The following is a 55,470-nucleotide window of genomic DNA, read 5'->3' on the forward strand; positions in this document are numbered from 1 at the left end:
CATAGCTTTTTACATCCTCCATTCTTGCGTACCTGACATTTACTTAGGCAAACTGGAATTCACCTTGGCAATTGACCATTTTCTCAAATTTATTATTCCTTTTTATACCAAATTTCACAGTAATTTCTTGATAATAACTTGAATATACCACAGTGACTGATTAAACTATAAATGGAACTTGTGCGTCTTGTGAGGAAACCATGAGACGAAAACTATTATCAATGACGACAGCTGTTATCTGCGGTATTGTTTGCATGCAGTTTTTCGAAAAGATTCAGCTGCCTGCGGCAATTGTCTGTACGGCGGTGTGTGCATTCATCTGTGTAAAGAGCGATAGGGCGCGAAAAAAATTTTATTTACTTCTGCTGGTATCTTTTCTGGCAGGGGGACTTTTGCTGTCTTTAGAAAAGATGGAAGCGGGCAGCAGTCTTTTTTCAAAAAGCTTGGAAAGCGCAGAGAACTTTTCAGCAGTGGTCACCGAGATTGATAAAATTAAAGATGACCAGTATCGCATTTACTGCCAAATCGGTAGGGAAAAGCTTTTGTGCCGCTATTATCAGAGGATAGAACATTACGAACAGCTTCTGGGCTGCACTGTTTCTTTTGCGGCCCAGACAGAAATTCCCCGCAGTGCTTCTAATCCGAGAACCTTTGATTATCAGCTTTACTTAAAATCCAAGGGCATTCATTACATCACCACGCTGGATTCCTTTCGCATTGTACAAAAGCCGGATAGTCTGTTGAGTAAGGGGAAAAGCATAATATTTATAAAGAGGGAACAGCTGATTAAAAATCTTTCTATGTCAAAGTCCGGGGCAGCCGTTCTCAGAGGTATTCTTTTTGGTGACACGAAGGAGCTGGATGAGGAAACCTATGAAGAATTCAGAAAAAATGCAACCGCTCATGTTCTTGCGGTCAGCGGTCTACATATCGGCATGCTATACAGTTTATATTGCGCCATAAATAAAAAGAGAAACAGCAGATTTCTGACAGCAGCTTTTATCGTATTACTTCTTATCTACGGCACAGCTGCCATGTGGTCGATTTCGGTGAACAGAGCGATTTTTCTCATTTTGCTTTCCATGGGAGCAAAATTTCTGCATAGACGGTATGACCTTCTGACTGCTCTTTCAGCAGCAGCTTTTTTTTCTATTCTGAAAAATCCGTATGTGATCTTTGGAGCGGGTTTTCAAATGTCGTTTCTTGCAGTTCTTTCTATGGCATTTTTTGCACCGATACTTCAGCGGTATATGAAAGAAAGTGCAGCGGCAGTCCTCAGCGTGCAGCTGGGGCTTTTGCCATATATGGCATATACTTTCAATGTTTGTTCTCTCGCAGGATTTTTCTGTAATATTCCGGTGGTCTTTCTGGCATCCGTCATTGTACCTCTTGGAACCGGAGCGTTCTTTGTCTATCTATTTTCTGGTATGGTGTTTCCTGGCTGTGGGCAGGTGCTGGAAGGACTGGTACAGATGATGATAAAAGTGAATCATTTTTTTGGTGCAGGTGGAAAATTGGCTTTCGATACAGTTTCGCCGCCGCTCTGGCTGCTGGTGCTGTTTTACGGGTGCAGCTTTTTACTTGCCTCAGAATTTTTTGCAGTCTATTTGCGGAGAAAAAATTGGAAACTTCTGGGTAAAACGGCAAGTCTAATAGGTATAGCGGTGGCAATGACTGCAGTGATAAGTGTAAGCCCTTTTGACAAGGCGCAAGTAGTCTTTGTTGATGTGGGACAGGGCGACTGCATTCACTTAAAAGACGCAGGCGGCAGGCAGGTGCTGTTGGATGGGGGAGGAAGCATTCGATACAATGTTGGCGAAAAGACGTTGAAACCTTATCTTCTAAAAAATGGGATTTCCTCTCTGGATATTGCGGCGGCAACCCATCTTCATACAGATCACTATCTGGGGCTTTGCCAGCTGAAAGAGGTATATTCGGTTGCGCATATGCTGACCAAGGGAAGGGCTGGTCAGAAGATTCGTCTTGGTGACAAGGAATGGATTGAAATCCTTTGGCCTGATAAAAGCTCGTCTTTGGATGAAAGTGATGAAAATCTGAACAGCCTGATTTTTAAAGTACATCTGGAAAATTTTACCGTACTGGTTACGGGAGATATTACCGAGGAAGGAGAGAGGATGCTCCTTGAAAAATATCAGGGGACAGATAAGCTTTCGGCGGACGTTTTGAAGGTAGCGCACCACGGCAGCGCCTATAGCAGCTGTGATGATTTTTTGACAGCAGTACGTCCCCGCATTGCCGTCATCGGTGTTGGGAAAAATAATTACGGACATCCAAGCCAGAAGGTCATTGAAAAATTAAGGAAATCTGATACAATGGTATATAGAACGGATTTAGATGGAGCCGTTGGAATTATAGATAAACGAGGTAAACTTTCAGTATGTACAAAAAACCCGTAAAACACAGTTTTAAGGTCTTCTCAGAGCACTTAAAGAATGAAACTTTTGAGAAGGTTCTTTTGATGTATGGCGTAGAACAGTATCTGGTAAAATGGGCAGTGGAGACACTGGTTAAGAAATATGTCAATCCGGCGACGACGTCTATGGACTATGTACTTCTCGAGGGCGAGGAGGCCTCCTGCAGCAGGATTATAGAAGCTGCTGAGACTTTTTCCATGTTTTCAGCACGCCGCATTGTCTGGGTCAGGAATTTTAAACCTTTGCTGAGCGACAGTGCCAGAGGTTTTTCCAAAGAGGAGATCAAAGAACTTGCAAATTATATTAAGGAAAGCAATGAACAGACTATTTTGATTTTTTCGGCAGAAGAGGTAAAGATGACTACGGTGCTCTCCGCGGCGCTGAAAAAGTCTGCGCAGTGCTATGACTTTGACAAAATAGATAAGGCGGAGTTTTCTTCCTTTGCAAAGAAGCGTTTTAAGCAGGCGGGGGTTGAGATTGGTCCTGCCGTGCTTTCTTTGCTTATCGAGGAAACGGGATATTTTAACAAGGAAAGTGATTACAGACTGTTTCACTTTGCCAATGATATCCAGAAAGTCATCGCGCACAGCGATGGAGTTCGAATCACAGAAGAGGACATCTTGCGCACGGTCAGTGGTGATTTGGAAACTTTCGTCTTCGATATGCTGGATGCGATTACTGCCAACAAAAAGGACAAAGCTTTTCAGATTTTATATAACATTTTATACAGCGGCAAGGATGCGTTTTCTATCATTGGGGTCATTGTATCCCAGTTTGAACTGCTGCTTGCTGTTAAGGAACTGCGGGATGACGGGCTTGATGTTTCCGCTATGCACAAGAAACTGGGCGGCAGCGAATTTCGAATTAAGAAACTGATGCCTTATGCGGGCAAGTATACGCAGAAAAAACTGAAGGAAACGCTGTCAGCGATTTATGAAGTGGACAGGCAGATTAAAATGGGGCTTTTAGACAGTCAGATGGCGTTAGAACTATTTATTGCAGGTATTTAATTTCGAGGAGATTTTGCGGAAATGAACAAACAATTGCGGGCGGATATGATGCTGGTGCTGGTAACCCTTTGCTGGGGCGTATCTTATTATTTGATGGATGTTTCGCTGACAGATATGGGACCGTTTACGCTCAACGCATACCGGTTCTTGGGCGCCTTTGTTATCGGCGGGCTTTTGAGCTTGCGAAAACTGAAAGGTATCAATAAACAGACGCTGAAATACAGTCTTTTAATTGGGTCGGTACTGGTCTTTGTTTATATTGGTGCAACTTTTGGCGTCAAATATACGACTCTTTCAAATTCGGGATTTCTCTGCGCTCTGACGGTGATTTTCGTGCCGATTATAGAAATTCTGGTGCTCAGGAAAAAGCCGCAGAAAAAAATCATCTTTGCAGTGACCATGAGTCTTATCGGTATTATGATGCTGACTTTAAAGGACGATTTTTCTATCAATATGGCAAATCTGCGAGGTGATCTTCTTTGTATTTTAGGTGCGACGGCTTATGCCATCGATCTGATACTGACGGAGAAAGCGGTTTCACATGAAGAGGTTGACGCATTTCAGCTGGGGGTTTTCCAGCTTGGCGTAACCGGCGTTTATATGCTTGTTATGTCGTTTATCTTTGAACAGCCCCATTTGCCGACGACGCCGATGATCTGGGGCAGTGTAATCTTTCTCTCCATATTTTGCACCGGTGTTGCCTTTATCGTGCAGGCAATTGCACAGCAGTATACTACGGCTGCTCACGTGGGCATTATCTTCACCCTGGAACCGGTCTTTGCAGCGGTGGTGGCGTATTTCTTTGCAGGAGAGGTGCTGACTGTAAAATCCTATCTGGGCGCAGTGATTATGATGGCAGCACTTTTTGTAACGGAAATTGATTTTAGCGGAAAGAAGAGGGAGCACGATGAACCAAAGGCTTGAAGCATTGATTTTGCACAGCCACATGATTCTTGATGTGATGCAGAATGCAGTTTGTATTAAAGATACTAAGGGCAGAACTCTTTATACGAATCAGGCGTATGAAAAGATGATTCGGCGCAGCAGCACGGAGCTTGTAGCAGACGGTCAGGATATTTTTGAAAATAATGTCCCCATTGGAAAGGTCATTGTATATCATGATATATCCGATGTTAATCGGTTGAAGCGTGAACTTGATCGTGTGAATCAAAAGTTGCGCAAGGCGCAGACCAGATACACCTTTAAAGATATTATCGGTCAAAGTGCTTGCCTGCTTCATATCGTTGAAACAGCAAAGGTTGCCTCCATGACGCCAGCAACAATTATGCTTAGAGGGGAAAGCGGTACAGGTAAGGAAATTTTCGCCAATGCGATTCACAATAACAGTCCGAGAAGAAATGAAAAGTTTGTTAAAATTAATTGTTCTTCTTTACCGGAGGAGCTGCTTGAAAGTGAATTGTTCGGATACAAGGAAGGTGCATTTACAGGAGCCCTTAGAGGCGGACGCAAGGGGCTTTTTCAGGAGGCTGACAAGGGAACTCTCTTTCTGGATGAGGTTGGTGATGTTTCTCCCAGAATGCAGGTGAAACTGCTGCGGGCGCTGCAGGAAAAAGAAATCATGCCGGTAGGGGCAGTAGAACCAGTTAAAGTCGATGTGAGAATTATTTGCGCTACTAATAAGCCTCTGGAAAAGATGATAGAAGACGGAAGTTTTAGAGAGGATCTCTATTATCGGCTCAATGTATTTCCTTTGCATATTCCGCCCCTTCGGGAAAGGAAGGAGGATATTCCGTTTATCGTTGAATACCTTCTACATCAGTATAATGAATTTTATGGAAGAGATGTTAAGTCGATATCGAGAGAAGCTGTGTCACTTTTGCAGCAGGAGGACTGGAACGGCAATGTCAGAGAACTAGAAAATGTTCTTTCAAGAGCGTTTATTAATCTTGATCCAAGTGCTTCATGTCTTGAGGCGCAAGGGATTGAACAAGCGCTTTTTGGGGAATACAGAGTCATGAAGAAAGTGGAAACGCCTGCTTGTGAAAAAGGCGCAGAGCTTCCCGTAAATTTGCATGAGGCTGTTGAAGAGACAGAGAAAAGGTGCATTTTGCAAGCGATACATGCTTACCATGGTGACAAAAATAAAGCAGCTGTAGCCTTAGGCCTTCCGATCAGAACGTTATATTATAAATGTAAAAAGTATGGAATTTGATTTTGCAATTTGTTGCAAAAACGCAATAATTTGCGGCAATTATTTGCAAAACGGAGCTTGGGTCAGGAAAAATATAGGCTTAAATATTGGAAAACCTGGTAAAAACAAGTTGGCACAGTCCTTGCTATAATATATTGCAAAGAAACTTAACAACTTGCATGATATGCACAAGGAGGAAATGAGATGGATCATAACAAAGCTTTAAACGAATTTGCGGCGCAGTACTATGGACAGTTGTCAAGCGCAGTGTATAACACACCTGTAGAAATCAACCCTCAGGATACAGCGCTGGTTATTATTGATGCGCAAAAGTGTGTAACAAAGGAATATTTTGTAGAAGGCTATCGTGCCATGGGAATTGACACAGAACCTCTGATGCCGATTTTGGATCAGCTGGAAGAGAATACAAATAAGGCGCTTTCAAATATTGAGCGTATTCTTACAGCCTGCAGAGAAAAAGGGATTCGCCCGATTCATGTACGTATTCAATCGCTGCTTCCTGATGGTAAGGACACCGGTAGACTGCACGCATCTGCTGGCATGTATTATCCGCCGGGCGGCATGGCATCGGAGTTTTGCGAGGAAGCAAAACCTCTTGATGGAGAAATTGTTTTGAATAAAACCTGTTCCGGCATCTGTGTGGGAACCCCGATCGACAGGGTAATGCGCAATTTGGGCATTAAAAAAGTAATCGTGGTGGGATTTTATACAGATCAGTGTGTCAGCACTTCTATTCGTGACCTGGCAGACCTTGGGTATGAAGTGGATATGATCGAAGATGCGATGACTGCCATGAGTCAGGAACGTCATGACAGAGCGCTGCAGGGGATCAAATTTATTTATGCAAATTGTGAAACTGCGCAGCAGCTTTTGGAAAGAATTCACAGTTTATAAGATACGGGGCGAAACGGATGAGGCATTTAAAAGAAATAGAAAAACTTGCAAAAGAAAATCATGAAAAGGTGGTTGCTTGGAGACGGAATTTTCACCGCCATCCTGAGCTTTCCTTTGAAGAGTTTGATACATCTGATTATATTGCGGCAGCACTTTCCGATATGGGATACCAAGTGCGCAGGAATATTGGTGGAACAGGGATTATTGCAGATTTGCAAGGCGCAGGGCAAGGCGCAGCAATTGCATTTCGTGCGGATATGGATGCACTTCCAATATTGGAGGAAACAGGACTTCCTTTTGAATCAGAGAAGGCAGGGCTGATGCATGGCTGCGGTCATGACGGACATATGGCTGTTCTTCTGGGTACAGCGCTATTGCTCTCTCAGATGAAGTCGGAGCTAAATGGAACCATCAGATTTATATTCCAACCAGGCGAAGAAGCAAATGGCGGCGCCAAGTGTGTAATTAATGATGGAGGGCTTAAGCATCCGGATATAGAGGGGATCTTTGGACTTCATATGATGCCTGATCTGCCTTGTGGAACCATCGGCATCAAACCGGGACATTTATCTGCGACAGATGATGAGTTTTTAATCAGGGTTCATGGCAAGAGTGCCCATTCATCAGAGCCCGAAATGGGAGTAAATGCAGTAGTTGTGGCTTCTCATGTAGTGACTGCACTGGATTCGATTCTTAGCAGCAATGTGGGGCCTTTTCAGGTTGCAACCTTTTCTATTTGTCAAATACAGGGCGGAGAAGCGATCAATGTAATTCCTGATACTGTAGAAATGAAGGGCATGATTCGCTGTGTGGAAAAAGGCGATAAGATGAAAATTCGTGCTCGTATGCAAGAACTTGTGGAACACACGGCGAGGGCTTTTGGCGGACAAGGTGAAGTTGAATTTATACCGGGATTTCCTTCGGTGAATAATGATGGAATGCTTACGAAACTGGTGATTGATGCAGCAGAACAGGTTTTAGAAAAGAAAGAAGATGTCTATCAAATTGAAAGACCGCATTTGGGTTCAGAGGATTTTGCCTATTATCAGGAAGAGATACCCGGCGTAATGTTTATGCTTGGCTGTGCGCAGGAGGGACAGGAAACGGGGACACTGCACAGCCCGATTCTAAATATCAATGAAGATGCGCTTCTTTATGGAGTGGAAATCTTTGCTGCTGTTGCGATGTCCATGTGCGGAAAATAATCATAGCTTTGCAGGAAAAGAGAAAAAACCTACATTTCATATTTTACAGAAACTGTTTAATATGAAGCGTAGGTTTTTTTATCTGAAATAGGCAGCCGCCTCGGCCTCTTATAAAGCAGGGCTCACTCTTGCATTGACGATCAATATGACAGAGAGGAGCAAAGACAGCATTTCTAGTGGTATTAGCGTCATCGGCAGGATGCAGTGCGTTACATAAAAGTTCATCAGCAAAGCAGGTATAATGAGTGCCAAAATTGAAATTAGAAAGAGCAGCACCTTAATGCATAACCCGATTTTGCAGGCTTTGATATGAAAAGCATTGAATATCCACATGGTCAGGGTCAAATACGGTCTAAAAGCGCATATTTGAAGCAGTGTAGAATCGTAGATATTTGTACTTGGCTGTGCAACATACCAGTTCCACTCTGCGTATGAAATTCTGCGAAGCTGCGGTTCTGGCAGGACATACTCATTCCCATAAAAATACAGCACGCTGAAAAACAGAATTTGTACTAAAAGTATGCTGATTGTTGCAACAATGAACGAAGCAGAAAGTGTCTTGTGTTTTACTTTTTTCATAGAAAAATTATAACATATTTTTGAATAATATGAAAATTAATAGAAGTTATGATGCCATTACTAAAAATGATAATGTTTCATAAGATAGAGAAGATGGCTGAATGTACCCATGAATCAATCTATTAGCAGGACCTGCTGCTTGTTTGTGAAAATACAAACAATTTTCTGTTAATTAATAAATAAATTCTGAACCCATTGCATTCCACTCAAAAAAAAAGTATAATTAAAGCTATAGTTTCAAAATGGGGAAACCACCTTTGTGGACACATCATTTACCACGGAGGTATGCTTGTTTTAACAATTCATGGAAACAGGAGGAAACACAAAATGAGTGAAAAATGTTGTTGCTGCGGCGGAAGTCGAAACGAGCAGTTTAAAGAACTGCAGCCGGTTTTAGACAAGTACGCCAAAGTTCCTGGCAGTCTGATTACGATTTTACAGAAGACCCAGGATATTTATGGATATCTTTCCATCGATGCAATTAATCACATTTCAGAGGCGACCGGCATTAAACCGGCAAAGATTTACGGCGTAGCTACATTCTACGCACAGTTCAGATTACAGCCGATTGGCAAGAATCTGATTATGCTGTGCCAAGGTACAGCTTGCCACGTAAACGGTTCTGAAATGATTGAAGAAGCAGTTTGCGAATATTTAGGCATTCAGGATGGAGAAACTACCGAAGACGGTATCTTCACTCTGAACAATGTAGCCTGTCTTGGCTGCTGCTCTTTAGCACCGGTCATGATGATTCAGAGCGCTGACGGAGATGAAACCTACGGAAATCTTACCAAGGATAAAGTAGTGCAGATTCTGGCTGAAATCAAAGAAAGAGCTTAGGAGGTGCGAGTGTGAAAGTAATTATTGGACAGGGCAGCTGCGGTATTGCCACAGGTGCAAAGAAAACCCAAGCTGAATTTGAAGCCCAGATTGCAAAGCAGGGCGTAAACGTAGATATCGATTTTACTGGCTGCGTTGGTACTTGTTATCTGGAACCGATTGTAGATGTTTATGATGATGCTGGTAAAATGACCAGATATGTCAAGGTACAGCCTGAGAAAGTCGAAAAGATTGTAGAAGAGCATTTAAAAGGTGGAAAGCCTGTTGAAGAATACGCTATTTCTGCTGAGGATGAACAGTTCCTCGAAAAACAGAAGAGAGTCGTTCTCAGACACTGTGGTCTCATCAATCCTGAAAAGATTGACGAATATCTGGCAGTGGGCGGCTACGAAGCAACAAAAAAGGTTGTTACTTCCATGACCCAGGATGAAGTTATTGAAGAAATCAAGGTTTCCGGTCTCAGAGGCAGAGGCGGCGCAGGATTCCCAACTTGGTTCAAGTGGAATGCGGCAAAAGGAAACCCTGGAAAGAACAAATACATCGTATGTAATGCTGACGAAGGTGATCCAGGTGCATTCATGGACAGATCTGTCCTGGAAGGCGACCCGCACGCACTGATTGAAGGTATGATTATCGGCGGTTTTGCTATGGGCGCTACCGAGGGTATTATCTACTGTCGTGCTGAGTATCCGCTGGCGATTAAGAGACTGGAAAACGCCATGGAACAGGCAAGAGAAAAGGGATTCCTGGGTAAGGATATCTTTGGATCTGGCTATGACTTTGACCTCAGAATCAAAGCTGGCGCCGGCGCATTTGTCTGTGGTGAAGAAACTGCGCTAATCGCCTCCCTGGAAGGTGAGAGAGGTATGCCTAGACTGAAACCTCCTTTCCCTGCAGCAAAGGGGTACTGGCAGCAGCCGACCAACATCAACAATGTAGAAACCTTCGCTAACGTGCCATGGATTATCGCAAACGGCGGAGCAGCCTTTGGAGCAATGGGTACAGAGCAGTCCAAGGGAACTAAGGTATTCGCTCTTGCTGGTAAGATTAAGAAGGGCGGACTTGTGGAAGTTCCAATGGGTCTTCCTCTGAAAGACGTTATCTTTGGTATCGGCGGCGGTATCAAACAGGATAAGCAGTTTAAGGCTGTTCAGATGGGCGGACCTTCCGGCGGCTGTATTCCGGCTGATTTGATTGACACTCCGGTTACATACGAAGACATCAACAAGACCGGCGCCATCGTAGGTTCCGGCGGTATGATCGTTATGGACGAAGACACCTGCATGGTAGACATGGCAAGATACTTCCTCGACTTTACAAAGAAAGAATCCTGCGGAAAATGTAATTACTGCAGAATCGGTACCAAGAGAATGCTGGAAATCTTAGAAAGAATCACTGTCGGCGAAGGTAAAGACGGCGATATCGAGCTGCTTGAAGAGCTGGCGGCTAAGATTAAGGACGGCGCAATGTGCGGTCTGGGTCAGACAGCGCCGAACCCAGTTCTGACTACCATCAAATATTTCAGAAACGAATATGAAGACCATATTTACAATAAAAAGTGTACCGCTAAAGCATGTAAGGAACTGATTTCTTTCGAAATCACTGACGCATGTAAGGGATGTACCCTCTGCTCAAAGAAGTGTCCTGTCGGCGCGATTAGCGGAGAAGTAAAGGGTCAGCATGTTATTGACCAGACTAAGTGTATCAAGTGCGGCAAGTGTGCAGAATCCTGTAAGTTTGGCGCTATTGAGAAAAAGTAGGGAGGAGGAATACACATGAATAAATTCAGAATGAATATTGATGGCAAAGAAGTATTTGGACTTCCTGGACAGACCATTTTAGAAGTGGCCAGAGATAATGATATTTTTATCCCTACTCTTTGCTATGATGAAAGAACTACCATTTACGGAGCTTGCGGACTTTGTGTTGTAGAAGTAGAAGGAAACCCTAAACTCTGCAAGGCTTGCGCAACTACAGTTGCTCCTGGCATGGTAGTAATGACAAATACAGACAGAGTCGTAGAGTCCAGAAAGACTAACCTGGAGCTTTTGATTTCCAACCATAACGGTGACTGCAAAGCGCCTTGTGCACAGGCATGTCCTGCAGGAACTGATTGTCAGGGGTATGTGGGTCTGATTGCAAACGGCGAATTTGAAGCTGCAAACGAGCTGATTAAGGATAGAATTCCGCTTCCTGCTTCCATCGGCCGTGTATGTCCGCACCCTTGTGAAGACGCTTGCAGAAGGGGTCTTGTAGATGAACCGATCAGCATTGCTGCCCTGAAGCGCTTTGCTGCTGATTACGACATGATGGAGGATGTTGTATTTGTTCCTGAAATCGAAGATGAAACTGGCAAATCCGTAGCCATTATCGGCGGCGGCCCGATGGGTCTTTCCGCAGCATATTTCCTGAGACAGAAGGGGCACGAAGTAACTATCTTCGACGCAATGCCGAAGCTGGGTGGTATGCTTCGCTACGGTATTCCTGAATACAGACTGCCGAAGGAAGTACTAGATGCAGAAATTGAAATCATCGAATCCATGGGCGTTGAAATCGTACCGAACTGCAAAGTCGGTGAAGATTTATCCTTTGATACAATCAGAGAAGACTACGATGCAGTGCTTCTTGGTATCGGCGCATGGGTATCCACCGGCGTTGGCTGTCCGGGAGAAGACGCTGACGGCGTCATCGGCGGTATCGACTTCCTGAGAAAGGTTGTTAGAAATCAGCACATCGACTTCGGTGAAAAGGTTGCCATCGTCGGCGGCGGTAACACTGCAATGGACGCTTGCAGAACTGCTGTAAGACTGGGTGCTAAAGAAGTTTATAACATTTACAGAAGAACCAAGGACGAAATGCCTGCTGACAGAATTGAGATTGAAGAGGGTGAAGAGGAAGGCGTAATCTTTAAGAACCTGACCAACCCACTGGAAATCATCAAAGATGAAAAGGGTCATGTAAAACAGATGGTACTGCAGGTAATGGAACTGGGTGAGCCTGACGCTTCCGGCAGAAGAAAGCCGATTCCGGTAGAGGGCAAAACGGAAACCATCGATGTAGATACTGTAATTCTGGCAATTGGTCAGGCAGTAGATGCGAGCGCTTTCGATGTAGATAAGACTAGAAAGAATGCTATCGCATACGATCCTGACACCTTCATGACCAGCATTCCTGGCGTATTTGCAGGCGGTGACTGCGGTAATGACAAGATCTCCATCGCAGTAGAAGCTATTGCTGATGCTGGTAAAGCTGCAGTTGTTATCGACTCCTACTTGAACGGCGAAGCTGTAAGCTATGAAAAACCGTTCTTTGTAGAAAGAGATGATATAACTGAAGAGACTTTTGAAGATAGGGAAAGACTCTGTAGAGAGAAAGCTGATCAGCTTTCTGCCGCAGAAAGAAAGGATAACTTCTCAGAAGTAATCTTTGACGGATTAACTGAAGATCAAGCGCTGGCAGAGGCTTCCAGATGTCTGGAATGCGGCTGTCACGACTACTTCGAATGTAAGCTGATTGACTACGCAAACGAATACGATGTAGAACCTGAAAGATTTGCAGGAGACAAGAACATGATCGAGTTTACCGATGATCATCCGTTCATCGTGAGAGACCCGAACAAGTGTATCCTTTGCGGACTTTGCGTAAGAGTCTGCGACGAGGTAATGGGCGTAGGCGCACTGGGTCTTGTACAGCGTGGTTTTGATACTGTTGTAAAACCGAACTTGGAAAAACCGCTGGCAGAGTCCGGATGCGAATCCTGCGGTCAGTGTGTCAGCGTTTGCCCAGTAGGCGCACTACAGGAAAGACAGACTGTACAGAAGGAAGTTCCTCTTGATGCTGAAATTACAGAAACAACTTGTGCATTCTGCTCTGTTGGCTGTACTTTAGATTTAGAATCCTATGGCGATATGTTGATTAAGGCAAATCCTTCTAAAGAAGGTTATGTCAATGCCGGCATCTGCTGCGGAAAAGGCAAGTGGGGCTTTGATGTGGCTGTATTAGAAGATAAAGAAGTGGATCCGCTTGTAAAAGACGGTGGTGACTTCCGCATGACCGATTATCATGAGGCTATCGTGATGGCGGCCAAGAAACTGGAAGCAGTAAAAGTTAGAAATGGAGCTGATTCTATCGCAGTTGCGATTTCTGACAGATACACCAACGAAGAAGCATACGCAATGAAGAAGTTTGCTCGCATTGCAGGCGCTAAGACTTTCTGTTTCAACACCAGAAAGAATGCGCTGGATGATGTACTTGGGCTGGATGCTTCTCCAAATACCATCGATGAACTTCTGTCCACAGAAGTGATTCTGGTACCTGGTTTCATCAAGAAGAACAATCCTGTAATCTGGAACAAGATCAAGCAGGCTGCTGAAGCAGGCGCTAAGGTAGTTGCCATCAATACACCGGAAGCGCAGACTTCTTATGCTTTTGCAGAAAAGGTTATCGATACAGACAATAGCACTGCTTTCTTAAAGGGTCTGGCAAAAGCTCTGATTGACATGGGCAAGAAGAGCGATGCTGAAGGCTTTGACGCATTTGCAGCTTCCGTTGCAGACGCTGTAGTTTGCGATGAAATTAAGGCAGTTGCTGAAATGTACGCAAAAGCAAAGAAGGCTATGATTGTCTTCCAGCAGAACGTGCTGTCCTATGAAGCAGCAGCCCTGGTTGCTGAAATTGCGCAGCTGTCCGGTCACATCGGAAAACCTAGAGACGGTATCTTAGCAGTGAAGCCAAAGAATAACTCTCAGGGGCTTGTGGACATGGGCATTCGTGCAGGAGCCGAAGCTATGGAAGGCGTAAAAGGTCTTGTTATCTTCGGTGAAGATCCTGCAGCAGCTGGATTTGACCTGGCTGGACTGGAATTCCTGATGGTTTCCGATATTTACATGACTGAAACTGCAAAGAAAGCAGATGTATTTATTCCGGGAACTGGTGCAGCAAGCACTGACGGCACTTTCACCAATACTGAAAGAAGACTGCTGCCGGTTGAAGCCGCAATTGTGGAAGATGTTGACTTAAGCAACTGGGAAATTGCGGCAGAACTCGCAAATGTATTCGAAGAAGAATTTGGCTTCGAAGACGAATCAGATATTTCTCTGGAAATGGATGATACACTGCCGCTGTATAAGTATGCTGAAATCGGTGAAGTACTGGGCGGCGTACTGGCACCTGTAAATCCTGTGTTTATCCCTGCGGCTGATGCAAAGATGGTAGATGAATTGCCATCAACTGACGCCCTGATGAACATCATGAATGAAAGATTACCTGAAGTCGTATCCCCAACCGCGTAAGAGGTTGGCGGAACGTCTCATGCGAGGTGCGACCAAGAAAACAAGCGAAAGCGAAGTTTGATTGGAATCGCACTACTGCGGAAGCCGTGCCTGCAACGCGCTAACGAAAGTTAGATGCGGCGCCAGGCAGCGAAGGTTGTTTCGGCAACTTTTGAAAGAAAATAGTAAGATAAAAACACTGCTGTCTCAAAGAAGAACGCTGGGACAGCAGTGTTTTATTGTTCATTAGTTATTCAGTTCCTCAAATAGTTGCTCTTTATAGACAGGATCCTTTAGTGCCTTTCTAAGGTCTTCGATCCGATCTTGGTTCAGAAGGTATTCTATCAGTTTCTTCTCAGATTCGGCTTGCATTTTTTCAGCTTCAGCCTGTTTTTTCTCGACTTCAGCCTGCTGCCTTTTAGCTTCAACAACCTGCAGAGCCTTTTCAGATTCTTCCAGCATTTGCTTGCATTTTTCAAATGCGGTGGCGGTTCGTACCCATTCATCGTAAAGTGTCATTCTGCTCCGCACCTCCTTTTCGTTTTCCATGGTTTTCACTGCGCTTTGCAGGCGCAGCAGCCATGAATCTGACTTTGGCACAATATCTTCTTCCAGATACTGAAATAGATTTTTTAATTGGCAAGGAATATCGTCTTTGCTGCACTTACTGTTTAGAAATATTGTAACTTGACCGTCATCTAAATGCAAGTGATTTTTATCGTCAATCATTTGAAATGAGTAGATGGGCTCATCTTGCCCAAGCAAATCAAATAAACAGATAAAGATGACATATCCCGGTCTAAGCTCCCTATATTCCTGACCACGCGCAAGAGAATCGACCGCTGCAACAGCGTGATAGTAGCGACTGCGCTGAGGAAGTTCTTTGGTATCGGCAGCTTGACATTCCACATCAAACCAGGTGTCGTCATCTTCAAACAAGACGTCGAAACGAACTGATTTTGCGTATGGATTAATCATAATGGAATGCTCAGTGTGGAGAATCGTCTCCGCTGAAAAGATTTGAATTTCATCTTCGTAGTCGTGAAGATGAAGCCTGCGAACCCTTTTTTTCGGCAAGATGCGGGCGAGAAGACCTCGGAATAGCTCCTCATCTTTCATGACCGTGCTGAACATAACCGGATTACAAAGGGCGCTGGGTGTTTTTTTCTTTGTCATAATTGACCTCGTTACATAAAAAGAACGGCTGGTAAAGCCGTTCTCATCAAAAAATATAAAATGTAGAAATAGAAAAAGGCAAGAGGGCAGATGCGAAAATCGCAGAAGGTCCAACTCGCCTTGTACCATAATATTATATCACAGATTCCCGGCTTTGTTCCAAAAAATATCTGACAAGTTAGGAGCGGCGGGTAGAAGCAACCTGCAGCGGGATAAAGAACAAAATATGTGGATAACTTCCTTGTTGACAAATTTTAAAAAACGTGAAATGATTGAAATCACTAATGTACAAGCTGTAAAGTTTTCCACATGAATAAGTTGAAAAAATTGTATACGATTTGGAAATAATTGTGCATAAGGTGTTTGGTGGTGTATTTTCTGCCAGATTTTTGGTGTGGAAAATTCCTTTAGCAAATGAAAGAAGAAAGGGGATTTTGTCCGGTTTTCGAAAAAAGATATTTCTGAATTTATGTTAGATTATAAAACTAAACTTGTGTTAAAAAATAAACTTTTCGAATATTTTTTGTATACTTTGACAAAAAATGAGCTGGATGCTATAATATAACATGTAATATTTTGGAGCATTTAGGTTTCAGAAGGAAATGAATGGAGGTTAGTTTGAATGGATAGACTTTACGTGAAGTCGAAGGACCGTGCCCAAAGAGCGGTAGAAGGGCTTTACAAAGATTTGGAGCGCAGAATTGCAGCAAGTCCGGCAGGGCAGTGCCCTGTAGATATGGCGGCAGCGTTTTTAAAGCTATGCCATGCACAGAGCTGCGGCAAATGCGTTCCATGCAGGACAGGACTTGGACAGCTGCAGAATATGCTGGAAGATATTCTGTCCATGGACACGAATTTGGATTTGAGCATTTTAGACACGCTTGAGAGAACTGCAAAGGCCATCAAGGTGTCTGCGGATTGCGCCATTGGCTTTGAAGCAGCGTCTATGGTACTGCGCGGTTTGGAAGGCTTTAGAGAAGACTACGAGTCTCATATTCTCAACCACGCCTGTGCAGATAATGTAATCAATCATAGAGAATCCGTACCATGCAGAGGAGCCTGTCCGGCGGGTGTAGATGTTCCCGGCTATACAGCGCTTGTTCATGCGGGAAGATATGACGATGCGGTACGCCTTATCAGAAAAGATAATCCGTTCCCAACGGTATGCGCGCTGATTTGTGAACACCCTTGTGAGGACAAGTGCAGAAGAAATATCATTGATGCGCCGATTAATATCAGAGGCCTGAAGCGCTTTGCAGTGGACAACTGCTCCAAAAGCGTACCGGTTCCGGAGAAAATGGATCACACAGGAAAGAAGATTGCAGTAGTTGGCGGCGGTCCGTCAGGACTTTCCGCAGCATATTTTTTATCCATCATGGGTCACGATGTAACAGTATTTGAAAAAAGAGCCCAGCTTGGAGGTATGCTTCGTTACGGGATTCCAAGCTATCGCTTGCCGAGAGAAAGACTGCAGTGGGATATTGACGCCATCGCGTCCACTGGCGTAGAATTCCGCACAGACTCTGACGTGGAGTCCGAGGAAGCCATCAGGGAGATCAAAGAAAACTACGATGCTATGTATTTGTCCATCGGTTCCCACAACCATAAGAACCTGGGCATTCCGGGCGAATACGCAAAGGGCGTAGTGCCTGCTGTGGAGATGCTCCGAGGTATTGGCGATGATGCAATGCCGGACTTCAATGGAAAATCTGTTATCATTGTCGGCGGCGGAAATGTTGCCATGGATGTAGCCAGAACAGCCAAGAGGTTGGGTGCCAGTGAGGTATGCATCGTTTACAGAAGGAGACGGGACGACATGACGGCACTGCCTGATGAAATCGGCGGTGCAGTAGCTGAAGGCTGTCAGTTGATGGAATTAATGGCACCGTCTGAAATTATTGTAGATAAGAACGGCAATGTTAAGGGGCTTTATGTGCAGCCGCAGATTGCAGGTGAGGCAGATAAGTCCGGAAGACCAAGACCCGTGGCAGCGGATCTGCCAAGAGTAAAAATGCGGTGCGATATTGTTATTTCTGCCATCGGACAAGCTACAGACTTTACATTCTTTGAACAGTATGGGGTGCCGGTATTCAGAGGAAATATCAAAACAGAGAAATCCAGCGTTGTAGACAAAGTGCAGGGCATTTATGCTGGAGGAGATTGCGTAACTGGTCCGTCGACCGTAATCAATGCTGTAGCTGCTGGTAAGGTTGCAGCAGCCAATATTGACAATTACCTCGGATATAATCATGAGATTACAGTAGATATAGACATTCCTGTACCGCCAGTGCAGGATCAGAAGGCAAGAGGCAGAATTGAATTAAAAGAACGATATGCTTCAGAACGAGGTGGCGACTTTGGCGCAGTAGAACTTCCAATGACCAGAGAGGAATCTCTGGCAGAATCATCAAGATGTCTGCGCTGCGACGCCTGCGGATTTGGTTCATTTAGAGGAGGCAGAATAGAAAAATGGTAAAGTTAAAAATTGATGGGCAGCAAATTGCAGTACCTGCTGGTACTACAATTTTAGATGCTGCTGCAAGAGTAGGAATTAAAATTCCACATCTCTGTTATTTAAAAGATATCAATGAAATCGGCGCCTGCAGAGTCTGTCTGGTCGAGAAAGTCGGCATGGAAAAGCTGGTCACCGCTTGTAATACAGAAGTAGAAGAGGGTGTTGAGATTCTGACTAACAGCCCAAAGGTCAGAGAGGTTAGACGAATTAATGTAGAATTGATTCTTTCAGATCATGACTGTAAATGTGTCCAGTGCGTCAAGAGCGGAAACTGTACCTTGCAGAAGATTGCCAATGACCTTGGCATTATTGAACAGCCTTATAAAGATGTACATGAAAAGACAAGATGGGATTTTGAATTGCCGCTGATTCGTGAAGCATCCAAGTGTGTGAAATGTATGCGATGTGTACAGATTTGTGATAAAGTGCAGGGATTGAATGTCTGGGACATTAATGGTTCTGGCTATAGAGCTTCTGTGGGGGTATCCAATAATCGCAAGATAACAGAAGCGGATTGTGCTCTTTGCGGACAGTGCATTACCCATTGCCCGGTAGGTGCGCTTAGAGAAAGAGATGATTTGCGTCTTCTCAGAGACGCTCTTGCAGATCCTGAGAAAATCACCATGGTACAGATTGCGCCAGCGGTGAGAACTGCCTGGGGCGAGGGAATCGGTATTTCCAAGACAGAGGCGACCACCGGAAAAATGGTCAGCGCATTGCGCAGAATTGGATTTGATTATATCTTTGACACTACATACAGCGCGGACCTTACAATTATGGAAGAGGGCAGCGAATTTATCGAGAGATTTACCCACAAGGAGCAGTATAGCTGGCCGATGTTTACTTCTTGCTGTCCGGGGTGGGTTCGGTTTGTCAAAACCCAGTATCCGGAATATGTGAAGAATCTGTCTACGGCAAAATCACCGCAGCAGATGTTTGGGGCGATGGCAAAGACTTATATCGCCCAGAAGCTGGGCATTAATCCGGATAAAATTTTCTCCGTCTCCATCATGCCGTGTCTTTCCAAGAAATATGAAAAGGGCGTGTCGCAGGTAGATGATGCAGGTCATGGAAAAGATGTGGATTTAGTACTGACCACCAGAGAGATGGACAGACTGATTCGTGCTGATAATATCCAGGCTCATGACCTGAAAGAGGAAGAGTTTGACGAAATCTTTGGAGAAGGATCTGGAGCAGGGGTTATCTTCGGCGCTACAGGCGGCGTCATGGAAGCGGCTCTTCGAAGTGCATATTTCCTTATAACAGGTGAAAATCCGGAAGTCGACAGCTTTAAGAGCGTTCGCGGGATGGACGGCTGGAAGGAAGCCACCTTTGAAATCAAAGGCATGAAGGTAAAAGTGGCAGTTGCCAGCGGTCTAGGCAATACCGGTAAACTGATGGAGGCGATAAAGCGGGGAGAAGTTGATTATGACTTTGTTGAGATCATGGCATGTCCCGGTGGCTGTGTCGGTGGAGGCGGACAGCCGGTCAAAGATGGCTATGAGTTTGCAGAAGCCAGAGGAGAAATCCTCTATGGACTGGACAAATTCTCAAATCTCAGATTTTCTCATGAAAATTCAGCTGTGCAGCTTACCTATGAGGAGTTCCTGGGAGAGCCCAATTCCCATAGAGCACATCAGCTGCTGCATACCAATTTAGAAGATTGGGATTTAGAGATGAACAGATAATTAAAGTAGGCTGCCTTGATATTATTAGGGCAGCCTCGCTGTTTCTACACCATTTTGGGATAAAATTGCGATTATGGTGCACTTTGATTTTTGGCGATTATAAAATCTGCACCATTTTTTCTTAAATCGATAGAAATGGTGCGGGAAAAAGATGCGATATTGCCGTGCAATTACAGATTCGTAAGATATTGGAAATATATCACATTTGTATGCGCACTTGAAATTCCATAATATACCAGTAAATTTCAAAAATGGAATTAGTAAAGAATCCCAACCTAGAAAAACTGCACCATGACATGGCCTTTTAGTCAAAATGGTGCAGTTTTTTATTCGGACTGATTTCAACTCCCACCATTGGTTAGTTTTCAAAGAAAATGGTGCGGAAACAGATTTATAGATAATGATATTTTTTTCGATTGAGAACCAGGCAGGTGACAGTAACTGCCAGCGTTAATATTTCTGCGGTAATTCCGGAAAGCCAGATGCCTGTAAGTCCCAGAAGCAGTGGCAGAGTCAGGATGATGGATACCTGGAATACCAGCGTTCTAAGGAATGAAATCAGCGCAGAGAGCGGGCCATTGTTCAGCGCAGTAAAGAAGGAAGAACCGAAAATATTCATTCCGCAAATCAGGAATGACATGGCGCAGATACGGAATCCTTGGCAGGTCATTTCAAAGAGAGTCTTGTCGTAGCCGACAAAGATGGTAGCAAGCGGCACAGCTAGAAGCTCTGCCAGACATACCAGTACAATGCCGCAGCAGATGATGGCGCGGGTGCTTTTTTTAAACAGATTTTTTAGTTCTGCATGATTTTCTGCGCCGTAATTATAGCTGACAATCGGTGCGCAGCCCATACTATAGCCCAGATAGATAGCAGCAAAGATGAAGTTTACGTACATGATTGTGCCGTAGGCAGCAACACCGTTTTCTCCTGCAAAACGCAGCAGCTGCAGATTGTAAAGGGCACCGACAAGGGAGGAGGAAAAACTGCTTAAAAGCTCTGAAGAACCGTTGGTGCAGGCTTTTAACAGTGCCTTTGGATAGAATTTAGTTCGAGTCAGTGCAAGCAGGCTGTTGTTCTTCCTTGCAAAGTAAACGATTGGGAAAATGCCTCCAAAGATTTCTCCGATGGCAGTAGCGATTGCCGCGCCTGCAATACCCCAGTGAAATACCGCAATGAACAGAAAGTCAAACAACATGTTGAGGACGCCGGAAATAATGGAGACGTAAAGTCCCAGCTTCTGTTTTTCAGCAGCGACAAAAAAGGTCTGAAAGGCGCACTGCAGCATAAAGCAGGGCAGTGAAATCAGCATAATGCGGCAATAAAGCACGCAGTATTCCAGCAGTTCACCTTCTGCGCCCAGCAGAATGGATATGGGGCGGACAAAAATCTGTGCCACTAGGGAAATGGTGACGCCGCCGATGATTAAAGCGTAAATCAGCATGGAAAAATACTGATTGGCAAGATCCTGTTTCTTTTCTCCTAAGGTTTTCGCAACGATGGCGCTGCCGCCGGTACCCAGCATAAAACCAATGGCGCTGAGCGCTCCGAAAATTGGCATAATCAGGTTGACTGCAGCGAAAGCTGTTTTGCCCACAAAGTTGGACACGAAAAGACCATCGATAATTGAGTAAATGGATGTAAAAATCATCATGACGATAGATGGCAGGACAAAGAGAAAGAGTTTTTTATATGTGAAATGTTCTGATAGTTGTATTCGCATGTAGAATCCCTCCTTTTGCAATTTAGGTATATGTTATTTCAAGGATGCAACTTCCTGACGCAAGTTGCCAAGATACCTGCGCATGAGCTGCAGCAGTACCTCGCCGCTATCACCCAGCGCAGAAAACGCACGCATTTCCATACCCATGACAGGGAGAATTTTCTCTTCAACAATCTTATGCCCGCTGTCTGTCAGATAGATTTGCAAATTACGGCCTTTGCCTTTTTCCAAATAAATATAGCCGTTTGATTCCAGTTTGCGGATGGAGGAATTGACGGTCTGCTTACTGAGATAGGAATTGTCGCAGATGTCTTTCTGCGTGCAGCCTTCTCCCAGACAGCACAAATCGTAGAGAATGCTGATTGCGCTGTTGCAGGAGCCAAGACGCATGGCGACTTCCCTGTAAATATCGCTTTCTTCCTTATATAGACGGTTGAACTCCAAAAATTCTGGACTTAAAACTGTTTTCATCAAAAAAACCTCCTGTATGAACTGTCGCTTGCCGTAAGCAGCGAAAACTGAGACAAGTCCGAAATCGGACTTTTGACAACAATATATAGTATAGTCCGAAGTCGGACTCGTGTCAAGAGGAATTTTACCGTGTATAATCGCGCAAGAAGACTACAAGATAGAAATTTGTATTTTATAACAAAAGAAAAGGCATTTTACAACACGGCAAACGCATGAAAACTTTCGCGGCTTTGTTCGTGAACTTTGCACGCCATGTAGATGTACTTTTTTCTTTAATATGGCGCTGACCATGGATGAAACGCCACATTTAATCCTATTTTAAAACGTAGCGGCGCGGTGTGAAAGAAATGCGCCATGTTCCGCTTTTATTCCTTGAAACATGGCGGTAATTACCCCTTCGCCTGCTCAACAGCGCCATAACTATGGAAAAAGTTTTAAAATATGGCGTTCCAGAGGTGTCTTACGCCAGAGTTACGGGAAAAGCTTTAGAATATGGCGTTTTTGAAGTACCTCACGCCATAATTTTGAAAAAAGCTTTAGAATATGGCGTGCTATTCGGCAAGGAACCTGTTCAGCTTTCAGATTTCATGCGTTTGCCGTGCTTTTTACAAGAAATCCTATTGACAGCACTAAAAGCCATGATAGAATGATACTGTAAACACAAGAGAAAGAAGGTTAGGAAAATGGAACAGAGGATACTGGATACTATGCCGCAGGTAAAGGCTTATTTTGAAGCGCATCGTGCAGAGTTTCTGCAGGATTTAGCAGCGTTAATCGCTATAGATAGCCAAAGAACAGAGGCGAAAGAGGGTATGCCTTACGGGGAAGGTCCGGCGCAGGCGCTGGCAAAAACGCTGGAAATTGCCGCAGGCTATGGACTTTACACGGAAAACTGGGAGAATTATGTAGGCATAATTCAGCTGGACGACAGCAAAGAGCGGAAATTGGAAATCCTGGCGCACTTGGACGTCGTGCCGGAGGGTAAAGGCTGGACAGTAACAGAGCCTTTTGTGATGAAAGAAGTGGACGGAAAAGTATACGGCAGAGGAACCGCTGATGATAAGGGACCAGCGCTTGCTGCCATTTACGCACTTCGCGCGATTAAGGAACTGGGAATTTCTCTGCAGCAAGGGGTCCGGGTTGTAGTCGGCTGCGACGAAGAATGCGGCAGTTCTGATTTGGACTACTATTGGACAAAGACAAGCCCTGCGGAGATGACATTCTCACCAGATGCGGATTATCCTTTGATTAACTTGGAAAAAGGGCATTTCGGTGTGAAAATTAATGGAATTCTGCCAAAACAGACAGGCGTTGTAAAGATTCAATCGGTGCAGTGCGGTACCAAGAGCAATGTGATTCCGGCAGACGCGGAGGCTGTGATTTCTGGTGTTTGTGAAGAAGAGATGCGAAAGCTCCTTGCGCAGCTGGCGGAAGAAACCGGTGTAGAAACTGCGCTTGCATCTGAGGGCACACAGCTTCACGTTGCCTTAAAAGGCACTGCCGCCCATGCAGCAGATCCTGACGCAGGCAACAATGCGGCGACAGCAATGTTGCAGCTACTAGCGAAACTGCCGGAGGCAGATTTTGCAATGCTTAAGGCGCTGCACGAAATCTTTCCCCATGGCGATGGTCACGGCAGATCTGCAGGCATTTACGGACAGGATGAGGAATCCGGTGAAATCAGTGTGTCCTTTAATATTTTGAACATCGATGAAACGGGAAATCTCTTTGCAGAGGTGGACAGCCGGACGCCGATTTCCATGAGCGAACCTGATTTTGCGCCGTTGCCTGAGAAACTGAAGTCAGCCGGTTATGCAGCAGAGACCAGTATTAGCGCGCCGCATTATGTATCGCCGGATACACCGCTTGTCAAGACACTGCTTGCGCATTATGAAACATGGTTCGGTGAGAAGGGAGAATGTATCGCCATCGGCGGCGGTACTTATGTGCACGGACTTCCGGGCGGCGTTGCTTTTGGCTGCGCTAAGCTGGGTGTGGATAACAAAATGCATGGACCGGATGAGTTTGCGGAAATTGATCAGCTACTGGTAAGCGGAATGCTGTTTGCGACCGCGATTTATGATTTGTGTAAATAAGGATGTAATGACTTAGTGCAAAAAACGGGAAATCTTTTCTGAGATTTTCCCGTTTTTTTCTTTAATATGCTTTCTTGTTTTCATAGTAATCTATTACAAATCGATAGAATGGGTGAGCTTCAATCTTGGGACGATTTGCGCTGTAAACCAAATAAAAAGTCAGCTGATGGTTGTTTGCAGGAGCTTGAAAGGGCAGTGCACAGAGATGAGGATACTGGTTCAGAATAGGAGCACAACGACTCTGAGGCGCAAGAGAGAAGTCTCCCGGTTTTGTAATCATGGACGGAAGGAAATTGCTATTGCAGACACTGGAGGAAATCTTTAGAGACGCCGGAAAAATTTCAATCTGATCAGCAGAGTAGGTAATCAGATGACCGTCAGCAAGATCCTCCGCATGGATGATCTCTTTTTTTGAAAGAGGGTCCGTACGGAACAGCAGGATGGATAAGGAGTCAGAAAACAGCGGGGCGAAGCCTATTTGCTGTAAATTGTTTAACGCACCTGTAGTTGCATGAAGGAAATAAAAATCAATTTCTTCTGAAAGAAGTTTGCTGAACGCAACATTATTTACCATGGTGTCATTTATAAAATTGACTGTCCAGTGAGGATTTGAAGACATAAAAGCGGAGACTACCTGCGGCAACTCTGAATAGATTGCCAGCGAAAGCAGGGCAATATTAATACTACCGCCCTCTTGGTGGGTCGAAGAAAAGCTTTCCATTTTGTGGAGAAATCCTTTCCATTGTGCAATTAGCACGCTGGCATTTTCTACAAAGTGGTGTCCGGCATCGGTTAGTTCTACACTGCGGTTGTTTCTCAGGAAGAGTACCATGCCTAGTTCTTTTTCGACTCTGGTAATTCTTTGGGATACGGCAGACTGGGTTAGGAATAGTTTTGCTGCCGCTTTAGTGATGCTCTTTTCTTCCGCCACTGACAAGACGCAGAGAATATCCTGCATATCGATCATTTCAGACAATCCTTTCTTATCATTAATCTATTTTACGATGCCATTATAAATGATAAATTTACAAAAGGCAAGGAAAGACGTAAACTTTACTTAAAACAACATGTTATTGAACACATCAGTCGTCGCCAGCGAGATTGATAGAGTCAAAACTTTGAAACGAAAGGAAGCTTAGATGGAAAAGAAATTAGCAATTCAGTGCGGTAGACTGCTGCAGCCAGACGGTACTTATAAGGATAGGCAGACCGTGATTGTAGAAAAGAATAAAATAAGAGAAGTGCGGGATGGTTTTATCGCCTCTGCAGACTGTCAGATTATAGACGCAAAGGATAAGTGGGTGACACCAGGGCTTATTGAATCCCACGGTCACCTGGCAACAGGGAATGACACCAATGAGATGGCAACAAATCCAGTTAGACCATTTTTTTCGGTTAGAGAAGCAATCAGCCCAATAGATCCCGCCATCGCAAAGGTGCGCGGCGGCGGTTTTACTACATACTGCATTTTACCGGGTTCAGAAGCTTTAATCAATGGCACCGGTGTGACGATAAAACTAAAAGATGCGGCAGTCGTCGATGAGATAGAATTGGCAGAGTGTCAGCCACTGAAGCTGGCGCTGGGAGACAATCCTAAAATGTTTATGGGGAAAAAAGGTATTTCACCAGCTAGCCGCATGGGAAACGCTGCAGTACTGCGGCAGGCATTTTATAGTGTAAAGGCGCAGCTTGACGCGGGCAATTTTGATTTTGAAAGCGCAGCAAACTGGCAGAACATTCCTGTAGCAGAGGCGCTGCAGGGAAAGAGACTGGTGAAAATTCATTGTCATGATCCGCGGGATATCGTTACGGCCGTCAAAATTTCTGAGGAGTTTGGTCTCGATTATACGTTGGAGCATGTGACCGGCGGCAGATTAGTTGCAGAATTTTTGAGGCAACATAATGTTCGCTGCTGCCTGGGACCGCTTTTGATGAATCCGCTGAAATATGAACTTGAAACAATTGATCCGGTCAATCCTGGTATGCTGGAGCAGGAAGGCGTAAAGTTTTCCCTAATTCAGGATGCGGCCTGGGATACGGATACTTTGATGCTGCCATCGCTTGCAGGGGTCTGTACCGCTTATGGACTGTCACAGGAGGCAGCGATGCGGGGGCTTACGATAGAGGCGGCAAGAAACCTGCATTTGGAACATAGAATCGGTGCAGTGGAAGTAGGTAAGGACGCAGACCTTGCGGTATTTAATGGAAATCCGCTTTTAAATACGACGAACTGTGAAATGACGATGATAGACGGAATGATTTACAATTATAAAAAGGAGGCGTAGCTATGAGCATGACAGTAATGAAAGCAAAGACAATCATTGTATCTCCTGACAGGGTTCTAACGCCGGGTATTATGATCATTGAAGATGGAAAAATAAAATCAATTGGCAGGAGTACGCAATACCCTGAAACAGCAGAGGTAGTGGACGCAGGGGAATATGCGATTTATCCTGGATTTATCGATGCGTCCAGCCATCTTGGTATCAACAAAGAACCATTCAACTATATGGAAGACACTTGGGACGGCTGTGATTTAGGCGCAGCAATGCAGCCACAGTTAACTACGGCAGATGGATTTAATCCGTTTTCACAGGCGATTGAAAGAGCCAGGGAGGTCGGTATTACGACAGCTTATGCTGCAGCTGGCCACGGTGCGATTATAGATGGACAGGGAATTGCGTTTAAGCTAAAGAAAAGTGAAACGGCAGATGAAATGTTTCTGCCAGGTACGCAGCAGCTGCATTTGTGTGTTGGTGATTACCCGCTGACGGGTTTTAAACAGAAAGGGCAGCCGCCAATGACCCGCATGGCGCTGATGGATATGCTCTACAGTGAACTTTGCCGTGTAAAGGATGTGGTGGAAAGCGGTGAAAAACCAGCTGATCCGAAAACCGTAGTATTGGCAAAGGCGTTGAAGCGGGAAATAAAGGTGAGGGTTTACGTCTTGGCAGCCCAGGATATTCCTCCTGCCGTAAAGCTTTGTGAGGAATTTGGACTGGACTATATTCTGGATGGTCTTTACGAAGCGTGGAAGCTTCCTGAATTCTGGACAGCACATGCCCAAACAGTGCTGCTGAACGGTGTGCCGTTTGGACCGATGCAGAACTCAATGGCAGGCAAATATGATATGTCTATGGAATGCTTTTCCGTACTAGAAAAGGCTGGGTGCGATATTGTGCTGACTGCGGATGGTGTGACAACAACAAGGATGCTACCGTATATGGCGGGCTTTGCGATGGGTCATGGCTTATCCGAAAAACATGCGCTGGCATCCATCACTACTTTGCCTGCGGAACTGCTAGGCTTGTCAGAACATATCGGCACGTTAGAAGAAGGAAAGGATGCAGATTTCTCAATTTATACAGGAAACGCGCTGCTGTCTACCTCAAAGTGTGTTGCGACATATGTGGATGGAAAGCAGGTGTACGCGGATGTAGAATTTGGAGGGAGAAAACATGAATAAAATTCATCCATATACGACAGAAACTTTTCAGCCGCTTCACGCTGCGCAGAAATTAGAAGCACCATTGCGTGACGGCAAGATTGCATTTGAAGCGGTGACAGAGGATCACAGCTTTTATGATGAGGAAGGCAGAATAGAAGCTGTAATTTCAACAATTTCTTATCTCAGAACGGATGATGAAAACAGCCAGCGTCCGGTTATGTTTTTGTGGAATGGGGGACCTGGCAGTGCGGTCTCCGTGCTACAGCTGGAATGCTTTGGTCCTTACTGTATTGCTAGAGACGAAGAAGAAAATCCAATCTTTGGGATGGAAATAGAAGCGGACACGATTTTGGACCTTTGTGACCTTGTATATATGGATCCGGTGGGAGTAGGATATTCCAGACTCTTTCGGGAGGAAGCAGCAAAACATTACTTTTCGGTGGATGGGGATGCACGCAGTATTGCTTTTGCTATTGTCAGCTGGCTGAAAAAGCATCAAAGATGGAACAGCCCAGTATATTTATGCGGAGAGAGCTACGGCACAATCAGAGCCTGCAGGGTACTGGATGAATTGGGAAGAAATCCGTTCTATGGAAATCGGATGATGCTCGGAGTGCCGGTAGCCGGTGTCATTTTAATTGGTTCGGCGCTCTCTGTGGGAAAGTCGGGAAACGAATTGATTGACCCTGCCCTGGAACTCGTTACGGCGGCACTTCCATCTATGGCGGCAGTTAACTGGTATCATAATCATCAGGAAGACGAGGAAAGAATCGCTTTTGTGGAGGCAGCCTGGACATTTGGAAGAACACGGCTTTTGCCGGCGCTCTTTGCAGGAGATGACTGCAGTCTGGAGGAAATAAAGGAGCTTGCGGCGGAACTTGCCAAATATACAGGAATGGACGCTGCGTATTTTGAAAATAGCAGATTAAAACTGCGGACTCTGGATGATTTTATGACCCAGGTGGTTCGTCATAAAGAACGCCGTGTTGATTTATATGACGGGCGCATGACGTCACCTCTTGCGGGAGCCTATAATATGGTTGGCGATAGAAATATACCTCTTTCGGTTATGAATGGTATTCTGATGCCGAAGCTAGGTGTGGATACGCAGCGAATATATTATACTGGTAATCTGAATGTATATCCTGACTGGAACTACACTGCGGAAAATGGAAAATCCCACATGGACTGTCTGCGAGAGGCAGCAGAACGGATGCCAGATATGAAAATTTTCATGGCAAGCGGGCTATACGATCTCTGCACATTAGCTGGAAATACCAGATATCAGTTTAGCCACAGCGGAATTGCCTATGGGAGGGTTGTGACAAAGGAATATCCCGGCGGACATGGCGTTTACTCCAGCAAAGAAGGAAAAGCCGCGTTTTTACAGGATGTGAGATCGCTGATAAAGGAATGATGAATGGACGGGAAAATCCTACTCGTGATTTTCCCGTTTTTTCATCTAGCGTTCTTGTTGTTGTTTGTAATAGTCTACTGTATACTGCAGGAAGGGATGGGTTTCGACAAGGGGGTTATTAGGATTGTATACCAGGTAAAGGGTGAGGATAGGGATTATTCCTTTTGATTTAAACGGAATCGCACGTATATTTTCATATTGTCGCATAATTTTTTCGCATCGGCTTTTTGGTGTCAGGGTAAAGCTGCCCGGTTTTGTGATTAAAGATGGCAGAAAACTGTCTTCACATACAGTGAGGGTGATGCCCAGATTTTCTGGAAAAGATTCCATTAATTCAGTGTTCCAGGAAATGAGCTGATATCCGGCCAAGTCTTCTGCTTCGACAATCTCTTTGCTGGTAAGGGAATCTGCTTTATGGAGGAGAATGCATAAAGTATCTTCCTTTAGAGGAATCTGTGAGAGGGCATACTCCTCAGCCAGGTTTTCCATATTTGTAAAGATAAAGAAAAAATCAATTTTACCGCCCTGCACGCTTTTGAAACTATCATTATGGGTGGAGAGGTTTACTTTCCAGTTTGGATGCGCAGTCGTAAAGCCGGCAATTAATTCTGGTAAATCGGAGTAGATGGATAGCGCATGCATGCCAATCGTTAAAAACTGCGCTTTTTTTTCTGCGCGTTTTTTCATTTCGGCAAGAAAAGATTCCCATTCTTCTACCAAATGTGAACCCTGTTTTGCAAAGGCAATTCCGTCTTCTGTCAGTTCCACACTGCGATTGGTTCTGTCAAAGAGGGTCACGCCCAGTTCTTTTTCTGTTCTGGCAATTTTCTGTGAAACGGCAGACTGCGTGATAAACATATTCGCCGCGGCATTGGTAATGCTCTTTTCCTTTGCAACCTCCAGCACACAGAGGATATCCTGTATATCAATCATAGAAGGGTCTCCTTTCTGCCATTAATTTATTTAATGAAATCATTATAAACGATAAATTTACAAAAGGCAAGAAAAGTCGTACAATTTACTTAAAGTAACATGTTATTGAACATATCACAGAAATGTGCTATGGAAACCTGTGTGGCATAGCTGGTAAAATGCTGCACAGTATTGATTCGCTATTATTGTAATGGATGGAGGAAGAAAATGTTGAAGATGCAGCAAAAACCATTCGAACCGGTGTCTTTTGTAAGAGAAGGCACGGTGACGGTGGGAGAAACAGAAATTCCGTATCAAGTAGTTTCAGAAGACAATGTGCTGACTGATGAAGCAGGTGCTCCAAAAGGCTCTGTATTTACATACTCCTATTTTAGAACAGATGTGACAGAAGAGGACGCGAAGAGACGACCGGTTCTGCTCGCCTTTAACGGCGGACCGGGATCTTCCGCCCTGTGGCTTCACTGGGGGCTTCTGTCGCCGAAAAAAATAGATTTTGAAAACCCGACGGATCCGCAGCAAAATGGTCCGTATACGCTGGTAAACAATGACAGATGTCTGTTAGATGTTTGCGATATCGTGGTGATGGATCCGGTTACCTGCGGCTACGGCGTCTTAATCGATCCGTCCGCTGCGCCGGAGTTCTTTGGCATCGATCAGGATGCGGCAGCGATGGCACTAGTCATTGAAAGATGGCTTATAAGGTATAACCGCATGAACGCGCCGAAATATATTATGGGCGAAAGCTATGGCACGCTGCGCGCGTCCGTTCTTGTTAATGCCCTGATGGGCGGGCCGACCTTTCCAAATCGGACTTGCACCGGCATTGCCGTAGATGGGATTATCCTTATGGGTACTGTTTTGACCGCAGATTCTTCTTTGAATCCAATGGCGGAAGGCAGTATGGAAAACAGCGTTTTGAATCTGCCGACTTTGGCAGCAACACGGTATTATCACCAGCCTGTATCTGGTATCACGCTGGAAGCATTCATAGAAGAAAGCTATACTTTTGCGGCAGATACTTATCTGCGCGCTTTATATCTTGGAAATCGCCTGCCGGAAGCAGAGATGACAGCCTGTATCGAAAAATTATCCTACTTTACAGGCGTGCCAAAAAGCTGGTTCATTGCAAACGGAATCAGACTGACCGCCTCAGAATTTCCGAAGATCTATGGGGAAACCGCGCTGGGCAAGGTAGTCGGTGTTTATGACGGTCGTTATACGATGGACTTATATCACGGTCTTGCAATTCCAGATCCTGTGGCGGACGATGGCGCTATGGGCAAGTACACCGCTTATTACGCCGGTATTATGAACGGCGAAGGAAGAGAACTTCTGGGCATCGAACTTGACAGAGCATACAAGGCGATTAATTTTGATACCAATATGAAATGGGATTATAAAGCTGTGCGTTCGCCATTTATTTCTTTGCAGGAAGCGCTGCGGAGAAATCCGAACCTGAAGGTGCTGGTTGCCAACGGTTACTATGACCTCTGTACGCCGATGGGCAACGCCCGCTACAGTTTTTCACAGATGGCACAGCAGCCTGGACAGGTGATTATCAAAGATTATCCGTCAGGCCATATGGCATACGTAGGCGAAGAATCCTATGCGATGCTGACAAAGGATTTACATGAATTGATTGAAAAATAAGAGAGGACAAGAAAATGGAACAGAAAATTTTAACAAAGATTGAACCTGTAAAACTTCCATGGAAAGTGAAAATCCTGTATTGCATGGGTGAATTTTCCAAAACCACGACTATCATTATGCTCATGGCATTTGGGATGTATTTTTATACGGAAGTGTGCGGCATCCCAAGCGGTGTCGCATCCACCATCATACTCGTCGCAAAAATCTGGGATATCATCAACGACCCGATGATGGGCGCGCTGGTGGACAGAACCAAGTCAAAGGAAGGAAAATGCAGAATTTGGCTGAAATATATGACTTTGCCGGGGGCAATTATATTTGCTCTTGCGTTCATGATGCCGGAACTGACTGCAACCGGTAAAATTGTCTGGGTTGCGATTACCTATACTCTGCAGGGCATGACTGCTACTGCGCTGATGATTCCACTGAATACGCTGATGGGAAGACTGACCAGTGACCCTGTTGAAAGAGCTTCCTTGAACCAGATTAAGGGAATTATCAATCTGATTCCAAACCTGGTCGTGCCTGCAGCAACTATGCCGATGGTAATCTATTTCGGCAAAGGCGGGGCTGACATGCAGAGAGGCTTCCTGGTTGTAGGTATCATCTACGCAGTCGTATTCCTGCTGTCCAATCTCCTTGCCTATATCGGAACCAGAGGCTATGAGCCGCTGGAACATCTGGCAGAGGAAAACAGTGGACAGGAAACAGCGAAAGTCGAGCAGCCGTCCATGGGCAGCGTACTCAAAGCGCTGGTAAAGAACACACCATGGCTCTTCTGCATCGCTTTATATCTGGTAGATATGCTGGCATCCTCTATTTCTTCTACCGTTATGACGTGGTACTTCCAGTACAATATCGGAAGCATTCCGCTCATGTCCTTAGTATCTACTGTTTCCCTGGGGGCATCCCTGGTGGTATATATTTTTCTGGGCGTCTTTATTAAAAAATTCGGAAATGCGGGAACTGCTGCCATCGGCTGCGTGCTCAGCGTCATCGGATTCGCACTCAGATTTATCCTTCATGATAGTTCCACCGCGGTGCTGCTGGCAGGCAATATCATTTCGAACCTGGGAACTGGTCTGGTTGGATGTACCATTCTTCTGTGCATCTTTGACGCGAAGGTTTACGGTGAATGGAAGACCGGCGTGGACAACGAGGCGATTCTGATGAGCGGTTTCTCCGTATCCTATAAGACGGGGCAGGCGCTTGGCGGTCCTGTTGCAGGCTATCTTCTGATGACGGTTCCTTATGTAGCGCAGGCAGCGGCACAGGAGCAGAGCGTTTTAAACCTGTGGTTCTATGAGTCCACGTTAATGCCGGCTGTAGGCTTTGCTATCGCACTGGTATTCGCACTACTTTTGATGAAATATGAGAAGAAAGTGCCGCAGATGCAGGCAGAGATTGAAGCAAGAAAAGTAGGCAAAGAAGCTTAATCGTGCTAGAAACAATGGTTGAAAATTCTTAATTGGAGGGGCGCAAATGTGTGATTTTAAACCTTTTTCCTGGGAGCAGGAGAAAAAAACGGCGGCAGGAGATTCCTATCTGATGCGGCTGAAAGATTTTGTATTAAAAGGTGATGGGGCAGAGGCCGAGGCTGTCATGTTCAGCTATAGTTACATAGGCCTGCCTGAGAAGAAAGAGAAACCCGTTGTATTCGCATACAACGGGGGACCGGGTTCGGCAAGTGAGTGGCTGCACATGGGACTTCTGGGACCGAAAATCATGGAGATTCCGGGATATCCGAAGGTTGACAGACCGGCAAAGTATGTGTTCACTGAGAACAAGAACTTTTTGCTGGACTGCTGTGATTTGGTACTAATCGATCCGGTGGGAACCGGATACGCGCCTCTTTTGAAAGAAGAAGCGGCGGGAAAGTATTATGAAACCCAGGGAGACGCGGTTTCCTTTGCAAAATTTATCGTAAACTGGCTGACAGAAAATGAAAGAATGCATGCGCCGGTATATTTGCTGGGAGAAAGCTACGGCACAATCCGCAATGTTGTTTTGGCAGATGAACTGCCGGAGGATGTGAATCTGAGGGGCATTATCAGCGTGGGCACCTCGCTCAATGTGGGCGCGAAAGGAACGCTTTTGATAGAACCCAATGTGCGCAGACTGGGAGTCAACGCCGCGGTATGCCGTTATCATTATCATCCGGAGCTGGATGAAACCGATTTTATTCGGGACGCCATGGAGTTTGCTTATGGTGATTACGCCCATGCGCTAATGATGGGAAATCGCCTACCGGAAGAAAAGCGGGAGGCTGTACTGGATAAGCTGGTATATTACTCGGGGCTTGACAAGACGCTTCTGGATCGACAGAATCTGCGTTTCAGCGAGCAGGACTTTATGACAAAGCTTTGTCCGGGAGAATTTGTTAGCATGTACGATGCAAGAATGAAACTGGATTTGCAGGGTGATGGCACCATGACAAGCCTGGAAAATGCAGATATTGTCGAAGTGGATATGGATCAGGAACCGTTTATCAGTTGCATTGGATCATCTATCGGTGACTGCATCAGAGCCTACTATGACGCGGAACTGAACAGACCGGAAGGAAGGGTTTATCAGGATGATACTCTTGCTGTCGCTATGAATTGGGATTACCGGTCTTATGAGAAGGATACGCTGCAGCTGCCGGTAGACCTGATGAAAGAAAACGAAAATTTGCGCTTTCTTTTCGTCAACGGCAGATACGATTTGTCCTCCACCTTTGATTTTATGACTTATTATCTGTCGCAGTACGACCTTCCGAAGGATCGTATCTCCTGTGAAGTACTGGAATCCGGGCATGCCTCCTATATCGGAGATGGCAATGCCAAGGCGCTTAGCAGCGCTGTTCGGGCATTTATTGAAGGTGATCGGAATGAACTTTGAAAAAGAAGCACAGGCACTGCAGCAGCAGATTACAGCGGATAGAAGATATCTGCACGCCCATGCGGAATTCGGCATGGAGCTGCCGGAAACAGCAGCTTATGTAACAAAGAGACTAAAGGAGATGGGCTGTGCGCCTGTCTCCTTGGGTGGCGGCATCATCTGTGATATCGGAAGCGGTGACCATACGGTACTGCTTCGGGCGGATATGGATGCGTTGAAGGTCATAGAGGATAACGATTTGTCATTTCGCTCGCAGACAGAGATTTCTCACATGTGCGGTCATGATCTGCATACTGCTATGCTGCTTGGTGCTGCAAAGCTTTTGAAGGAATATGAGCCTAAGCTAAAGGGCAGAGTCAGACTTATGTTTCAGCCGGGTGAGGAAGTAATGGCAGGTGCAAAATCTATGCTGGATGCAGGTGTTCTGGAGAATCCAGGCGTGGAAGCTGCGTTCAGTCTGCATGTGTTCACTACACTTGAAAACGGCGTTCTTTCGTATAAAGTGGGAAATGCATTTTCTTCTATAGATATATTCAAGATTCGGATAGAAGGAAAGGGTGGTCATGGCTCTGCCCTTGAGTATACCGTCGATCCAATCAAGGCAGCAATGCTGATTTATCAGGGAATAGAAGGGGTTGTGGCGAGAGAAACCAGTATGTTTCACTCGGCAACCTGTTCCATCGGACATTTTGAAGCAGGAACGATGTACAATGTAATTCCTGAGAGCGCTCTGCTGGAAGGAACGCTGCGCTGCTTTGATGACGATGACAGGGAAAGGATTCTGGAACGGATACAGCATATTCTGGATGGTATTTCTCAGGCAACTGGGACGATTTGTACACTGAAAACTATGTCTACACCTTCTCTAAAGAATGACCCAGTACTTTGTGAGAGCATTGCGCCATATCTTTCTGAGATACAGGGCTTACAGGTAATGGAAACGACAGAACCGGCTAGCGGTTCCGAGGATTTTGCTTTTATCTCCGAAAAAGTACCGACGATGTATATGATTTTAGGTGTAGGAAATCAGAATGCTGCACCAAATCACAACGCGAGGGCAATCTTTGCTGAAGATAAGATGTATCTGGGAAGCGCAGCAATGGCGCTTGCAGCAGTAAAGTATCTGGAGAACTGTTAAAAAAAGGAGATGAGATTATGATTTTAAATAACTGCAGATTGATTCCGCAGCTGTCGGGAGGCGTTGCCTCAGACTGCGGCAGTGTTTGTATAGAAGATGGAAAAATTGTTCGTGTGAGCGCAGCTTCTGTTTCTGATGCGGGAGAGGATGTCTTTGACTGCGGCGGCAAAACGTTGCTGCCGGGACTCATCGACTTGCATACACATATTACGCTTCTGGGCGGGGCTGGCGTTGATTGCGTCAACGATCCGATGAAGCTTTTGATTGCGGCAGTAGAGCAGGCGCAGAAATGCCTGCCTTATGGATATACAACCATTCGGGACTGCGGCAGCTTTGCAGGCGTTGCGATTTACGCGAGAGATATGATTCAAAAAGGCATTGCGCCGGGACCTCGTATTTTGGCGAACGGGGAAACGCTGACTTCCAGCATTATGTGGAAGCCGGGCGGAAGTGAAGCCGGCGTCAGACTCAGTGACGGTGCAGAGGAGTATCGCAGGCATGTACGCATGGAAGCGGCAATGGGAGCGGACTTTATTAAAATTTATGCCTCCGGTTCGGCCTATGACCCTTCCGGCGTTCCAAAGCACCCGATTATGACCAGAGATGAAATTCGCACGGCAGTGGAAACCGCTCACATGCATGGGCTTTATGTGGCGTCGCACTGTCATGCGGACAGCGCCATCAGAGACTGTATTGAATGCGGTGTGAAGACCATCGAGCACGCGACGTACATCAGTGATGAAACGATTGCGCTGCTGCAGAAGACGCAAGACTGCTATCTGGTACCGACCTTTGCTGCTATGTATGTGAGTCAGACAGAGCCTGCGGCTCGTGAATTCTGGCTAGCGCGGCTGACGCCGATGCTGGAAGCTTGTGCCAGACAGATTGAAAAGGCGTACAAAGCAGGCGAGAAAATGGGATTTGGTACAGACAGCGCGCCGGGCTCTCCTCAGTACGAGAAAGGCGTAGAGTTCCAGATGAGAAAAGATTACTGCCATATGGAAAACGTGGACATCTTGCTGCAGGCGACCAAGTATAATGCGGAAATCGCAGGGATTGACCATATGGTCGGCGAAATCCGAGAAGGTCTGATGGCAGATTTGATTCTGGTAGAAGGAAATCCAGCGGAGGATATCTCCGTGATGTATCATAGACCGGCATGCGTATGGCAGGCTGGAAAGCGGATATAGAATTGTTTACATCGTGCAGGACAAAGGAAACGCTTTGTCCTGTATTTCTTTTTTGTTCTGCTACTTGTGATTTTTCTGTTTTTCACGTATACTATAGGTACGAAGAAAGGAGACGGCTGATGGAGAAGAAGAAAATTCCAATCGGATATGAGGACTTTAAGATATTCAAAAAAGAACACCTGTATTTGGTCGATAAAACGTCGATGATACAAGAACTTCTAGATGCCGGGACGCAGACCACCCTGATCACAAGACCGCGCCGATTCGGAAAAACCCTGAATCTTTCCATGCTTCGCCGCTTCTTTGAAGATGAAAGAACGCCGGAAGGCAAGAAAATAGACAATCGCCATCTCTTTGACGGACTTGCCATCATGGAGATGGGAGAGAAGTATCTGGCCCATATGGGACAGTATCCAGTAATCAGCTTGTCACTGAAATCAGCCAAGCAGGCGACCTTTGCGATGGCACACGCCAGCCTGATTGATGACATCATCAAAGAATTTGAACGCCATGCTTATGTACTTTCTGGTGAGATGACTGAGAGAAACAGGGAGCAATTTACTGCTGTCATGCATGGCAAAGCAGAGGATATCGCTTATGCGAAAGCGTTGAAATTTCTCTCCGAGTGCCTGTACAAATACCACGGAAAAGAGGCCATTATCCTCATCGACGAATACGACGTACCGCTGGAGAATGCGTATTTCAGCGGCTTTTACGATGAAATGATTGGATTTATCCGTTCTCTCTTTGAGTCCGCCCTGAAGACCAATCCCTATCTGAAACTGGGTGTGATAACAGGGTGTCTTCGAATCAGCAAAGAAAGCATCTTCACGGGTCTGAACAATCTGGAGATTCATTCCATCATCAGTCCCAAATACAGCAGCTGTTTTGGCTTTACCGAAGCAGAAGTGAAGGCACTGCTGCAGTATTACAATCAGGAAGAGCGATACGAAGAAGCAAAGTCCTGGTACGATGGATATCTCTTTGGAAATACAGAAATCTATAATCCGTGGAGCATCCTAAGCTATGCGAGCAACGTAAGAGCAGGCGCGCAGATTGCGACCAGACCGTACTGGTCCAACACCTCAGGAAACGACATCGTAAAAACCATGATAGAAGACGCAGATGATACCACCCGGGAAGAACTGGAAACCCTGATGGATGGAGGCACCATCCAAAAGCCGGTTCACGAGGAAATCACCTATGGCGACATTCATGCGTCCAAAGACAGCCTGTGGAACTTTCTGTTCTTTACAGGGTATCTGAAGATGAAAAGCCAGCGAATTGAAAACAGGGATATCTATATTGAAATGGCGATACCAAACGAAGAAATTGCAGCCATTTATGAGCGCAGCATTAAAGAGTGGTTCAACCGCAAAGCAGAAGCACTGGACAAAAGTCCGTTGATTAAAGCGTTGGAAGAGGGAGATTGCGAGGCGGCAGAGAACTTCATCAGCAAGCAGCTGATGGATACCATCAGTTACTTCGACTACGCGGAGAGCTATTATCACGGATTCCTCAGCGGGCTTCTGACAAACAACGGGCGCTATTCGGTGCATTCCAACAGGGAGAGCGGAAACGGCAGACCGGACATCGTGCTGAAAACGCAGGCAATCCGCAAGGGGAATGTTATCATTTTAGAACTGAAAGCTGCAGGCAGCATTGCGGAGATGGAAGACGCATGCGAAAAAGCCCTACAGCAGATCGAGAAGCAGCAGTATGCGCAGGGCTTCCTCGCAGAAGGATACCCTAAGGTGAGCAAATACGCCATCGCATTTTATCGGAAAGAATGTATGGTGGAGAGAGAAAGCTAAAATTGCAAATTTCCTATTGCGATTAATCCAGGAGAAACCAAAAACGTCACTTCTAAGGAAGTGGCGTTTTTTTCATTCCTGCTGGGTTTGATAATAGTTCAATACATAGCGGTAAAATGGGTGATTTTCTATGTTTTGCCTGTCAGTTCGGTAAAGCAGGGAAAGGCTAATCGGCATATCGTCTTCAAAGGCGACAGCTCGAAGGTGCGGGGATTGCGCAAGGATTCTTGTACAGACACTTTGCGGGAGGGGTATAAAAATGCCCGGTTTTGTAATCATGCTGGGAGAAGCACTGTCATGACAGACGCTATAGGTAATCTGTGCTGCCTTCTCAACATCGTGGGTATTGTGTGGGGCATTAATCAGCATGTGATACCCTGTGAGATCAGAGGAACGGACAGGTGAGCTTTTTTTTGTTAAAGGATCATCTTTATGGAGCAGAAGGCTCAGTGTGTCGTTTCGCAGGGGAACCGCTGTAATATATTTTGGTGTTTTAGGTGCATTGACAGAACCTCTGTCAAAACAAAAGTCCAATTTTCCGTTTAGTAAATTTTTATATTTGCTGTCTTCAAATTCCGGAAAGGTCGTTAACTGATAGTTTGGACACGCCATAGTAAAGCCTGCTAAAAGATCAGGAATTTCCGTAAAGTTGATTAGGGCTGGAAGTCCCACAGAACATTGATTTTTATCCATAGAGGAAAATTGCTCCATGGAAAGAAAAAAGTCCTCCCAAGAAGAATTCAGTGCAGAAGCTTTTGTGACAAAGAATACGCCGGCATCGGTCAGTTCGACAGAGCGGTTGGTTCTGATAAAGAGAGCAAGTCCCAGTTCCTTTTCAACTTTTGTTACCTTCTGTGATACGGCGGACTGAGTTAGAAACAGTTTATTTGCAGCTGCCGTAATACTTTTTTCTTCTGCGACTTTCAGTACGCAGAGGATATCCTGCATATCGATCATGTAACTTGCTTCCTTCCTTATCATTAATTTTTTTGTATTGTCATTATAATCGATAAATTTACAAAGTGCAAGAGAAGTCGTAAAATTTAATTAAATAAAACATTTTATTGAACATATCAGATTAGAAAGCGAGAAAGGATAAACAAAGTGAGAGAATATACCACTACAGCAAATCAGTTGATGCTGCAAGGAAAGCCGCTTACCTATCGTACCAGGTGCAAAGCATATGCTGTAAAAGACATCGATGGGCGGGAAATCGGCGACATGTTTTTCTATGAATATATGCGTACGGATGTTGTATGTTCGGAGAAGAGACCGGTTCTCTTTGCCTATAACGGCGGACCGGGGGCTTCCTGTTTTTGGCTACATATTGGATGCTTTGCGCCGAAGAGAGTGAAAATGGAATGGATTTTTAATGGAGAAGAGGAACCGAAGGAAACCCTTCTGGAAGAAAATCCGAATTGTCCCTTAGATATTTGCGATATTGTACTGATTGATCCGCTGGGAACTGGCTATGGATCCTTTGCAGGAGAGCAGGAAGTGAAGGCGTTTTGTTATCCGGAGGCTGATGCAGGCGTGATTGCAGACTTTATTGCTGACTGGCTGATTGAACACCAAAGAACGGATAGTCCTGTTTATCTGGCCGCAGAAAGTTATGGAACCATTCGTTCTGTATTGGTGGCAAGCGCGCTGACGGGAGGTCCACTCCTTCCGTCTGCAAAGGCAAAGGGCATCCGTGTTTCCGGCATGATTATGATGGGCTCTTCCATCATCGCCGAACCGACAAATAGTTTTTTCTCGGAAAAAGGACTGCCGTTTAGTGTGCAAATTCTACCGACTGCAGCGGCAGCAAATTGGTATCACAGCAAAGAGAAAAGCTGTACGCTGGAAGAACGCATGGATGAGACACAGCAATTTATTGAAAATACCTATCTGCGGGCCTTATATCTTGGAAGCAGGCTGCCAGAAGAAGAACAGACAGCGGCAGCAGAACAGCTGTCTGCGCTGACCGGCCTTTCTGCGGGGTGGCTGAAAGTCCATGGACTGCAGTTTGACAGTACATACTTTAGAAGCCAGCGGTTGTCTGAGCAGGGGATGATAATGAGTCTGTATGACGCAAGATTTGTGCGCAGGCAGGGTACAGAAATTGACCCGGCAGCAGACGATGCAGCGCTCGGTAAATTAGCGCCATATTTTCTGAAGGGTCTTCGAGCATATGGAAAAGAACTGGGCATAGAGGAGATGAAGCCATTTATTTATACAGATTTTCATCAGGCAATGAATTGGACGTTTCGTGCGGACAGTACGCCTTTTGCCCATCTGCAGGCGGCTTTGGACAGGGATAAAAACATGCGGGTGTTCTTTGCAAACGGGGTTTATGATTTCTGCTCTGAAGCAGGGCAGGCGGCTTACGCGGCGGCGAAGCTGCGCACTGACGAAGGTCAGGTATTGGTAAAGAATTATCCATCAGGACATATGCCGTATATTGGAACGGAAAGCGCGGCCCTGCTTGGGAAAGATTTGCGGGCATTTCTGCAGAAAGGAATCTACTGATGCTTTACAGAAAAGATCACTACTATACATATGAGGAAATAAAGATGCTACTGTCAGCGTGGCAGCAAGGCTATCCATCGCTTTTGAAAGTAAGTTCCATCGGCAAGACTTACGAGGGTAGAGAAATTTTTGCCGCAGAAATGACAGCCGGCGGAAATCCAGAAAGAAAACCGGGCATTCTGATCAACGGAAATTTGCACAGCAAAGAACTGATCGGATCAAATGCAGTGCTTTATGCCATGGAGTATTTTCTGTCCGGCTATGGAGAAGATTCATCTGTGACGAAGCTTTTAGAAGCGAAAACCCTGTATTTTATTCCAAGAATCAACGCAGACGGTGCAGAGATTTCGGTGGCAACGCCTTATACGCGCAGAGGTTCAAAGCGAATGTTTCACGAGGAAGAAGAGGGTGTTTATCCTGCTGATATCAACGGAGATGGAGAAATTGTGAAGATGCGGATTCCATCAGGCAGCGGTCAGTGGAAATGCGACGAAATAGACAGCAGACTGATGGTGCCGCGAACGGAAGATGATAAAGAAAGCGTCTTTTATGATCTTGTAACGGAGGGTCTGGTTTGCGGAGAAGTCACGAGACCGTTAAAAGACGCAAGAGATCCTTACGATTTAGATCCTAATAGAGAGTTTCCTTTTGACTGGAGCAAGGATACCATCGGATATACCCGCAGGGAATGCAGCGGTAAGTATCCGCTGTATGAATGCGAAGTACGGCATTTGGCGGATTTTATCTTTGCCCATGAAAATATCAATATGGTAGTCGATGAGCATTCCTGCGGCGGCGCCTATATTGCGCCGATGACATTCTGTCAGGAACACGGCGGTCCTGAAAAAGATGTAGAGATTTTTGTACGAGAAGGCGTGAAAGCGACAGAGCGAACCGGCTATGTTTCAAACGGTGCGTTTCCGCCGGGTCTTGTTGGTGTAGCAAAAGGCAGTTATACGACTTGGCTGTATTATGAGAGAGGCATTGCGGCATGGTGCAACGAGAACTGGAACAGCAGACAGCTTGTGGAACCGGTCGACGCCGACCATCCGCTCCCATATATGACGGCATTGACGCCGCCGGAGGATGCGTTGGCGCTGGAACGAAAGCTCCTTGCATGGGACGACACGCAGAAGGAATCTTATTTCTGCCCATGGACGGAATTTGAACACCCACAGCTGGGAAAGGTTGAAGTCGGAGGATGGAAGGAAAAATGGATTATGGACAATCCACCGACTTTTTTGATGGAGCAGGAATGTGAAAAGGCGCTGCAGTTTATCCTGCAATGCATCGAAGCATCACCGCAGCTATCGATGGGAATACCAGCGGAAGTTTTGCATGAAGGAAAAAGATACATAGAAGTTCGGATAGAAAATACAGGGAAATATCCTGTCAGCGGAACTTATCAGGCGGAAAAATTGGGAATTTCTGCAGAAATTACAGCGGATATCTACTTTGAAGCGGACTGCTGTTCAGCGGAAAATTTACCTGAAAATTTGGCAGGAGGAGAAGTGGTCGTACTACGGTTTGCGGTACCGGAAACTGTATCAGGTCCGTATCGTATTGAACTTTGCAGCAGATGCAGTGGAACAGTCAGTGTATCAGGTCGGATATAGAGAAACAGCAATAAGTAGGTAGATAAAATGAGATATGATGAAAATATTTTAATTGCGGAAGAAAAAGAAACATGCGTTTTTTTTGAGAAGCTAGAGAATGATGATAGTGCAGTGTATGGAATTTTGATGAATCCATGGATAGGATCATTTTTCGATTATGGAGATAGCATTTATTTTGACGCAGAAAAGGATAAGGATTTCTGTTTGTTTCTGGAAAAATTGATAAAAGAAAGTGTTTTTCTGGATGAAATGGAGATTACCAAACCTCTCGTAATTTTGCAGGAAGAAGGGAAATCTCCGTTTAGTACAATCCATGGGGAAGTTTTATTTACAATAATAAAAGCAAAATGCCCTGATGTACGATGTTGCATGATTATGTACCCAAAAGAGAGAAAATTAATTGCGAAATTGAGAGCTGAAAAATGGCTCAAGGAGGGCTGAAACTATGCAGAAAAAATTACTGTCTGTAAACAATTTTAAGGATATGGTCTATATTACGGAGCCTTCTTCAAATGGCAGGGGAGATTATAGCTATAGCCAGCAATTTTGGTCTGAAAGGAGTAATTCTTATTTAGGAAAATGCAGATTCCAGGGAAGAGAGCAAGGCTTTTGGGCTGAAGAAGAAGGTTGCAACTTGAATTGCCCGCAAATTTCGCCTAATGGACAAATGGCTGCTTGTATTGCACAGATGCCAGATGGTAGCAAGGCGCTATGGATTTATGATTTACTGCAGCAAAAAAGAACAAATATTATCAATATCAATGATGTGGAAGAATTTGTTTGGTCTGCGGATAGTAGTTCTATATGCATGATTATCGTAGAAAAAGAGCCAGATAAAGATGGAATTCGTATGGTTGATTCTGTCGGATATAGATCGAATGAAGATAAAGGAATACGCCCGGAAAAAAGATATATTCTTATGATTGCTGATATTCAAAACGGAAAGTTAAAAAGCCTTCTATGTGAGAGAAAACCTTTAAAAAAGGTGATTTGGATGAAAACGGAGGATGCTGTAATTGTTTTTTCTGGTGAAACGCAAAGCTATTTGAAAGTAAATGTGCAAAGTAAGATTCGAACGGTTCTTTGCAGTGGATTAATTATGGCGTCCAAGTGGAGCCATGCTGTTCTGACGCAGAATGAAAAATATCTTTTTGTGCCTACTTCCAACTTTGATAATGGCAGTGGGCAATGCAGCAGACTGACCTGTGTAGAAACAGATGGAACAGGCATTGTTTCGGTTAAACACAGCGGACAGATACCAGAGGAATGGGTTCCTGCATATAGTGACGGAGATATTCTGGAAACAAAGAACGATTATATGGGTACAAGTTTAGAAAGCGAAGCGTTTTTCGCGGTCGGAGAGCGAGACGGCGTAAGCGGCATTTATTGTGGAACTTATTATAATGGGGAAATTCTTTGGAAAAGGATATGCGAAGGCGGTGTTTTTACAGCGTTGACAGTGGTAGATAAGGATACATTGCTTACAGTTTGGAGTGATGCAGATATGCCGCCGGAACTTTATAAGGTTGGTATTTCCTGTGGAGAAATGAAAAAAGTCACTGACGCAAACGCTTGGACTGAGAAATATGCATTAGCATCCCAAACGCGCATTTGTGTTGAGGTTGGTACAGCAACGAAATTATATGGATATTATATGCTGCCACCGATGTGTCTAAGGAATCAGGTGCATGATAAGCTGCCAGTAGTGCTGACAGTACATGGAGGACCGGCATCAAGCTATTGCGGTGGATTTTTTATGGAACGCCAGCTTTTAGCAGCACAAGGGTATTGCGTAGTTTATGGAGATCCAAGAGGAAGTACAGGATATGGTGAGGATTTTGCGCGGGCAGATTATGCTTTTGATGGAACTGCAGCGAGTGATTTGATGGTACTGTTAGATTATGTCCTTGAAAAAATTGATATGCTAGATAAGAGCAGGCAGGCTGTAATTGGCGGAAGCTATGGAGGCTATATGACAGTTTGGCTGGCGGCTCATGAGAAACGATTTAAAACAGCCTGTGCGCTGCGCGGTTTATTTAGCTATCTTGATTTGACGTTACTTTCTGAAGGGGCAGGGCAGGTACCATTTGGAGCGGATACAAGTAGCGTGCTGGGAGAGTTTATTAGAGACTCTGTTTTTCTGGAGGGGAGAAAAATAACAATTCCTCTGCTTATTTGTCATGGGGAGAAGGATATGGTTTGCCCAGTAGAGGGTGCCTATAGGCTTTATGCAGCAGTACGGGACAATCAACCGCAAGTTCCGGTTGAGCTTAATATTTTCAAGGACTGCAAGCATGCGATTGATCCACAAAGCGCAGAAAATAGTATAAAGTTTTATGATGCAGTATTATCATGGTTAATAAAATACCTATGATTAATAAATGAGAGAGAAGCAGGGAAGGGAAGTGATATAAAGAGGGAGAAAGATGAAACCGATATTCGCTTTAAGAAAAAAGAAGTAAGGAGAAACTAAAATGGGAAAGAACACGACAACTTTACCAAATCAGAAGAAATTGCCGAAAAAACTGGTTTTACTGTATGGTGCATCAAGTTTTGGTGTGTCAAGTTTAACAATCATGAATGCGGCATTTTTGGTATTTTTTTACACACAGGTATTAGGTATAAAAATTGAAATTGCCAGCACAATCATACTGATTGCTAAAATATGGGACATCATCAATGACCCTATGATGGGTGGCATAATTGATATGACCAGGTCTAAAGAAGGAAAATGCCGTGTATGGCTAAAATATTTTACGGCACCTGCAGGCATTCTGTTTGCGTTAACTTTTATGTGCCCGAGCCTATCGGGAACCGGTCGGATTGTGTGGGCAGCGGTTATTTACATTTTGCAGGGAATGTTGAGTACTGCATTATTTATTCCTTCTAAAACATTATGTGGTCGAATCACGACAGATAAAACACAAAGGGCTTTATTACAACAGTCAGGCAGCGTGTATAGCGTATTGGCAAATTTGTTTGTTGGATCGGCAACAATGCCACTGGTTGGTATGATTGGCAAAGGGGATATGCAAAAGGGATTTATGTTTGTAGGGATCCTTTATGGAATTCTATTTATGATTTCATATTTCATTACCTTTTGGGTAACGAAGGGATATGAGCCAGTAGAAGAAGTGGAAGTATTAAGTGGAGAGAGACTAGGTGAAAGAATTCCGCTTTCGGTTAGTTTGAAGGCACTATTTTCAAACAAAATGTTCCTTATTCTTGTAGTAGGAATTTTTATGCTGTACTTTGCGAACTCACTTCCGAGTGCGACCAATGCGTATTATATACAATATAATTTGAATAACAATATGCTTGTATATTCTATCATATCGTTTTCTGGAATAGGAGGCGCTATGTTCGTTGCGATTACCCTGAGTTTTTTTGTAAAGCGATTGGGAAATAACGGAACTGCTATTTTGGGATGTGTTGCTGCTATTTTAGGATTGCTCATCAGATTTATTGCACACGACTGCAATATGACCATTCTTGCAATCGGAAATGTCGGATTAGGATTTGGTGAGGCATTGGCAGCTGGAACCATGGTTTTGAATATGTTTGATGCTGGAACATATGGTCAGTGGAAAGCTCCAAACAGCGCATGTAATGAAGCAATTTTGCTTTCTGGTCATTCTATGGCATATAAAATTGGAATGGCGCTTGGCGGTCCGTTGGGAGGATACATGCTTTTAATGGTGCCATTTGTAGAAGGAGCGGCAGTGCAGGAGGAAAGTGTTATAAATTTATTCTTCTATATGGAAACCATCATACCATGCCTGATGTTTATTATTCCGTTAGCAATCTTCTTATATTTGAGAAGATTTGAGAAACAAATTCCACTGATGAGGAAAGAAATCGCAGAACGCGAACAGAAGGAAAACGCATAAGGAGAATCAAGATATGTTTGCAGAAAAGAAATTTGTGACGGAACATACCTGTGAAGTAAAAGGACAGAAAATTTCGTATCGCGCAACAGTAGAAAATTTTTTCCTCTATGATAGAGAGGGAGAAAAAGAGGCGAGCATGTACACGTTTGCTTACGAGAGATGTGATATCGAGAGAAAGCCGCAGCGTCCCGTGCTGTTTGCCTATAATGGAGGACCCGGCGGCGCCAGCGCCATGATCAATTTTGCCGCGCTTGCGCCAGAGCGGGTTAAAGTCGGAGAGGCAACCTCGCTTTCTATGACGCCGCCTTATGAGGTAGAAGAAAATACGGAATGTATTTTGGATATCTGTGATATTGTTACAATCGATCCCATCGAAACTGGCTATTCCAGACTGCTGAAAGCAGAGGCAGGCGCGAAATACTTTAATACGGAAAGCGACTGCCGCTCTTTTGTAAAAATCATTGCAAAGTGGCTTGATGCACATGAGCGTTGGAACAGCCCGGTATATCTGATGGGAGAAAGCTATGGAACGATTCGAAATGCTATGCTGGCAGGCATGCTCAGCGTGGATTTAAAAGCAGGATGCAACTATGTCAATCTCAGTGGGATTATCATGCTGGGCAGCGCCTTTGATCATGGTCAAAAGGCTTATCCAATCGACACGCCGATTCTGAATTTTACGGCTGTAGCAGCGACTTACTGGTATCATCATCAAAGCATGCTGCCGGCACGGGATGTTTTTTTGAAAGAAGCGGATCGTTTCGCTTATGAGGAATATCTGCCGGCATTAGCATTAGGACGGCGACTTCGTGAGGAAAAAAGAACGCATATCAAGGAGCGGCTGACTTATTTCACCGGACTTGATGAGGAAACCCTGGAAGATTTGAATCTTCGCGTGGATACTTACAATTATCCTGCCTATGGTTTGCGGAAAGAAGGGAAGATACTGGGTCGTTATGATGGTAGATTTACCATGGAAGCGCCGAAGGGCAGCTGGGATGATCTGGAGGAAGAAGATATGGCAAGCAGCGGACTGATGAGCGCTGTGCAGCAGTGCTTTAACAGCATCTGGAAGAAAAAACTGCATATCGATCTGGAAGATGCGTACAGACCGCTGTGCTTCGATATTTGTGCTGATTGGGATTTTTCTACAAGTACAGCACCGATTAAGAGTTTGGCACAGGCAATGAAACGGATTCCAAATATGAAACTGATGTTGGGCTGTGGTTACTACGACTTGCTGACTACGATGGGTTTTTCTCAATATACGCTGGATCAGTTCAACCTGCCGGCAGAAAGAGTGCGGATGGAATATTTTGAAACTGGGCATATGCCATATCTGGGCAGCAAAGAGTGTGATGCTTTTGGAAGAGCGGTCAGAGCATTTATCGAATGGAACTAGGAGAACGAAATGAGAAAATTTCAACCTTATATGACAGAGTCATTTGAACGGCTTAATGGGACGGCATCCCTTGAAATGTTACTGCGCCATGGGAAGATTCGTGCAGAAGCGGTGAGCGAGGATCACGTGTTTTATGATGAGAGCGGTGCGCCGGAGGCGATCATTTCGACGATTTCTTATCTCAGGATAGACGATGAGAATTCGCAGCGTCCGGTCATGTTTATCTGGAACGGCGGTCCGGGAAGCGCCACTTCTATGCTGCAGCTGGAATGTTTTGGACCTTACTGCATCAGCAAAGATGCGGAGGAAAAGCTTACCTATGGTCTTGCAATTGAGTCGGACACCATTTTGGATGTATGCGATCTTGTCTATGTAGACCCGGTGGGTGTGGGGTATTCCAGATTGCTCCAAGAAAAAGCGGCACCTGATTATTTTTCCGTTGATGGCGATGCGAGAAGCACTGCTTTTGCGATTGCATCTTGGCTGAAGAATCACAATCGCTGGAACAGTCCGCTTTATCTATGCGGAGAAAGTTATGGCACAATCAGGGCTTGCCGCGTGCTTTCTGAGCTGGGCAGGGATGTAATGTATGGGAACCGGATGATGCTGGGAATTCCTGTTGCAGGCGTGATTTTAATTGGCTCAGCCCTTTCTCTGGATGCGGGAAACGGACGCATTTTTGAACCCGCGTTGGAACTTTTGACTGCAGCGCTTCCGTCTATGGCAGCGACGCATTGGTATCACAATCGAAAGGGGCAGTGTGACCGAGAAGTCTTTTTGAAGAACGTGTGGGAGTTTGAGAAAAGAAAGCTAATTCCGGCGCTGTTTGAGGGGGATGATTGCCCGGCTGAAACGGTGCAGTCGCTTGCGAGAGAACTTGCAAACTATACGGGCATGGAGGCAGCTTATTTTGAAAAAACAAGACTGCACCTGCGGGATGTAGAAGACTTCATGACCCAAGTCGTTTCCCATAAGAAAAAACGGGTCGATTTATTTGACGGTCGCATGACATCACCTCTTGCCGGTACGTATAACGCAGCAGGAGATGACAATATGCCACTTTCTGTGATGAACGGACTGCTTGCAGCGCAGCTGGGGATAGAGACGGATAGAATTTACTACACCGGAAATCTGAATATAAATGCTGCCTGGGATTATACTGTAGAAGATGGGAAGTCTCATATGGACTGCCTCAAAAATGCCGCAGCGAGAATGCCGGAGATGAAAATTTTGGTTGCCAGCGGACTTTATGACTTGTGCACTCTGGTGGGAAATACCAGATATCAGTTTTCGCACAGCGGCATTGATCCGAGGCAGATGATACTAAAAGAGTATCCGGGCGGTCATGGCGTCTATTCCAGCAAAGAGGGCAAAACGACCTTTTTAAAAGACGTGAGAGCGTTGATCTGTAAACAGAAGGAAATTTTTTCTGAAAAAGATGCGCTGCCCCTTGACGAATCGAGAAAAAACCTGTAAAATAGTTATTGAACATATCAGTGAAAATGGAAATGATAATGGGAGTAATGATATGGCAGAAAAACTATCGGAGAAGGTTTATCACAGTATCAAGGCAGATATCGACAGCGGTGTCATCGACGGCAGATCCTTTCTAAGTGAGGCACAGCTGGCGAAGCAGTTTGGCGTTAGTAAAGCGCCGGTTAGAGATGCGCTGCATCTTCTTTGCAGCCAAGGATATCTCATTAGCTATCCAAGAAAAGGGTATATGCTGAATTTATATTCTTCTGATGAAATCAATCAGATACAGGTGATTCGCCGCCAGGTTGAGAAGCTATGTGTGAAACTTGCCATAGAAAATGCTTCTGATGAAGAAATCCTTTCTTTAAAGGCATTTACAGAGCAACAAATGGGCAGCAGTGATCCAAGCAAAACTAATAACACTATGTTCCATCTGCGGCTTGCAGAGATTACGGGAAATCAGTATTTGCCGGGTATTTTGCAGGATATGCTTTATAAGGCTTCTATGGCAGCAATAAAGAGCAGTTCGGACTTAGAAAAACATCAGCATATTGTAAATGCGCTTTTAGAACGGGACTTAGAAAAAGCAGAACTGTATCTGGAAGAGGATATCATGATGCTGTAATAACTTTAAAATCATAATTTATGCCTTGTAGCTTTTGCAGAAAATCTGCAGGGCATCTTCTAAAAGGTTATTGAACATATTAGAGAACCTTTTAATAGATATGTGAGTGCAAGGAGGACGATAAATAGAGATGTACGAAACTGATAATATGGATAAATTTGCAGAATTTCGCACCCACGTGCCGGTGCTTTCCCATACAGCATATCTGGATACCAGCTCCACAGGTCTTGTTCCGGACTTTGTACATGATGGAGTAGCAAGGTATCAGGAGGATCGCTATCTAAAGGGCGGCGATTCTGTTTGGAGGCTGCCCGGCGGCGAAGAGACTGGAACCATCGGCATGATGGACTGGGCAAAGACACAGATTGCACAGATGATTGGAGCAAAGAAGGAAAACATTGTCTTTGGCAATAATTCTTCTCATATTTATACTTTGTTTACCTCCGGCATGTATTTTGAACCGGGAGACAACGTAGTACTGGTGGAAAACAGCTGGATTGCAAATCGCTTTGCATGGCAGGTAAGAAAGCAGGACGGCCTTGAGGTGAGATATGCCAAGGCAAGAAACGGCGTGATTCTGCCGAAGGATTTGTTTGCACTGTGCGATGAAAAAACCAGAGCAATCTGTATCTCTTTGGTGGAAAGCTTTACTGGATTTCGCATGGATGCGGCAGCCATTGGCGCCTACTGCAGAGAAAAGGGCATTTGGTTTGCAGTAGACGGCGTGCAGGCGCTGGGGGTCATGCCGGTGGATGTGAAGGCCATGAAAATTGACTTTCTCATCGGCAATGACTATAAATGGATGATGAACTACTGCGGTACCGGATACGGCTATATCAGTCCGGCGCTGCAAAAAAGCTTAAAGCAGTTTGGCGCCGGATGGATGAGTGACGACGAGCGTTTTAATACTGGTAAACAGGTTCTTTGCCTGCGAGATGACGCAGGACGTTTTGAGCTTGGCTTTCCTACGGTTTCCGGCATTTATGGGCTGGGACTTGCGGCGGAAAAGTATCTGGCATTTTCTGGAGCGGATATTTCCGAATATGTGATGGGGCTGACTGAGTATTTGCGGGAAAGGCTGTCAGAGACAGAAGGCGTGCAACTTACTTATGATTTTGCACGGAAAAACAGGTCTGGAATTGAGGTGCTGCGTCTTGCGTCAGAAACTGGTGTGACCAACGAGATGCTGCGGGAAGCCGGTGTTGGCGCGCATGTCAGCGGCGTCGATGTAAACGGCTTTATGGAAATGCGCCTGGCATTTCATTATTATAACAACAAAGAGGATATCAATCGTCTCATGGACGTGATAGGAAAATGAATGCATGAAGGGAAGGTATGAAACATGGATGTAGAAAAGAAATTAGCGGAGCTGGGAATTGATTTATCAGCAGGACCGGAGCCAATGGCAAACTATGTAAGCGTACAGAAGGCCGGTGGTTTTTGGTTTTTTTCAGGTGCAGGTCCTTTTGAAAACGGAAAGCCGGTAGTCTTCGGCAGACTGGGAGAGAACCTGACAACGAAGGAAGGCTATGATGCAGCAAGACTTGCGGGTATCAATCTTCTCGCTGTTTTGAAAAGAGAACTTGGCGGCGACTGGGATAGGCTGGAACAGATTGTCAAAGTGCAGGGTTTTGTAAACAGCACTACGGACTATTTTGAACAGCCTCTGGTAATCAATGGCGTGTCCGATCTGTTCGGTGAAGTTTTAGGTGAACGCGGCAGACACGCGAGAACAGCAGTAGGTACCAACGTGCTACCGTTCCGTATTCCACTGGAAGTGGAAATGATTGTAAAAGTAAAAGAATAACCTATAATCATACAGACAGGCGGCCGAGTAATCTTGGCTGCTTGTTTTTCTGGAAAGGGGGGCGAAATTTTGAACGATGAGAAGAAAGGGCTGTCTCTCATGACAGAAGGAGTTATCTGGAAGAAACTCATCGGCTTTGCAGTTCCGGTATTTTGCTGTTCGGTATTTCAGCAGCTTTATTCTACCGTTGATGCGGTTATAGTGGGGCGTTTTGTAGGAACAGAGGGCCTTGCTGCTATCGGCGTGACAGGGCAGATTATCATGCTTGCAGTCAGTATTGGTCTGGGACTGATGATGGGCATCAGCACGGCAGTCAGCGAGTATTGCGGCGAGGGACGTTTTGATAAGGTGCGTCAGGTTATTGTGATTTCTATCTTTGTGGTAATTGCAACATGGATTCTGAAGCTGATTACAGGGCTTTTTCTGGCTGAGCCTATTTTGCGGGCTGTGAATACACCACCGGAGGTGCTCGCCAGTGCGGTGCTTTATCTGAAGATTGTCTTCGTAGGAGGGCTTTTTACTTATGCATACAGCATGTGCATTTTTATTATGCGAGCCTGTGGAGACGGCAGCAGACCTCTGTTTTTTCTGGCATTTTCCTGTATCTGTAATATTGTCCTCGACTTGCTCTTTGTCAAGGGGCTATCTATGGGTGTTGCAGGTGCCGCGATTGGCACAGTCATTGCGGAGAGTCTGGCGGTGCTGATGTGTCTTGTCTATATGAAGAAAAAGATGCCTATGCTTTGGGTCAGCCGGGAGGATTTTCGCAATACGAAAAAATCAAGGGTGGCTTACGTGCTGAAGTTGTCTGTACCGACCAGTCTGCAGGTGAGTATTGTCAGCCTGGTGGCGATTTTTGTGCAGGCGGTTATCAACGAGTATGGTGCAGTGGTGGTAGCAGGCTATGCCGCGGCACAAAAGATTGAGCAGATTGTCATCATGTTTGTCAATGCACTTTCCGGTGCTCTGAATACGTTCACGGCGCAGAACCGGGGTGCGGCACGCTTTGATCGGATTAAAGAAGGAAGACATATAACGGTGCTCATCAGTGTAGGCTTTATGGCAGTGATGACGGTATTTGTTTTCTTTGCCGGAAAACCGCTGCTGGGCATTTTTGTAGATGATGCAAACAGTGCTGCCGTGGTGGAGGAAGGATACCTGTATCTTAAAATTACTTGTGGTTTTTACATCATTTTGGGTCTGTGGCAGGCATATATGGCAGTGCTGCGGGGTATGGCGGATGTACTGATGCCGCTGGTGATCGGCGGGATTCAGATTTTAGCGAATCTGTCTGCAATCTGGGTTCTTGAACCGCTTTTCGGCAAAGGTGGAATCTGGCTTGCTGTGGGCGTCAGCTGGAGTTTATGCTTTTTGGCGGCGCTTGTGAGGATGCGGAAATATCGTTTAGAGAAAGGATGAAGGTATCTGTGCGGCTGCGGTTGTGTTTTTGCGGCTTCGATTGTGCAAAAGTGAGAAAACAGGGGCGGTTTGCACAACCAGCTGCGGATTGGAGCGCTAAAAGTTGTGCGAATTCTTTCTTTTTAGGGTGATATGCACAACCAGATAGGCGATGCGTATGCAGTAGTTGTGTAAAGTAGGTTAAATTGCAGAGTAATTGCACAACCAGAGAAATACAAATGTGATTAAAGTTGTGCAAATAGGCACGAAAAAGTGCATCTTGCAAAACATCTACTGCTAAAGTTGTGCAGATTTGCAAATCGGTAAGATGATTTGCACAACACATGCTTTAGGAATGAGAGCAAAGTTGTACATTGGATGTAGGAGGAAATGCAATCTGTAATTTAGGTGGCGAATCCCCGTGTGTTTTCTCGCCGCCCTTGTGCTTCTTTGAAAAAAGGAGTAAAATAATGGTGAAATCCTAGGGAACATGTTTAAATGGGAAAGGCACGCATATGACTTTACAAAAATTGAAATACTTGATTACGATTGCGGAAAAAGGTTCTATTACGGAGGCCGCAAAGGCTTTGTATATTTCGCAGCCCAGTCTTTCTCAAATGGTAAAAGAAATCGAGAAGGAATTGAATTTTACCATTTTTACTCGCTGCCGCACAGGTGCTAAGTTGACAACGGAGGGTATGGAGTTTTTAGGTTACGCAAGGCAGGTTGTGCAGCAGATGGAGCTTCTAGAGGGAAGATATTTTGGCAGCGAGGCAGGAAAACAGCGCTTTTGTGTATCTTCACAGCATTACACCTTCGGAGCGAATGCTTTTGTTGAGTTGGTGAAACAGTTTGGACAGCAGCGGTATGAGTTTATTTTAAATGAAACACAGACGTACCAGGTAATTGCTGATGTTCGAAATCGGTTCAGTGACCTTGGGATTCTTTATCTAAGTGACAGCAACAGACAGGTGATGCATAAAACCCTGGAGGAAAACAATCTGAAGTTTTACGAATTATTTACCGCAAAACCTCACGTGTTTTTATGGAGAAAGCATCCTTTGGCAAAGAGAGAAAAACTTAGCTTGGAAGATTTGAAACCATATCCGAGACTCAGCTTTGTACAGGGTGTATATGAGTCTTCCAATTATGCGGAGGAGCTGTTCAGTAGCGAGGATGTGGAAAAGAGTATCAAGATTAGTGATCGGGCTGCAATTGTCAATTTCATGATAGGGTTAAACGGATATACCATTTCAAGTGGAATTTTTCCAAAGGATTTGCACGGAGATGAGATTCATTCGATTCCACTGGACGCAGAGGAAACGATTCATATTGGCTATATTTTAAATAAGGACAGGGAGCTATCTGAACTGGGAAAAATCTATGTTGAAGCAATCAGACAGTATCAGTCTGAATAAACATAGGGACAGTTTATGGATTAGCATAATAATTAGATATTACCTATTGATAACTGTTTCGTGGTATGATGATACCACGAAAGGAGGCGTAATTATGCCAGGTTATGTAATAGGTAATTTTTTTATTTATGCAATGATTAACGCATTTACACCGGGACCGGGGAATGTGCTAGCGCTTAATACGGTGACAAACTATGGATGGAAAAGGGGAAAGCCTTTATTCTTCGGGATTTTTACAGGGTATTTTGTCGTTGAGATTTTGTGTGCAATTTTCGTGTTCGGTGTTAGCACAGTGCTGCCTTCTATGCTTGGGGTAATGAAATATATAGGTGCAGCTTATATTCTGTGGCTTGCAATCCATATGGCAATCAGTAAGCCTACAGAAAGCAGTGATGGTAAATCGGCATCCTTTATGAAAGGCTTTTTACTCCAGTTTGTAAATGTGAAAATTTATTTGTTTGGTATTACAGCGTTGACAGGCTATGTTACAAATTATAGTACTGAATTTGGAACTTTGATTCTTTTTGAGCTTATTATTGCAACGATAGGAACGATTGCAACATCAACTTGGGTTGGAGTAGGGCTGTTAATTCAGAGAGTTTATCAGCAGCATTACAGAGTGATTAATATCGTGCTGGCAGCGACTCTGATGGAATGTGTGTATAGTATGCTGAAGTAACCGAAAAATGTTTTGCGTTGAAAGCGAACGGGAAAATCTTACTTGTGATTTTCCCGTTTTTCACGTATACTATAGGTACGAAGGAAAAGAGGTGAGTCGAAGA

The 55,470-nt window shown here is 44.9% G+C and carries 42 protein-coding genes; 35 read left to right on the top strand and 7 right to left on the bottom strand.

The genetic code is table 11. The features are described from left to right. The first annotated feature begins 200 nt into the window (after positions 1–200). From D1151_RS13675 to D1151_RS13700, 6 genes are all read left to right on the top strand, one after another. A complete protein-coding gene (locus tag D1151_RS13675) occupies positions 201–2,417 on the top strand; it encodes a DNA internalization-related competence protein ComEC/Rec2 (RefSeq protein WP_161909263.1) in 2,217 nt (738 codons plus the stop codon). After that, positions 2,399–3,445 (top strand): DNA polymerase III subunit delta, encoded by a 1,047-nt coding sequence (holA, locus tag D1151_RS13680; RefSeq protein ID WP_161909264.1) that lies wholly within the window; start codon positions 2,399–2,401, stop codon positions 3,443–3,445. Before D1151_RS13675 ends, holA begins: the two co-directional genes overlap by 19 nt. Positions 3,446–3,466: 21 nt before the next feature. Then, complete coding sequence (locus tag D1151_RS13685) at positions 3,467–4,369, top strand: DMT family transporter (protein ID WP_161909265.1); 903 nt, start codon at positions 3,467–3,469, stop codon at positions 4,367–4,369. Next, positions 4,353–5,618 (top strand): sigma-54-dependent Fis family transcriptional regulator, encoded by a 1,266-nt coding sequence (locus tag D1151_RS13690; RefSeq protein WP_161909266.1) that lies wholly within the window; start codon positions 4,353–4,355, stop codon positions 5,616–5,618. The genes D1151_RS13685 and D1151_RS13690 overlap by 17 nt, the downstream gene beginning before the upstream one ends. Positions 5,619–5,801: 183 nt before the next feature. After that, a complete protein-coding gene (locus tag D1151_RS13695; RefSeq protein ID WP_161909267.1) occupies positions 5,802–6,512 on the top strand; it encodes an isochorismatase family cysteine hydrolase in 711 nt (236 codons plus the stop codon). Between the two features lie 17 nt (positions 6,513–6,529). Next, positions 6,530–7,717, top strand: a complete 1,188-nt coding sequence (locus D1151_RS13700; RefSeq protein ID WP_161909268.1) for a M20 family metallopeptidase — start codon at positions 6,530–6,532, stop codon at positions 7,715–7,717. A 108-nt stretch (positions 7,718–7,825) separates the two neighbouring features. Here D1151_RS13700 and D1151_RS13705 read toward each other — a convergent pair whose 3' ends face one another. Further along, positions 7,826–8,296, bottom strand: coding sequence for a hypothetical protein (locus D1151_RS13705; protein ID WP_161909269.1), 471 nt, complete (start codon positions 8,294–8,296; stop codon positions 7,826–7,828). 327 nt (positions 8,297–8,623) lie between these two features. Here D1151_RS13705 and nuoE point away from each other — a divergent pair, with 327 nt between their 5' ends. Genes nuoE through D1151_RS13720 form a run of 3 tightly spaced genes read left to right on the top strand, consistent with a single transcriptional unit; the run spans position 8,624 to position 14,427 of the window. After that, positions 8,624–9,136, top strand: a complete 513-nt coding sequence (nuoE, locus tag D1151_RS13710; RefSeq protein WP_161909270.1) for an NADH-quinone oxidoreductase subunit NuoE — start codon at positions 8,624–8,626, stop codon at positions 9,134–9,136. 11 nt (positions 9,137–9,147) lie between these two features. Next, positions 9,148–10,896 carry an NADH-ubiquinone oxidoreductase-F iron-sulfur binding region domain-containing protein gene (locus D1151_RS13715; protein ID WP_161909271.1) on the top strand — a complete coding sequence of 583 codons (1,749 nt, stop codon included), beginning with the start codon at positions 9,148–9,150 and terminating at the stop codon, positions 10,894–10,896. Positions 10,897–10,911: 15 nt separating this feature from the next. Next, complete coding sequence (locus tag D1151_RS13720) at positions 10,912–14,427, top strand: FAD-dependent oxidoreductase (protein WP_161909272.1); 3,516 nt, start codon at positions 10,912–10,914, stop codon at positions 14,425–14,427. A 225-nt stretch (positions 14,428–14,652) separates the two neighbouring features. On the opposite strand, the gene D1151_RS13725 is transcribed toward D1151_RS13720, so the two are convergent. Beyond that, positions 14,653–15,582: an Rpn family recombination-promoting nuclease/putative transposase gene (locus D1151_RS13725; protein WP_161909273.1), complete on the bottom strand. Its 930-nt coding sequence runs from the start codon at positions 15,580–15,582 to the stop codon at positions 14,653–14,655. A gap of 622 nt (positions 15,583–16,204) precedes the next feature. Here D1151_RS13725 and D1151_RS13730 point away from each other — a divergent pair. Together D1151_RS13730 and D1151_RS13735 are read left to right on the top strand one after the other, a co-directional pair. After that, complete coding sequence (locus D1151_RS13730) at positions 16,205–18,058, top strand: NAD(P)-binding protein (protein WP_160202387.1); 1,854 nt, start codon at positions 16,205–16,207, stop codon at positions 18,056–18,058. Then, positions 18,052–19,785 (top strand): NADH-dependent [FeFe] hydrogenase, group A6, encoded by a 1,734-nt coding sequence (locus D1151_RS13735; RefSeq protein WP_161909274.1) that lies wholly within the window; start codon positions 18,052–18,054, stop codon positions 19,783–19,785. Before D1151_RS13730 ends, D1151_RS13735 begins: the two co-directional genes overlap by 7 nt. A gap of 391 nt (positions 19,786–20,176) precedes the next feature. Here D1151_RS13735 and D1151_RS13740 read toward each other — a convergent pair whose 3' ends face one another. Further along, a complete protein-coding gene (locus D1151_RS13740) occupies positions 20,177–21,508 on the bottom strand; it encodes an MATE family efflux transporter (RefSeq protein WP_161909275.1) in 1,332 nt (443 codons plus the stop codon). 33 nt (positions 21,509–21,541) lie between these two features. Next, positions 21,542–21,979 carry a MarR family winged helix-turn-helix transcriptional regulator gene (locus D1151_RS13745; protein WP_161909276.1) on the bottom strand — a complete coding sequence of 146 codons (438 nt, stop codon included), beginning with the start codon at positions 21,977–21,979 and terminating at the stop codon, positions 21,542–21,544. 422 nt (positions 21,980–22,401) lie between these two features. On the opposite strand from D1151_RS13745, the gene D1151_RS13750 reads away from it, so the two are divergent. Further along, positions 22,402–22,629: a hypothetical protein gene (locus D1151_RS13750; RefSeq protein WP_161909277.1), complete on the top strand. Its 228-nt coding sequence runs from the start codon at positions 22,402–22,404 to the stop codon at positions 22,627–22,629. A gap of 33 nt (positions 22,630–22,662) precedes the next feature. Further along, a complete protein-coding gene (locus tag D1151_RS13755; protein ID WP_161909278.1) occupies positions 22,663–24,075 on the top strand; it encodes a Sapep family Mn(2+)-dependent dipeptidase in 1,413 nt (470 codons plus the stop codon). A gap of 61 nt (positions 24,076–24,136) precedes the next feature. Here the strand turns inward: D1151_RS13755 and D1151_RS13760 are convergent, their stop codons facing one another. Further along, positions 24,137–25,042 (bottom strand): LysR family transcriptional regulator, encoded by a 906-nt coding sequence (locus D1151_RS13760; protein ID WP_161909279.1) that lies wholly within the window; start codon positions 25,040–25,042, stop codon positions 24,137–24,139. 172 nt (positions 25,043–25,214) lie between these two features. Between D1151_RS13760 and D1151_RS13765 the strand changes: the two genes are divergently transcribed. The 3 genes from D1151_RS13765 to D1151_RS13775 are packed head-to-tail and all read left to right on the top strand — an operon-like array spanning position 25,215 to position 28,940. Continuing rightward, on the top strand, positions 25,215–26,360 hold the full coding sequence (locus D1151_RS13765; protein ID WP_161909280.1) for an amidohydrolase family protein: 1,146 nt from the start codon (positions 25,215–25,217) through the stop codon (positions 26,358–26,360). Between the two features lie 2 nt (positions 26,361–26,362). Next, a complete protein-coding gene (locus D1151_RS13770; RefSeq protein ID WP_161909281.1) occupies positions 26,363–27,541 on the top strand; it encodes an amidohydrolase family protein in 1,179 nt (392 codons plus the stop codon). Further along, positions 27,534–28,940 (top strand): hypothetical protein, encoded by a 1,407-nt coding sequence (locus tag D1151_RS13775; protein ID WP_161909282.1) that lies wholly within the window; start codon positions 27,534–27,536, stop codon positions 28,938–28,940. The genes D1151_RS13770 and D1151_RS13775 overlap by 8 nt, the downstream gene beginning before the upstream one ends. Before the next feature lie 45 nt (positions 28,941–28,985). Here the strand turns inward: D1151_RS13775 and D1151_RS13780 are convergent, their stop codons facing one another. Then, the gene (locus tag D1151_RS13780) at positions 28,986–29,873 is read right to left on the bottom strand and encodes a LysR family transcriptional regulator (RefSeq protein WP_161909283.1); all 888 of its coding nucleotides are present in this window, start codon (positions 29,871–29,873) and stop codon (positions 28,986–28,988) included. Between the two features lie 207 nt (positions 29,874–30,080). Between D1151_RS13780 and D1151_RS13785 the strand changes: the two genes are divergently transcribed. From D1151_RS13785 to D1151_RS13810, 6 genes are all read left to right on the top strand, one after another. Then, entirely contained in the window at positions 30,081–31,523 is a 1,443-nt protein-coding gene (locus D1151_RS13785; RefSeq protein WP_161909284.1) for a S10 family peptidase, read from the top strand. Between the two features lie 14 nt (positions 31,524–31,537). Beyond that, positions 31,538–32,959: an MFS transporter gene (locus D1151_RS13790; protein WP_161909285.1), complete on the top strand. Its 1,422-nt coding sequence runs from the start codon at positions 31,538–31,540 to the stop codon at positions 32,957–32,959. A gap of 46 nt (positions 32,960–33,005) precedes the next feature. After that, positions 33,006–34,403 carry a hypothetical protein gene (locus tag D1151_RS13795; protein ID WP_161909286.1) on the top strand — a complete coding sequence of 466 codons (1,398 nt, stop codon included), beginning with the start codon at positions 33,006–33,008 and terminating at the stop codon, positions 34,401–34,403. Next, entirely contained in the window at positions 34,393–35,541 is a 1,149-nt protein-coding gene (locus tag D1151_RS13800) for a M20 family metallopeptidase (RefSeq protein WP_160202378.1), read from the top strand. Before D1151_RS13795 ends, D1151_RS13800 begins: the two co-directional genes overlap by 11 nt. Positions 35,542–35,558: 17 nt before the next feature. Further along, positions 35,559–36,731: an amidohydrolase family protein gene (locus D1151_RS13805; RefSeq protein WP_160202377.1), complete on the top strand. Its 1,173-nt coding sequence runs from the start codon at positions 35,559–35,561 to the stop codon at positions 36,729–36,731. A 119-nt stretch (positions 36,732–36,850) separates the two neighbouring features. Beyond that, on the top strand, positions 36,851–38,545 hold the full coding sequence (locus tag D1151_RS13810; RefSeq protein ID WP_161909287.1) for an AAA family ATPase: 1,695 nt from the start codon (positions 36,851–36,853) through the stop codon (positions 38,543–38,545). A 72-nt stretch (positions 38,546–38,617) separates the two neighbouring features. Here the strand turns inward: D1151_RS13810 and D1151_RS13815 are convergent, their stop codons facing one another. Next, on the bottom strand, positions 38,618–39,502 hold the full coding sequence (locus tag D1151_RS13815) for a LysR family transcriptional regulator (RefSeq protein WP_161909288.1): 885 nt from the start codon (positions 39,500–39,502) through the stop codon (positions 38,618–38,620). A gap of 147 nt (positions 39,503–39,649) precedes the next feature. Between D1151_RS13815 and D1151_RS13820 the strand changes: the two genes are divergently transcribed. From D1151_RS13820 to D1151_RS13880, 13 genes are all read left to right on the top strand, one after another. Beyond that, a complete protein-coding gene (locus D1151_RS13820; protein ID WP_160202374.1) occupies positions 39,650–41,056 on the top strand; it encodes a hypothetical protein in 1,407 nt (468 codons plus the stop codon). Then, positions 41,056–42,672: a M14 family metallopeptidase gene (locus D1151_RS13825; RefSeq protein ID WP_161909289.1), complete on the top strand. Its 1,617-nt coding sequence runs from the start codon at positions 41,056–41,058 to the stop codon at positions 42,670–42,672. The genes D1151_RS13820 and D1151_RS13825 overlap by 1 nt, the downstream gene beginning before the upstream one ends. A gap of 27 nt (positions 42,673–42,699) precedes the next feature. Further along, a complete protein-coding gene (locus D1151_RS13830; RefSeq protein WP_161909290.1) occupies positions 42,700–43,113 on the top strand; it encodes a hypothetical protein in 414 nt (137 codons plus the stop codon). Between the two features lie 4 nt (positions 43,114–43,117). Next, the gene (locus tag D1151_RS13835) at positions 43,118–45,046 is read left to right on the top strand and encodes a S9 family peptidase (RefSeq protein WP_161909291.1); all 1,929 of its coding nucleotides are present in this window, start codon (positions 43,118–43,120) and stop codon (positions 45,044–45,046) included. A 100-nt stretch (positions 45,047–45,146) separates the two neighbouring features. Next, positions 45,147–46,562 (top strand): MFS transporter, encoded by a 1,416-nt coding sequence (locus D1151_RS13840; protein WP_161909292.1) that lies wholly within the window; start codon positions 45,147–45,149, stop codon positions 46,560–46,562. A 13-nt stretch (positions 46,563–46,575) separates the two neighbouring features. Further along, complete coding sequence (locus D1151_RS13845) at positions 46,576–47,964, top strand: S10 family peptidase (RefSeq protein WP_161909293.1); 1,389 nt, start codon at positions 46,576–46,578, stop codon at positions 47,962–47,964. Between the two features lie 9 nt (positions 47,965–47,973). After that, positions 47,974–49,440, top strand: a complete 1,467-nt coding sequence (locus tag D1151_RS13850; RefSeq protein ID WP_161909294.1) for a hypothetical protein — start codon at positions 47,974–47,976, stop codon at positions 49,438–49,440. Positions 49,441–49,492: 52 nt separating this feature from the next. Next, positions 49,493–50,065, top strand: a complete 573-nt coding sequence (locus tag D1151_RS13855) for a GntR family transcriptional regulator (protein ID WP_161909295.1) — start codon at positions 49,493–49,495, stop codon at positions 50,063–50,065. Positions 50,066–50,195: 130 nt separating this feature from the next. After that, positions 50,196–51,383, top strand: a complete 1,188-nt coding sequence (locus D1151_RS13860; protein WP_161909296.1) for an aminotransferase class V-fold PLP-dependent enzyme — start codon at positions 50,196–50,198, stop codon at positions 51,381–51,383. A 24-nt stretch (positions 51,384–51,407) separates the two neighbouring features. Beyond that, positions 51,408–51,872, top strand: a complete 465-nt coding sequence (locus D1151_RS13865; RefSeq protein WP_161909297.1) for a RidA family protein — start codon at positions 51,408–51,410, stop codon at positions 51,870–51,872. Positions 51,873–51,941: 69 nt separating this feature from the next. Beyond that, the gene (locus D1151_RS13870; protein WP_161909298.1) at positions 51,942–53,291 is read left to right on the top strand and encodes an MATE family efflux transporter; all 1,350 of its coding nucleotides are present in this window, start codon (positions 51,942–51,944) and stop codon (positions 53,289–53,291) included. A 494-nt stretch (positions 53,292–53,785) separates the two neighbouring features. After that, positions 53,786–54,688 carry a LysR family transcriptional regulator gene (locus D1151_RS13875; protein ID WP_161909299.1) on the top strand — a complete coding sequence of 301 codons (903 nt, stop codon included), beginning with the start codon at positions 53,786–53,788 and terminating at the stop codon, positions 54,686–54,688. A gap of 94 nt (positions 54,689–54,782) precedes the next feature. Next, positions 54,783–55,367, top strand: coding sequence for a LysE family transporter (locus D1151_RS13880; RefSeq protein ID WP_160202362.1), 585 nt, complete (start codon positions 54,783–54,785; stop codon positions 55,365–55,367). The last annotated feature ends 103 nt before the right edge of the window (positions 55,368–55,470 follow it).

Origin of the sequence: Emergencia sp. 1XD21-10, from assembly GCF_009936045.1 — a bacterium.
GTDB lineage: Bacteria > Bacillota > Clostridia > Peptostreptococcales > Anaerovoracaceae > Senimuribacter > Senimuribacter intestinalis.

Bases quoted from the DNA above. Each gene is read 5' to 3' on its own strand.
- D1151_RS13730 (WP_160202387.1), top strand. From the start codon at position 16,205: ATGGATAGACTTTACGTGAAGTCGAAGGACCGTGCCCAAAGAGCGGTA.
- D1151_RS13780 (WP_161909283.1), bottom strand. From the start codon at position 29,873: ATGATTGATATACAGGATATCCTCTGTGTGCTGGAGGTTGCAAAGGAA.
- D1151_RS13690 (WP_161909266.1), top strand. From the start codon at position 4,353: ATGAACCAAAGGCTTGAAGCATTGATTTTGCACAGCCACATGATTCTT.
- D1151_RS13760 (WP_161909279.1), bottom strand. From the start codon at position 25,042: ATGATCGATATGCAGGATATTCTCTGCGTCTTGTCAGTGGCGGAAGAA.
- D1151_RS13785 (WP_161909284.1), top strand. From the start codon at position 30,081: ATGTTGAAGATGCAGCAAAAACCATTCGAACCGGTGTCTTTTGTAAGA.
- D1151_RS13750 (WP_161909277.1), top strand. From the start codon at position 22,402: ATGGAAAAAGTTTTAAAATATGGCGTTCCAGAGGTGTCTTACGCCAGA.
- D1151_RS13695 (WP_161909267.1), top strand. From the start codon at position 5,802: ATGGATCATAACAAAGCTTTAAACGAATTTGCGGCGCAGTACTATGGA.
- D1151_RS13855 (WP_161909295.1), top strand. From the start codon at position 49,493: ATGGCAGAAAAACTATCGGAGAAGGTTTATCACAGTATCAAGGCAGAT.
- D1151_RS13860 (WP_161909296.1), top strand. From the start codon at position 50,196: ATGTACGAAACTGATAATATGGATAAATTTGCAGAATTTCGCACCCAC.
- D1151_RS13705 (WP_161909269.1), bottom strand. From the start codon at position 8,296: ATGAAAAAAGTAAAACACAAGACACTTTCTGCTTCGTTCATTGTTGCA.
- D1151_RS13725 (WP_161909273.1), bottom strand. From the start codon at position 15,582: ATGACAAAGAAAAAAACACCCAGCGCCCTTTGTAATCCGGTTATGTTC.
- D1151_RS13790 (WP_161909285.1), top strand. From the start codon at position 31,538: ATGGAACAGAAAATTTTAACAAAGATTGAACCTGTAAAACTTCCATGG.
- D1151_RS13720 (WP_161909272.1), top strand. From the start codon at position 10,912: ATGAATAAATTCAGAATGAATATTGATGGCAAAGAAGTATTTGGACTT.
- D1151_RS13835 (WP_161909291.1), top strand. From the start codon at position 43,118: ATGCAGAAAAAATTACTGTCTGTAAACAATTTTAAGGATATGGTCTAT.
- D1151_RS13875 (WP_161909299.1), top strand. From the start codon at position 53,786: ATGACTTTACAAAAATTGAAATACTTGATTACGATTGCGGAAAAAGGT.
- D1151_RS13745 (WP_161909276.1), bottom strand. From the start codon at position 21,979: ATGAAAACAGTTTTAAGTCCAGAATTTTTGGAGTTCAACCGTCTATAT.
- D1151_RS13850 (WP_161909294.1), top strand. From the start codon at position 47,974: ATGAGAAAATTTCAACCTTATATGACAGAGTCATTTGAACGGCTTAAT.
- D1151_RS13810 (WP_161909287.1), top strand. From the start codon at position 36,851: ATGGAGAAGAAGAAAATTCCAATCGGATATGAGGACTTTAAGATATTC.
- D1151_RS13685 (WP_161909265.1), top strand. From the start codon at position 3,467: ATGAACAAACAATTGCGGGCGGATATGATGCTGGTGCTGGTAACCCTT.
- D1151_RS13880 (WP_160202362.1), top strand. From the start codon at position 54,783: ATGCCAGGTTATGTAATAGGTAATTTTTTTATTTATGCAATGATTAAC.
- D1151_RS13800 (WP_160202378.1), top strand. From the start codon at position 34,393: ATGAACTTTGAAAAAGAAGCACAGGCACTGCAGCAGCAGATTACAGCG.
- D1151_RS13735 (WP_161909274.1), top strand. From the start codon at position 18,052: ATGGTAAAGTTAAAAATTGATGGGCAGCAAATTGCAGTACCTGCTGGT.
- D1151_RS13775 (WP_161909282.1), top strand. From the start codon at position 27,534: ATGAATAAAATTCATCCATATACGACAGAAACTTTTCAGCCGCTTCAC.
- D1151_RS13805 (WP_160202377.1), top strand. From the start codon at position 35,559: ATGATTTTAAATAACTGCAGATTGATTCCGCAGCTGTCGGGAGGCGTT.
- D1151_RS13845 (WP_161909293.1), top strand. From the start codon at position 46,576: ATGTTTGCAGAAAAGAAATTTGTGACGGAACATACCTGTGAAGTAAAA.
- D1151_RS13795 (WP_161909286.1), top strand. From the start codon at position 33,006: ATGTGTGATTTTAAACCTTTTTCCTGGGAGCAGGAGAAAAAAACGGCG.
- D1151_RS13675 (WP_161909263.1), top strand. From the start codon at position 201: ATGAGACGAAAACTATTATCAATGACGACAGCTGTTATCTGCGGTATT.
- D1151_RS13865 (WP_161909297.1), top strand. From the start codon at position 51,408: ATGGATGTAGAAAAGAAATTAGCGGAGCTGGGAATTGATTTATCAGCA.
- D1151_RS13765 (WP_161909280.1), top strand. From the start codon at position 25,215: ATGGAAAAGAAATTAGCAATTCAGTGCGGTAGACTGCTGCAGCCAGAC.
- D1151_RS13770 (WP_161909281.1), top strand. From the start codon at position 26,363: ATGAGCATGACAGTAATGAAAGCAAAGACAATCATTGTATCTCCTGAC.
- nuoE (WP_161909270.1), top strand. From the start codon at position 8,624: ATGAGTGAAAAATGTTGTTGCTGCGGCGGAAGTCGAAACGAGCAGTTT.
- D1151_RS13825 (WP_161909289.1), top strand. From the start codon at position 41,056: ATGCTTTACAGAAAAGATCACTACTATACATATGAGGAAATAAAGATG.
- D1151_RS13830 (WP_161909290.1), top strand. From the start codon at position 42,700: ATGAGATATGATGAAAATATTTTAATTGCGGAAGAAAAAGAAACATGC.
- holA (WP_161909264.1), top strand. From the start codon at position 2,399: ATGTACAAAAAACCCGTAAAACACAGTTTTAAGGTCTTCTCAGAGCAC.
- D1151_RS13740 (WP_161909275.1), bottom strand. From the start codon at position 21,508: ATGCGAATACAACTATCAGAACATTTCACATATAAAAAACTCTTTCTC.
- D1151_RS13700 (WP_161909268.1), top strand. From the start codon at position 6,530: ATGAGGCATTTAAAAGAAATAGAAAAACTTGCAAAAGAAAATCATGAA.
- D1151_RS13755 (WP_161909278.1), top strand. From the start codon at position 22,663: ATGGAACAGAGGATACTGGATACTATGCCGCAGGTAAAGGCTTATTTT.
- D1151_RS13840 (WP_161909292.1), top strand. From the start codon at position 45,147: ATGGGAAAGAACACGACAACTTTACCAAATCAGAAGAAATTGCCGAAA.
- D1151_RS13815 (WP_161909288.1), bottom strand. From the start codon at position 39,502: ATGATCGATATGCAGGATATCCTCTGCGTACTGAAAGTCGCAGAAGAA.